The 56,822-nt window shown below is 63.7% G+C and carries 51 protein-coding genes (2 of these 51 running past the window's edge); 25 read left to right on the top strand and 26 right to left on the bottom strand.

Going from position 1 to position 56,822, the window contains the following annotated elements; all coding sequences use genetic code 11:
* The 3 genes in view from AC1DMA_RS01945 to AC1DMA_RS01935 are tightly spaced (at most 22 nt apart) and all read left to right on the top strand, a layout consistent with a single transcriptional unit that may run on beyond the window.
* Nucleotides 1-284: the end of a PqiB family protein gene (locus AC1DMA_RS01945; RefSeq protein WP_478123174.1), read on the top strand. 1,354 nt of this gene lie to the left of the window's left edge; 284 of the gene's 1,638 nt are visible here — the last part of the coding sequence; its start codon lies beyond the left edge, outside the window; its stop codon occupies nt 282-284.
* Complete coding sequence (locus tag AC1DMA_RS01940) at nt 284-943, top strand: PqiC family protein (protein ID WP_478143063.1); 660 nt, start codon at nt 284-286, stop codon at nt 941-943. Before AC1DMA_RS01945 ends, AC1DMA_RS01940 begins: the two co-directional genes overlap by 1 nt.
* Nucleotides 944-965: 22 nt before the next feature.
* Nucleotides 966-1,508: a methylated-DNA--[protein]-cysteine S-methyltransferase gene (locus AC1DMA_RS01935; RefSeq protein WP_478123176.1), complete on the top strand. Its 543-nt coding sequence runs from the start codon at nt 966-968 to the stop codon at nt 1,506-1,508.
* A gap of 2 nt (nt 1,509-1,510) precedes the next feature.
* Here AC1DMA_RS01935 and AC1DMA_RS01930 read toward each other — a convergent pair whose 3' ends face one another.
* Nucleotides 1,511-1,723, bottom strand: a complete 213-nt coding sequence (locus AC1DMA_RS01930; protein WP_478123177.1) for a hypothetical protein — start codon at nt 1,721-1,723, stop codon at nt 1,511-1,513.
* A gap of 173 nt (nt 1,724-1,896) precedes the next feature.
* Between AC1DMA_RS01930 and AC1DMA_RS01925 the strand changes: the two genes are divergently transcribed.
* From AC1DMA_RS01925 to AC1DMA_RS01910, 4 genes are read left to right on the top strand one after another with little or no spacing between them, the layout of a single operon-like run.
* Nucleotides 1,897-3,729: an FAD-dependent oxidoreductase gene (locus AC1DMA_RS01925; RefSeq protein WP_478143062.1), complete on the top strand. Its 1,833-nt coding sequence runs from the start codon at nt 1,897-1,899 to the stop codon at nt 3,727-3,729.
* A 2-nt stretch (nt 3,730-3,731) separates the two neighbouring features.
* Entirely contained in the window at nt 3,732-5,576 is a 1,845-nt protein-coding gene (locus AC1DMA_RS01920) for a 2-oxoacid:acceptor oxidoreductase subunit alpha (protein ID WP_478123955.1), read from the top strand.
* Nucleotides 5,573-6,628: a 2-oxoacid:ferredoxin oxidoreductase subunit beta gene (locus AC1DMA_RS01915; RefSeq protein ID WP_478123179.1), complete on the top strand. Its 1,056-nt coding sequence runs from the start codon at nt 5,573-5,575 to the stop codon at nt 6,626-6,628. Before AC1DMA_RS01920 ends, AC1DMA_RS01915 begins: the two co-directional genes overlap by 4 nt.
* Before the next feature lie 46 nt (nt 6,629-6,674).
* A complete protein-coding gene (locus AC1DMA_RS01910; protein WP_478123180.1) occupies nt 6,675-7,112 on the top strand; it encodes a CBS domain-containing protein in 438 nt (145 codons plus the stop codon).
* Between the two features lie 22 nt (nt 7,113-7,134).
* On the opposite strand, the gene AC1DMA_RS01905 is transcribed toward AC1DMA_RS01910, so the two are convergent.
* Complete coding sequence (locus tag AC1DMA_RS01905; protein ID WP_478123181.1) at nt 7,135-7,362, bottom strand: hypothetical protein; 228 nt, start codon at nt 7,360-7,362, stop codon at nt 7,135-7,137.
* Nucleotides 7,363-7,789: 427 nt separating this feature from the next.
* Nucleotides 7,790-9,979 (bottom strand): Ig-like domain-containing protein, encoded by a 2,190-nt coding sequence (locus AC1DMA_RS01900; protein WP_478143061.1) that lies wholly within the window; start codon nt 9,977-9,979, stop codon nt 7,790-7,792.
* Nucleotides 9,980-10,291: 312 nt separating this feature from the next.
* Here AC1DMA_RS01900 and AC1DMA_RS01895 point away from each other — a divergent pair, with 312 nt between their 5' ends.
* Nucleotides 10,292-11,737, top strand: coding sequence for an MFS transporter (locus AC1DMA_RS01895; RefSeq protein WP_478123183.1), 1,446 nt, complete (start codon nt 10,292-10,294; stop codon nt 11,735-11,737).
* Between the two features lie 31 nt (nt 11,738-11,768).
* Here the strand turns inward: AC1DMA_RS01895 and AC1DMA_RS01890 are convergent, their stop codons facing one another.
* Nucleotides 11,769-13,223, bottom strand: coding sequence for an alpha/beta hydrolase (locus AC1DMA_RS01890; protein WP_478123184.1), 1,455 nt, complete (start codon nt 13,221-13,223; stop codon nt 11,769-11,771).
* A gap of 96 nt (nt 13,224-13,319) precedes the next feature.
* On the opposite strand from AC1DMA_RS01890, the gene AC1DMA_RS01885 reads away from it, so the two are divergent.
* Nucleotides 13,320-14,918, top strand: a complete 1,599-nt coding sequence (locus AC1DMA_RS01885) for an MFS transporter (RefSeq protein WP_478143060.1) — start codon at nt 13,320-13,322, stop codon at nt 14,916-14,918.
* A 29-nt stretch (nt 14,919-14,947) separates the two neighbouring features.
* Here AC1DMA_RS01885 and AC1DMA_RS01880 read toward each other — a convergent pair whose 3' ends face one another.
* From AC1DMA_RS01880 to kdsA, 3 genes are all read right to left on the bottom strand, one after another.
* Nucleotides 14,948-16,186: an NRAMP family divalent metal transporter gene (locus AC1DMA_RS01880; RefSeq protein WP_478143059.1), complete on the bottom strand. Its 1,239-nt coding sequence runs from the start codon at nt 16,184-16,186 to the stop codon at nt 14,948-14,950.
* Complete coding sequence (locus AC1DMA_RS01875; protein ID WP_478143058.1) at nt 16,183-16,656, bottom strand: hypothetical protein; 474 nt, start codon at nt 16,654-16,656, stop codon at nt 16,183-16,185. Before AC1DMA_RS01875 ends, AC1DMA_RS01880 begins: the two co-directional genes overlap by 4 nt.
* 79 nt (nt 16,657-16,735) lie before the next feature.
* The gene (kdsA, locus tag AC1DMA_RS01870; protein ID WP_478143057.1) at nt 16,736-17,587 is read right to left on the bottom strand and encodes a 3-deoxy-8-phosphooctulonate synthase; all 852 of its coding nucleotides are present in this window, start codon (nt 17,585-17,587) and stop codon (nt 16,736-16,738) included.
* A 191-nt stretch (nt 17,588-17,778) separates the two neighbouring features.
* Here kdsA and AC1DMA_RS01865 point away from each other — a divergent pair, with 191 nt between their 5' ends.
* Both AC1DMA_RS01865 and AC1DMA_RS01860 read left to right on the top strand, forming a co-directional pair.
* The gene (locus AC1DMA_RS01865; protein WP_478123189.1) at nt 17,779-18,249 is read left to right on the top strand and encodes a VOC family protein; all 471 of its coding nucleotides are present in this window, start codon (nt 17,779-17,781) and stop codon (nt 18,247-18,249) included.
* 115 nt (nt 18,250-18,364) lie between these two features.
* On the top strand, nt 18,365-18,727 hold the full coding sequence (locus AC1DMA_RS01860; protein ID WP_478123190.1) for a hypothetical protein: 363 nt from the start codon (nt 18,365-18,367) through the stop codon (nt 18,725-18,727).
* A 12-nt stretch (nt 18,728-18,739) separates the two neighbouring features.
* Here AC1DMA_RS01860 and AC1DMA_RS01855 read toward each other — a convergent pair whose 3' ends face one another.
* The 3 genes from AC1DMA_RS01855 to AC1DMA_RS01845 all read right to left on the bottom strand — a co-directional run bounded on the left by AC1DMA_RS01855 (nt 18,740) and on the right by AC1DMA_RS01845 (nt 21,899).
* On the bottom strand, nt 18,740-20,029 hold the full coding sequence (locus AC1DMA_RS01855) for an MFS transporter (RefSeq protein WP_478123191.1): 1,290 nt from the start codon (nt 20,027-20,029) through the stop codon (nt 18,740-18,742).
* A 50-nt stretch (nt 20,030-20,079) separates the two neighbouring features.
* On the bottom strand, nt 20,080-21,078 hold the full coding sequence (locus tag AC1DMA_RS01850) for a MerR family transcriptional regulator (protein ID WP_478143056.1): 999 nt from the start codon (nt 21,076-21,078) through the stop codon (nt 20,080-20,082).
* Nucleotides 21,079-21,170: 92 nt separating this feature from the next.
* Nucleotides 21,171-21,899, bottom strand: a complete 729-nt coding sequence (locus tag AC1DMA_RS01845) for a MipA/OmpV family protein (protein WP_478143055.1) — start codon at nt 21,897-21,899, stop codon at nt 21,171-21,173.
* Nucleotides 21,900-22,190: 291 nt separating this feature from the next.
* Between AC1DMA_RS01845 and AC1DMA_RS01840 the strand changes: the two genes are divergently transcribed.
* Nucleotides 22,191-22,736 (top strand): DUF4256 domain-containing protein, encoded by a 546-nt coding sequence (locus AC1DMA_RS01840; RefSeq protein WP_478143054.1) that lies wholly within the window; start codon nt 22,191-22,193, stop codon nt 22,734-22,736.
* A 58-nt stretch (nt 22,737-22,794) separates the two neighbouring features.
* Here AC1DMA_RS01840 and AC1DMA_RS01835 read toward each other — a convergent pair whose 3' ends face one another.
* A complete protein-coding gene (locus tag AC1DMA_RS01835; protein WP_478143053.1) occupies nt 22,795-24,003 on the bottom strand; it encodes a Rieske 2Fe-2S domain-containing protein in 1,209 nt (402 codons plus the stop codon).
* Between the two features lie 16 nt (nt 24,004-24,019).
* Nucleotides 24,020-25,033 carry a Bug family tripartite tricarboxylate transporter substrate binding protein gene (locus tag AC1DMA_RS01830; protein WP_478123196.1) on the bottom strand — a complete coding sequence of 338 codons (1,014 nt, stop codon included), beginning with the start codon at nt 25,031-25,033 and terminating at the stop codon, nt 24,020-24,022.
* Between the two features lie 83 nt (nt 25,034-25,116).
* On the opposite strand from AC1DMA_RS01830, the gene AC1DMA_RS01825 reads away from it, so the two are divergent.
* Nucleotides 25,117-26,031 (top strand): LysR family transcriptional regulator, encoded by a 915-nt coding sequence (locus AC1DMA_RS01825; RefSeq protein ID WP_478143052.1) that lies wholly within the window; start codon nt 25,117-25,119, stop codon nt 26,029-26,031.
* 41 nt (nt 26,032-26,072) lie between these two features.
* Entirely contained in the window at nt 26,073-26,891 is an 819-nt protein-coding gene (locus AC1DMA_RS01820) for a tRNA-uridine aminocarboxypropyltransferase (RefSeq protein WP_478143051.1), read from the top strand.
* Between the two features lie 198 nt (nt 26,892-27,089).
* Here the strand turns inward: AC1DMA_RS01820 and AC1DMA_RS01815 are convergent, their stop codons facing one another.
* Genes AC1DMA_RS01815 through AC1DMA_RS01800 form a run of 4 tightly spaced genes read right to left on the bottom strand, consistent with a single transcriptional unit; the run spans nt 27,090 to nt 31,258 of the window.
* On the bottom strand, nt 27,090-28,202 hold the full coding sequence (locus tag AC1DMA_RS01815) for an NAD(P)H-dependent flavin oxidoreductase (RefSeq protein ID WP_478123199.1): 1,113 nt from the start codon (nt 28,200-28,202) through the stop codon (nt 27,090-27,092).
* On the bottom strand, nt 28,199-29,188 hold the full coding sequence (locus tag AC1DMA_RS01810) for a Bug family tripartite tricarboxylate transporter substrate binding protein (RefSeq protein ID WP_478143050.1): 990 nt from the start codon (nt 29,186-29,188) through the stop codon (nt 28,199-28,201). Before AC1DMA_RS01810 ends, AC1DMA_RS01815 begins: the two co-directional genes overlap by 4 nt.
* A gap of 34 nt (nt 29,189-29,222) precedes the next feature.
* On the bottom strand, nt 29,223-30,392 hold the full coding sequence (locus AC1DMA_RS01805) for an acyl-CoA dehydrogenase family protein (protein WP_478143049.1): 1,170 nt from the start codon (nt 30,390-30,392) through the stop codon (nt 29,223-29,225).
* Nucleotides 30,393-30,412: 20 nt separating this feature from the next.
* On the bottom strand, nt 30,413-31,258 hold the full coding sequence (locus AC1DMA_RS01800; protein WP_478143048.1) for an IclR family transcriptional regulator: 846 nt from the start codon (nt 31,256-31,258) through the stop codon (nt 30,413-30,415).
* Between the two features lie 135 nt (nt 31,259-31,393).
* Between AC1DMA_RS01800 and AC1DMA_RS01795 the strand changes: the two genes are divergently transcribed.
* Nucleotides 31,394-32,605: a CaiB/BaiF CoA transferase family protein gene (locus AC1DMA_RS01795; RefSeq protein WP_478143047.1), complete on the top strand. Its 1,212-nt coding sequence runs from the start codon at nt 31,394-31,396 to the stop codon at nt 32,603-32,605.
* Between the two features lie 31 nt (nt 32,606-32,636).
* Here AC1DMA_RS01795 and AC1DMA_RS01790 read toward each other — a convergent pair whose 3' ends face one another.
* The gene (locus tag AC1DMA_RS01790; RefSeq protein WP_478143046.1) at nt 32,637-33,872 is read right to left on the bottom strand and encodes an acyl-CoA dehydrogenase family protein; all 1,236 of its coding nucleotides are present in this window, start codon (nt 33,870-33,872) and stop codon (nt 32,637-32,639) included.
* Nucleotides 33,873-34,081: 209 nt separating this feature from the next.
* Here AC1DMA_RS01790 and AC1DMA_RS01785 point away from each other — a divergent pair, with 209 nt between their 5' ends.
* Nucleotides 34,082-35,023 carry a zinc-binding dehydrogenase gene (locus tag AC1DMA_RS01785; protein ID WP_478143343.1) on the top strand — a complete coding sequence of 314 codons (942 nt, stop codon included), beginning with the start codon at nt 34,082-34,084 and terminating at the stop codon, nt 35,021-35,023.
* Between the two features lie 13 nt (nt 35,024-35,036).
* Here AC1DMA_RS01785 and AC1DMA_RS01780 read toward each other — a convergent pair whose 3' ends face one another.
* The 4 genes from AC1DMA_RS01780 to AC1DMA_RS01765 form a co-directional block, all read right to left on the bottom strand.
* Entirely contained in the window at nt 35,037-35,618 is a 582-nt protein-coding gene (locus AC1DMA_RS01780) for a cupin domain-containing protein (RefSeq protein ID WP_478143342.1), read from the bottom strand.
* 56 nt (nt 35,619-35,674) lie between these two features.
* Nucleotides 35,675-36,805, bottom strand: coding sequence for an FAD-dependent oxidoreductase (locus AC1DMA_RS01775; protein WP_478143045.1), 1,131 nt, complete (start codon nt 36,803-36,805; stop codon nt 35,675-35,677).
* Nucleotides 36,806-36,835: 30 nt separating this feature from the next.
* Nucleotides 36,836-38,002: an alpha/beta hydrolase family protein gene (locus AC1DMA_RS01770; protein WP_478143044.1), complete on the bottom strand. Its 1,167-nt coding sequence runs from the start codon at nt 38,000-38,002 to the stop codon at nt 36,836-36,838.
* Nucleotides 38,003-38,096: 94 nt separating this feature from the next.
* Nucleotides 38,097-39,056: an AraC family transcriptional regulator gene (locus AC1DMA_RS01765; protein ID WP_478143043.1), complete on the bottom strand. Its 960-nt coding sequence runs from the start codon at nt 39,054-39,056 to the stop codon at nt 38,097-38,099.
* Between the two features lie 128 nt (nt 39,057-39,184).
* On the opposite strand from AC1DMA_RS01765, the gene AC1DMA_RS01760 reads away from it, so the two are divergent.
* Together AC1DMA_RS01760 and AC1DMA_RS01755 are read left to right on the top strand one after the other, a co-directional pair.
* Nucleotides 39,185-40,222 (top strand): amidohydrolase family protein, encoded by a 1,038-nt coding sequence (locus AC1DMA_RS01760; protein ID WP_478143042.1) that lies wholly within the window; start codon nt 39,185-39,187, stop codon nt 40,220-40,222.
* Between the two features lie 17 nt (nt 40,223-40,239).
* Entirely contained in the window at nt 40,240-41,505 is a 1,266-nt protein-coding gene (locus AC1DMA_RS01755) for an MFS transporter (RefSeq protein WP_478143041.1), read from the top strand.
* On the opposite strand, the gene AC1DMA_RS01750 is transcribed toward AC1DMA_RS01755, so the two are convergent.
* Complete coding sequence (locus tag AC1DMA_RS01750; protein ID WP_478143040.1) at nt 41,502-42,401, bottom strand: LysR family transcriptional regulator; 900 nt, start codon at nt 42,399-42,401, stop codon at nt 41,502-41,504. The genes AC1DMA_RS01755 and AC1DMA_RS01750 overlap by 4 nt on opposite strands.
* Before the next feature lie 12 nt (nt 42,402-42,413).
* A complete protein-coding gene (locus AC1DMA_RS01745) occupies nt 42,414-43,373 on the bottom strand; it encodes a LysR family transcriptional regulator (RefSeq protein ID WP_478143039.1) in 960 nt (319 codons plus the stop codon).
* Between the two features lie 89 nt (nt 43,374-43,462).
* Between AC1DMA_RS01745 and AC1DMA_RS01740 the strand changes: the two genes are divergently transcribed.
* The 3 genes from AC1DMA_RS01740 (at nt 43,463) to AC1DMA_RS01730 (ending at nt 47,273) form a co-directional block, all read left to right on the top strand.
* Nucleotides 43,463-44,410 (top strand): VOC family protein, encoded by a 948-nt coding sequence (locus AC1DMA_RS01740; protein WP_478143038.1) that lies wholly within the window; start codon nt 43,463-43,465, stop codon nt 44,408-44,410.
* A gap of 13 nt (nt 44,411-44,423) precedes the next feature.
* Nucleotides 44,424-46,451 carry an acetoacetate--CoA ligase gene (locus AC1DMA_RS01735; protein WP_478143037.1) on the top strand — a complete coding sequence of 676 codons (2,028 nt, stop codon included), beginning with the start codon at nt 44,424-44,426 and terminating at the stop codon, nt 46,449-46,451.
* Nucleotides 46,452-46,520: 69 nt separating this feature from the next.
* Nucleotides 46,521-47,273 (top strand): SDR family NAD(P)-dependent oxidoreductase, encoded by a 753-nt coding sequence (locus AC1DMA_RS01730; protein ID WP_478143036.1) that lies wholly within the window; start codon nt 46,521-46,523, stop codon nt 47,271-47,273.
* Nucleotides 47,274-47,580: 307 nt separating this feature from the next.
* On the opposite strand, the gene AC1DMA_RS01725 is transcribed toward AC1DMA_RS01730, so the two are convergent.
* The gene (locus AC1DMA_RS01725) at nt 47,581-48,918 is read right to left on the bottom strand and encodes a DUF1254 domain-containing protein (protein WP_478143035.1); all 1,338 of its coding nucleotides are present in this window, start codon (nt 48,916-48,918) and stop codon (nt 47,581-47,583) included.
* A gap of 1,098 nt (nt 48,919-50,016) precedes the next feature.
* Between AC1DMA_RS01725 and AC1DMA_RS01720 the strand changes: the two genes are divergently transcribed.
* The 4 genes from AC1DMA_RS01720 to AC1DMA_RS01705 all read left to right on the top strand — a co-directional run bounded on the left by AC1DMA_RS01720 (nt 50,017) and on the right by AC1DMA_RS01705 (nt 55,027).
* Nucleotides 50,017-50,481 carry a hypothetical protein gene (locus tag AC1DMA_RS01720; RefSeq protein ID WP_478143034.1) on the top strand — a complete coding sequence of 155 codons (465 nt, stop codon included), beginning with the start codon at nt 50,017-50,019 and terminating at the stop codon, nt 50,479-50,481.
* A gap of 359 nt (nt 50,482-50,840) precedes the next feature.
* Nucleotides 50,841-52,340 (top strand): DUF4331 family protein, encoded by a 1,500-nt coding sequence (locus tag AC1DMA_RS01715; RefSeq protein ID WP_478143033.1) that lies wholly within the window; start codon nt 50,841-50,843, stop codon nt 52,338-52,340.
* Between the two features lie 74 nt (nt 52,341-52,414).
* Nucleotides 52,415-53,188 carry a hypothetical protein gene (locus tag AC1DMA_RS01710; RefSeq protein WP_478143032.1) on the top strand — a complete coding sequence of 258 codons (774 nt, stop codon included), beginning with the start codon at nt 52,415-52,417 and terminating at the stop codon, nt 53,186-53,188.
* Between the two features lie 39 nt (nt 53,189-53,227).
* Nucleotides 53,228-55,027, top strand: a complete 1,800-nt coding sequence (locus AC1DMA_RS01705) for a di-heme-cytochrome C peroxidase (protein WP_478143031.1) — start codon at nt 53,228-53,230, stop codon at nt 55,025-55,027.
* A 115-nt stretch (nt 55,028-55,142) separates the two neighbouring features.
* Here the strand turns inward: AC1DMA_RS01705 and AC1DMA_RS01700 are convergent, their stop codons facing one another.
* Both AC1DMA_RS01700 and AC1DMA_RS01695 read right to left on the bottom strand, forming a co-directional pair.
* Nucleotides 55,143-55,994, bottom strand: a complete 852-nt coding sequence (locus AC1DMA_RS01700) for a hypothetical protein (protein ID WP_478123212.1) — start codon at nt 55,992-55,994, stop codon at nt 55,143-55,145.
* 77 nt (nt 55,995-56,071) lie between these two features.
* A protein-coding gene (locus tag AC1DMA_RS01695; RefSeq protein WP_478143030.1) for an efflux RND transporter periplasmic adaptor subunit crosses the window boundary here: on the bottom strand, nt 56,072-56,822 show its 3' portion. The gene runs 77 nt beyond the window's last position; the window shows 751 of its 828 coding nt (coding positions 78-828); its start codon lies off the right edge, out of view; its stop codon occupies nt 56,072-56,074.

Genomic DNA, 56,822 nt, shown 5'->3' with positions numbered 1-56,822 from the left:
AGACGCTGGCGTCGATGAACAGGACGCTCGGCAGCACGGAGCAACTCGCGAAGACGCTCAACAACGATGTGTCGCCAGAGATGGCGGCCGCCATGCGAGATGTGCGGCGCACGCTCAACTCGGCGGAAAAGACCATCTCCGACGATTCGCCGCTGCAACAGGACCTGCGGCAGACGCTGCAGGAAGTCACGCGCGCGGCAGGCTCGCTGCGCGTGCTGACCGACTACCTGGAACGCCATCCCGAATCACTGATCCGCGGCAAGCCGGAGGACAAGCAGAAATGATGACGACGACAACCAAAGCTGCTACGGCAAGACTCCGACTCGCCGCGATGGCATCGGCCCTGGGATTGGCGCTCCTGGGGTCCGGCTGCGGCAGCACCGGTGGGCCCCAGTACTACAGCCTCGCCGAGACTTCGGCTTCGACCAAAGCGCCTGCGGCAAGCGCCGCCGCGCCGGCTTACATCGAGCTGGCGCCCATCGCCATGCCCGAGCGCTTCGCGCGGCCGCAAATGGTCGTCCGCAAGAAGGGTGCCCCGGGCAGCCCCGCCGTCGACATCCTCGAAGATCACCGCTGGTCATCCTCTTTCGAGAACGAAATGCGCGACGCGCTGGGCAGCAGCATCGCCAGCCGTCTCGGCGCCGTGGACGTGACCAAGACGGGCCGCCAGCGCGGCCAGCCGGCAACGCGCATCGCGGTGCAATTGGGTCAGTTCGACGCGGTGGAGGGCAGCGGTGTCGAGGCCAGCTTTACATGGACAGTCCGCCGCACCGACGAAGGACCGGCCACGGGCTGCCAGTTGTCCATTTCGGAGCCGGTCGGCGCCGGATTCGACGCCTTGGCGCAAGGTGCGCAGCGCGTGACCGCGAAGCTGGCCGATGCGATCGCCGGCAGCGTTTCGGCCATCAAGGCCAATCAGGTGCCGGCCTGCGCGGCGGTCTGAAAACTTCAAGGCGGCCATGATCATGAGCCCCGACGGTTTCGCGCTGTTTCCGACCGCCATCGGCGCGTGCGGCATCGCGTGGGGCCCGCGCGGCATCGTCGGCGTGCAACTGCCCGAAGCAGAGGAGGAAGCCACTCGCTCCCACATGGCGCGGCGCTATCCGCAGACGAGCGAGTCCGAGCCGCCTCTGGATGTGCAGCGCGCCATGGCCGCCATTCGTGCGCTGCTGGATGGCGAGCCGCTCGACCTTGCGGACATCCAACTCGATTTCGACGGCATCAGCGATTTTCATCAGCGGGTGTATGCAATTGCGCGCCGGATTCGGCCGGGCCGCACACGAACCTACGGCGACATTGCGGAAGAACTCGGCGACAAGGGCCTTGCACGGGCTGTAGGACAAGCACTCGGGCTCAACCCCTTTGCGCCCGTGGTGCCGTGTCATCGCGTCCTGGCCGCAGGCGGCAAATGGGGCGGCTTTTCGGCGCCGGGCGGCACGGCGTCGAAGCTGCGCATGCTTGCGATCGAAGGCGCACGCCCGGAAAGCGATACGGCGCCCTTGTTCTAGCCCTAGGGGTGCGCCTCGATCTTGCCTTCGCGCACGTACCGCTCGTACTCGGCGATCGGAATGGCGGTGATCTGCGGATTGCCGCCGTCCCCCCAGCTGATCACCGCGCTGTCGAACGAAAGGTTCACTTCGACCGGGCCTTTGGGGATTTGGATCAAGGGGCCGTCACCGGCGCGGTACTCGACTTCGCCAGTGACATTTGCGTTCGCGGACATTGCATCGACTCCTCGGTGTGCGGGGTGGAAGCGAGTCAGTGTATCGGGGGCGCGACGAGCGTGCCTTGCTGCGGGGTTTCACCAAGAGCCCTGTTTGCCGCGCGCGGCGCATACTGGCGAAAACCCGCGTCGGCCCCATCCCCGGGGCCGCGAGCGGCAGCCAGGAGACCGCATTGCAGCGAACCGATATTGCCAACCCGGCCTATTTCCACAAGGTCGTCGATTGCCAGTACGCCTGTCCGGCGCACACCCCCGTCCCCGAATACATCCGACTGATCGCGCAGCGCCGCTACGGCGATGCCTACATGATCAATTGGGTCTCCAATGTGTTTCCGGGAATCCTCGGGCGCACCTGCGATCGCCCGTGCGAGCCGGCCTGCCGCCGGGGGCGCGTGGAAGAAAGCAACGCCAAGGACCCGGAACCGGTGGCGATCTGCAGGCTCAAGCGCGTGGCCGCCGACATGAAGGAAGACGTCCGCGCGCGCATGCCGAAGATCGACGCAAAGAACGGCAAGCGCATTGCCTGCGTGGGTGCCGGGCCGGCTTCGCTTACTGTGGCGCGCGACCTCGCACCGTTGGGCTATGAGGTCACGGTGTTCGACAGTGATGCGAAGGCGGGCGGATTCATTCGCACGCAGATCCCGCGCTTTCGGCTGCCCGAGACGGTCATCGACGAGGAGACCGGCTACATCCTGGACCTGGGTGTCGAGTTTCGCGGCGGTGAGCGCATCGAGTCGATGAAGTCGCTGATGGCGCAGGGCTGGGACGCCATCTTCATTGGCTGTGGCGCGCCGCGCGGACGCGACCTCGACCTGCCCGGACGCGCGGAGGCTGCAGCCGGCATCCACATCGGCATCGACTGGCTCAATTCAGTGTCGTTCGGGCACGTCACGAGCATCGGCCAGCGTGTGATCGTGCTGGGCGGCGGCAATACGGCGATGGATTGCTGTCGCTCGGCGCGGCGTCTCGGCGGCGTCGACGTGAAGGTCATCGTCCGCAGCGGCTTCGACGAGATGAAGGCGTCGCCCTGGGAAAAGGAAGACGCGCAGCACGAGGGCATACCGATCATCAACTTCCATGTGCCGAAGGCTTTCGTGCACGAAGACGGCAAGCTGGTGGGCATGCGCTTCGAGATCGTCCGTGGCGCTTATGACGACAAGGGCCGGCGCTCGCTCGTGCCCACGGGCGATCCGGAAGTCTTCTTCGAATGCGACGAAGTGCTCGTGGCGGTCGGTCAGGAGAATGCATTTCCGTGGATCGAGCGCGACTGCGGAATCGCCTTCGACAAGTCTGGCTTGCCCGTGCTGGACGCGAAGACCTTCCGCTCGACCGCGCCCCACGTTTTCTTTGGTGGCGATGCGGCTTTCGGGCCCAAGAACATCATCACGGCCGTCGCGCACGGGCATGAAGCGGCGGTGTCGATCGACCGGATGCTCCATGGCCAGGATGTCGGCGTCCGGCCCGCGCCGATGACCAACCTCGTCTCGCAGAAGATGGGCATCCATGAGTGGAGCTACGACAACGACACGTCGAACGACTTGCGCTTCCGCGTGCCATGGGCCAAGGCGGAGACCGCGCTGGCGAGCATCCGCGTCGAGGTCGAATTGGGCTTCGATGCCGCGACGGCTTTCAAGGAAGCCGAACGCTGCCTCAACTGCGACGTGCAGACGGTCTTTACCGAAGTCGCCTGCATCGAATGCGATGCCTGCGTGGACATCTGCCCGATGGATTGCATCACCTTCACCCAGAACGGCGAGGAGGCGGACTTGCGGCCTCGGCTGAAAGCGCCCGCGCTGAACCTCGCACAGGACCTCTACATTTCCGGCGGACTGAAAACCGGGCGGGTGATGGTCAAGGACGAGGATGTCTGCCTGCACTGCGGCTTGTGCGCCGAGCGTTGCCCCACGGGTGCCTGGGACATGCAGAAGTTCCTGCTGAAGATGACGCCGGCGGGGCCTAAGTCTCGCGATGCGCAGCCCGCGCCGAAGCAGGGAGTGCCCGCATGAGCATGAGCATCAGGCAGATCGAAGCGGTCAACGATTTCGTCATCAAGTTCGCCAACGTCAACGGCTCGGGCTCGGCCTCGGCCAACGAGCTTTTCGCGAAGGCGATCCTGCGAATGGGCGTGCCGGTGAGCCCGCGCAACATCTTTCCGAGCAACATCCAGGGACTGCCGACCTGGTACGAGGTGCGGGTGTCGGAGCAGGGCCACATGGGACGGCGCGGTGGCACGGACATGATGGTCGCGATGAATCCGCAGACCTGGGACGCCGACGTGGCCGAACTGGAGCCGGGCGGCTACCTGTTCTACGACAGCACGCGGGCGCTGCCGCCATCGAAGTTTCGCGATGACATCCGCGTGATCGGCATGCCGCTGACCGAGATCTGCAATGCGGTCTATCACGACCCGAGGCAGCGGCAGCTTTTCAAGAACATCGTCTACGTCGGTGCGCTGGCCGTGCTGTTGGGCATCGAGCCCGAGGTGGTCGAAAAACTGCTCGGCGAGCAATACAAGGGCAAGGAGAAGCTGCTTGCCTCCAACGTACAGGCGCTGCATCTGGGATGCGACTTCGCGCGCGAGCATTTGCGCGCGGCGGTCGGCTTGCAGGTGCGGCGCGCTGATCGGGTTGGCGACCGGATCTTCGTCGACGGCAACAGTGCCGCGGCGCTCGGCTGCGTATATGGCGGCGCGACGGTCGCGGCCTGGTATCCGATCACGCCGTCATCCTCGGTGGCCGAAGCCTTCCAGAAGTACTGCTCCAAGTTTCGTGTCGACCCGGCCACCGGCCAGCATCGCTTTGCCATTGTCCAAGCGGAAGACGAGCTTGCCTCCATCGGCATGGTCGTCGGGGCAGGGTGGAACGGCGCGCGCGCCTTCACGGCAACTTCAGGGCCCGGCATCTCGCTGATGACGGAGTTCATCGGGCTGGCGTACTTCGCGGAGATTCCGGTCACGCTCATCAATGTGCAACGCGGAGGGCCTTCCACCGGCATGCCGACGCGCACGCAGCAAGCGGACATCCTCTCGTGCGCCTATGCGTCGCATGGCGACACCAAGCACGTGCTGCTGTTTCCGGAAGACCCGCACGAGTGCTTCGAGCACGCGGCGGCCGCGCTCGACCTGGCCGATCGGCTGCAGACGCCGGTGTTCCTCATGACCGACCTGGACATCGGCATGAACCAGCGCCTGTGCAAGCCCTTTGAGTGGGACGACGCCCGCGATTACGACCGCGGCAAGGTCATGACCGCGGAGGAATTGGAGGCGGGCAGGGACTTCGGCCGCTACAAGGACGTCGATGGCGACGGCATTCCGTGGCGCACCCTGCCGGGGACGCATCCGACCAAGGGCAGCTTCTTCACGCGCGGAACGACGCGCGACGCCTATGCACGGTATTCGGAGCGCGGGCCCGACTACGTCTACAACATGGAGCGTCTGCTGAAGAAGTTCGCGACTGCCGCCACGATGGTGCCGCAGCCGGTGCTTCGACCTGCTGCAGAGAAGACGCGGTTGGGAGTGATCTACTTCGGGTCGACCAGCCCGTCCATGGACGAAGCGCTGGAGGCGCTCGAGCAACGCGGCGTTCATCTGGACGCGATGCGGCTGCGGGCCTTTCCGTTTCCTCAGAGCGTGCCGCAGTTCCTCGCGGACCACGACGAAGTGTTCGTCGTCGAGCAGAACCGCGACGCCCAGATGCGCAGCCTGTTGATCAACGAACTGGACGCCGACCCGCGCAGGCTCATCCGGGTCCTGCATTTCGACGGCACACCCATCACGGCCCGCTTCGTCATCGAGGCCATCGACGCGCACGTGTGCAAGAAGGCCCAAGTCGCCGACAAGAAGGAGATTGCATGACGTATCTCGCGAAGCCCCGTCTGCGCCATCCGACCTTGGCCGTGAACAAGGTCGGCTACACGCGGCGCGACTACGAGGGCAAGATTTCGACGCTGTGCGCCGGCTGCGGACACGACTCGATTTCCGCTGCCATCATCGAAGCCTGCTGGGAGCTGGACATCGAGCCGCATCGTGTCGCGAAGCTGTCGGGCATTGGGTGCAGCTCGAAGACGCCGGACTATTTCCTCGGCGCGTCGCACGGCTTCAACACCGTGCATGGCCGCATGCCCAGCGTGCTGACCGGCGCGAACCTCGCCAACCGCGATCTGCTCTACCTGGGTGTTTCCGGCGACGGCGATTCGGCGTCCATCGGCCTTGGCCAGTTCGCGCATGCGATGCGGCGCGGCGTGCGCATGGCCTACATCGTGGAGAACAACGGCGTCTACGGCCTGACCAAGGGCCAGTTCTCGGCCACGGCGGACACAGGCTCGAAGAGCAAGAAGGGCGTCGTCAACACCGACAGCCCCGTCGATCTGGTCGCGATGGCACTGCAACTGGGCGCCACCTACGTCGGGCGCGGCTTTTCTGGCAACAAGGCGCAGCTGGTGCCGTTGATCAAGGGCGCGATCAGCCACGGCGGCGCTGCCTTCATCGACGTGATCAGCCCCTGCGTCGCCTTCAACAACCACCCCGGAAGCACGAAGAGTTACGACTACGTGCGTGAACACAACGAAGCGGTCAGCCGCATCGATTTCATCAGCGAACGCGACGAAATCACCGTCGACCTGGCGCCCGGCGAAGTGATGGACGTTCGCCAGCACGATGGAAGCCTGCTGCGGCTTCGCAGTCTGCATCAGGGCTACAACCCCGGCGATCGGCATGCCGCGATGGCGTATATGCAGCGGCACCACGAGATGGGCGAGGTCGTCACGGGCCTGCTCTACGTCGATCCGCTCGCGACCGACCTGCACACGGCGCTCAACACCAGTGCGCGGCCTCTCAACGCGTTGGGTCCGGCGGAGCTGTGTCCGGGAGCTGGTGCGCTGGAGCGGCTCAACATCTCCTTGCGCTGACCGGAAGCAAGACGCACCATAGCGCCTGGCCGTTGGAGGAAACACCATGGACGAACGCACCGTCTTCCAGTCCATCTCGCGCAAACACGTGATCAGCCTGAGCCCGCAGGCCACGGTGCGCGATGCCGCCTGCGTGATGACGCGCGCCAGTTGTGGCAGCGTGCTCATCATGGAACCGCCCGATATCCTGCTGGGCATCCTGACCGAGCGCGATCTGATGACGCGGGTGCTGGCCCGGGGGCTCGATCCCGACCGCACGCCGACGCGCGAGGTCATGACGCCCAATCCGATTTGCGTAGCGCCGGAAACACGCGTGTCCGACGCCATCGTGCTGATGCTGGAGCGGGGCTTTCGCCATCTGCCGCTGGTGTCGGGCAAGAAGATCCTTGGCGTGTTCTCGGTCCGCGACGCCCTGCCGCGGGAGCTTGGCGCGGCGATCAGCCAGACGGAATTCCATGAGCAGGTGAACGACGTTCTTGGCTAGACGCGGCCGGGATCTTGCCCGGCTAAGGCGACCGGTGCAGCCTTGGCGCGGAGAGCGCCTCCAGGCTTTCTGTCACGGCGATGTCGACATTGCTCCAGCGGCCCGTCAGGTGCGCAGCCGTGAGCGCTTTTTGCAGCGCGCGCAGTTCACGAACGCCTGGAGCCACCTTGATCTGCGCGATGGCCGCGTCGGGATTGCCGGCGCGAAGCAACGCCATGATCTTGTCGGGCCAGGGGGAAGAGGATGCCAAAGCGATCTTCACTTTCAGGTGGGGGCGGGGAGCACGCATTGTGTACCGGTGCCCCGGCTGGCGCCACAAACAAGAAGGCCTCGTGCATTGCTGTGCGAGGCCATGGGAAGAGAGCTGAAGAGAGCTTGCAGAGAGATTTGCCGGCTCAGCTTTCGTCGACGATCTTGGAGGTCTTGACGCCGTGAAAAACGAGGGCGCCGGCTGCGCCGAGAACGATCAAAAGGGTCAGCATGAAATTACTTCGCTTCAACGGGTGGTCACAAGGAAGTGATTTTGGGGTAAACCCTAATCTACTGCCTCGGACCCCTCGCTTGACCACAATGCGCGTAGGCACGTGCATCAAGTGACTTGCAAAACCTGCTGATCGCGGTCGCTATTTGGCTTCGCGGCTTCCCTTTTCATGGTCCTGGGGTGAAGGAAGTCATCATCACGGCAGGAAATTGAGTGATTCAGGCAGCGGCGGATTCACGGGCATCTCGAACACCGGACCGGCGCCGTCTGGATCGATGATCTGCGCACCATCCGTCGCGAAGAACACGGCCATCTGCGTCTGTGCAGCGACAGCGAATGGTGCGGCCGCCGGAACGGCGATATTGGTGAGGAAGGTGTGCGGGTTCTTGCCGACGGCACCTGACGTGGCGGCAAAGGCCAGATCGTTGCGATAGAACAAGGCGCGATCCGCCAATTGCCCAGCCCGAATCAGGGCAGTGGTCGTCGGATTCGGAACTGTCTCGTCGCCCTTCGCAAACTGCACGATCACCGGCTTGGGGCCGTTGCCCGGCAGCGGCTGCTTGCGGATGTATGGCGCGTAAGACACCGGATTGCCCGTCTGCTGAGCCCACGTGCTGTGTTCGAGAACCTCCTGGATCGCCGTGGACCCCGGCACGTCGTTCACCAGCGGCGGCAGGTCTCGCAGCGGAACGTTCTCGTTGAAGTTGAGGTTGTAGGGCGCGGGAACATTCGGCGTCGGCGGCAGATTGAGCAATTGCGGCTGGCGCGTTGCGAGCGCAACCGCCGTCAGCACCCGGAAACCGCCAAGCCGTGCGACTTCGGGAATCGAGCCGCCAGGCACGTTCGGAATACCCGCTCTCACCGCGCCCTCGACCCCGAGAAAGATGGTGCCGTAGATGCCGCCGAAGGACTGGCCTGCGTAGTAGATGCGGCTCTTGTCGATGTCGACCGAGCCGTCGCCGTCAATGTCGATGCCGGCCTGGATCTGCCGCACCAGTTGCATCAGGTCGACGACCGTCTGGCGCAGGCCGTCGCGGCTGGACACCAGCGACAGCGCGCCGACTGCGCTCACCCCTTCGGTCGAATCGATGATGCCGTTGCCGTCCTGATCGAAACCGCGGCCGCCCGAGGCCACCACGACTGGCGCACCGGCCTTGGGCACGACGTTGAGCGTGCCCGATGCGCCGCCGCCATGTCCCACGACACTGATCGCCATGGTTGCGATTCCCCTGGAGGCGAACACCGACGCCACGGTCCATGGCGCGCCATACATGCTGTCGGTGAAGCCGTGCCCGAAGATCGCCACCGGCCAACCACCCGGCGGACGCGCGCCGCTCGGCAGGAAGACTTCGACCACCAGGTCATTGGTGGACTGCGGCGCTGGATGCCCGAGCAAGGTGCCCGTCGGCGGAATGACCTGGGCGGCATTCTCATAGTTGGGCGAGCGGAACTTGCCGAACGCGATGCGCCCGACCGCGCCCGGCACAACATTCAATGCGGTGGTCGGGACGGTCGAAGTCGTGAACGCAGGCGCGGTGCCCGTCTGCTGCACCCATTGAATGCCAGTCAGGTCGGCCACCGGAAACACGGCGCGCACCGGGCTGCCATTGGCATTGCCGATCACGAAATTCACTGGGCCCGGCGTGGAGCGCCGGATTTGCTCTCGGATCTTCAACAGGTCGGCGCTGATGCTTTGCGTGGTGAACAGGCTCAGCGCGACCAGCCGGTTGCGGCCGGGCTGGACCCAGCGCTGGGCGCCCTGAAGAGCTCCGCGGTAATCCATGCTGTCGCGGTCTTGCGCTTCGCCGCGGCCGAGGGGCAGGCCCAGCCGCGCAAAGGCGCCTCCTTCGATGGGGTCGCCTGCCTTGTCGCGAATCCCGCTGGTCACCACCAGCAAATAGCGCGAGTGCTCCTGCAGGAGTTGGTCGGATTCGACGACCAGCGTCTTCGCGGCGGTATCCCACGACACCTGGTTGATGCCGACCTTGTGGCCGAACCCTGCGCCGGAGAGCGTGTCGCCCAAGTTCAACAGGTACATCGTGTCGCTGTTGACCGTCGATAAGTCGATGTCGCCCGTGAAAGGCACGGTGATCCGCGGCTGCGTATTGAAGCCGTCGAGCGTATTGAGGACGTCGATGTCCTGGCAATCGGACACTCGCACAGCGCAATTGGGCTTCGGAAGATTGACGCGCTTGAATGTGTTCTGCGTCCAGTCCGGCTGCGTGAACCGGTCACTCGGAAATGGGCTGGTGCTCGGACTGGAAAAATCAAGCTTGACACTGACTCCCGCGGCGAATGAAAGGATGGGAGCCGAGAACGTGAGCGCGAGCGCCATTGCCGCGAGGCGGAGCGGTCGAACCGGGAATCCAGATTGCAGATCCTGCATGTTGTCTCCTTACCGAACTGTCGTTGGTGCAGCAAGGAAGCCGAGGACGGGTCGGCCGCGAAATACCCGCCGACGGTTCTTATATCTTCTGGGCGGGCTGGTGACCAGTTGGGGATAGTCCGCCCCTGGGGTCGCCGCTGGCCGGCATGATCTGGCGATCGCTTGCCGCTGGCTCTAGCACAGCACGCCGCTTCATGCTGCCGATGGCCCATCGACTCCTTGGCGACAATGCGTGGATGAATTGCTTGTGCTCCCCGTGCTCCTCGAAGATCGCCATCGCCCCCAAGACCTCCAAACACAAGGCGACCGCGTATGCAGCAAGCTGAAACGATGCCGACGTCGCACCTTTCCGCCTCCGTCGTGCGCGACGGGTTGCCCCAGCCGCAGCGCTGGCAAGCGATGCTGGTCATCATCCTGGGCATCGCCGTGGCGGTGCTCGACGGCACCATCGTGAACCTCGCCCTGCCGGGCATCGCGCACCAACTCAACGCCAACGCATCGCATGCGATCTGGGTGATCAATGCCTACCAGATCGCCACCTTGGTCATGTTGCTGCCATTGGCATCGCTCGGTGACCTGTTCGGCTACCGGCGGGTGTATTTGCTGGGCATGGTGTTGTTCGCGGTCGCCTCGCTTTTCGCGACACTGGCGGATTCGCTGGGCACGCTGATTGCCGCACGCGCCCTGCAGGGCCTGGGCGCCGCCGGGATCATGAGTGTCAATGCGGCCTTGGTCCGACTGATCTTTCCGCGCGACCAGCTGGGGCGCGGAATGGCGATCAACTCGATGGTCGTGGCGACGGCATCGGTGGCCGGGCCTTCGGTTGCCGCAGGGATCCTGTCCGTGGCGTCATGGCCTTGGCTCTTTGCGCTGAACGTGCCGCTGGGCGCGCTGGTGTTGGTGCTGGGCTACCGATCTCTGCCGGCGAGCGAAAGCGCTTCGGCTTCGGGCTCGAGATTCTCCGTCGTGGACGTGCTGCTCAACATATTGATGTTCGCGCTGATCTTCATCGGCGCCGACCGGCTGGGCGTGCGCGAAGGCGCCGTGGGGCAGGCGGGCACCACTGCCGGCGCATGGGCGCTGCTGATCGGCGGCGTGGCGGTGGGCTTCATTTATGTGCGCCGACAGCTCAAGCTGACGCTGCCGCTCTTTCCGGTCGATCTGCTGCGCATTCCGGTGTTCGCGCTGTCGATGGGCACCTCGGTTGGCGCCTTCTGCGCGCAGATGCTTTCTTTCATCGCGTTGCCTTTCCTGCTGCTCGAAACCTATGGCAAGTCGCATTTCGAAGCGGGCCTGTTGATCACCGCCTGGCCGCTGGCGATCGTTTTCATGGCGCCGATCGCGGGCCGGCTGATCGGCAAGTACCCGGACGGATTGCTCGGCGGCATCGGCTTGGCGCTGCTCGCCACAGGGCTGGCCCTGCTCGCCGCCTTGCCCGCGCATCCAACCAACGTGGACATCGCATGGCGCATGGTTCTGTGCGGCCTTGGCTTCGGCTTGTTCCAGTCGCCGAACAACCACACCATCGTGACCTCGCCGCCGCCGCATCGCAGCGGTGCCGCGAGCGGCATGCTGGGTACCGCGCGGCTCACGGGCCAGACGCTCGGTGCGGCGGCGCTGGCTGGCATCTTCAGCGTCTGGAGCCCGCACGAGGGCAGGGGACAGGTCATCGCGCTGGCGCTGGCCGCCACTTGCGCCGCGGTGGCGGCGGTTTGCAGCACGCTGCGCACTCGCCAGCCTGCGCCTCGGCACGCCTGAAGCGGCGTTCTTCGTTCTTCGTTCTTCGTTCTTATTTGGCGGGGATGACTTCGGCGATCCGCTCCGCCATGTAAGGAAAGAACGGGTTCGAAGACAGCCGCGACAGCGAGTCCAGGCTGATGATGAGCGCACCGCGCTCGCCGCGAACCGCCAGCGCGCCGAGATTGACGCCGAACTCGTCGTTGTTCCCGGGCCGCATGCCGTAGAGCGGATCGTCCATGGGGAAGGGGAGCGCGAGGTGCGACAACGAGAACACCTCCAGCGGAAACTCCAGGTCGAGGCTGCGCGTCTGCTCCGTCGTGGCGCCGGCTTCGGTGACGCGCTCCACCACCTGGCGGCTGTCCGGTCCCCGGTTGGTGATCACCGTCGAGCGGAAATTCCTCGGCGCCGGCGGCAACACCCGGTCGAGCCGCAGGTCGCTGCCCGACCGCAGCAGTGGGCCAAACTTGATGCTGCGGTTCAGGTCGAAGAGCACCAGTTCGCTCCCATTGCTGGGCAGGCGCGCATACATGCCGGTGACGATCGCGCGGGTGCTGACGGTGAAGTCGATCAGCGACTGGAAGGTGAGGATCGGCGGCAGCTTGGCAAGATTGCCCGCGCTTTCTTCGCGGGCGAGGTGCGCACGCAGGTCGCGCGTGAGCAGCGACGACTGCCGCGCGCCGTTCACCGGGAAGGAGTTGTACTTGAACGGATTGAACTCCGGAACGATGCCCAGCCACGCTGCCTTGGCGAAGGCAGGAAAAATAGCCGGCCAGCCGAACACGCCTGCAAAGCGCGACAGTTCGGTGATGCCGATCATCGGCGCGATGAGGATCAGCCGATCAGGCCGCGCCAGGTTCGAATCGTCCAGCCCGTCGAGCGCGAACTTCATCGCCAGCGCGCCGCCATTCGAGAAGCCGACGACGTGCAGAGGCAAGGGCGCCGCCACGCGCCGGCGCGCTTCCCTGACAGCGAGGCGCGTTGCCTCGGACCAATCTTCCCAATCGACATGCGTCAGGCCCGAAGGCACTGTGCCGTGGCCCGGCAAGCGAATTGCCACGACCACAAATCCGCGATCCCGGTACATGCCCGCGATGTGCCGAAGGCTGTATGGCGAATCGGTCAATCCGTGCAGAAGCACGACGGCCCCGCGCGGCGTGCCTTGCGGTTCGAGGATGTATGAGCGGTTCCAGTCCTGCGCGAAGTGGCCCGGATAGATCGGGCTTCCAGTGAAGTAGCGATTGCTCGGAACCTGCGCCTCGGGTGGCAGCTGTTCGGTCACGTGGGTGCGAACCTCTTCGAGCGCCTTGTTCTCGGCCGCGATGTAGGTCGCCCAGTCAGCCTTGCGAAGCTCGTCGCGCGAGAGTTCGTGCGGCACGTAGGTGTGCCAGAGTTCGAGCGGCGGCCCACGCTGGATGTCGTAGGTGCGCAGTGCGACTGCGGTCACGATGACGATGCCCACCACCAACGCAGTCCATTTCAGAAGCCTCGCCAACCGGGATACCATGATTGCCCTTCTCGTGCATGCAGCGGGCAAGCGACACGTCGTCGGCACCCGCGCGCAATCTATCACGAGGTTCTGCTCGGCATTGAGGTTCATCCCATGAGTCAGATCGGCAAGCCACCGGGCAACGACGCTCTCATTCGCGTCGGCTGCGAGCCGACAGGTTGCCCGCCGGCATCCAAGCCATGGGTGCTGGCCGCGGCGATCGTCGGTTCGAGCATGGCCTTCATCGATGGCACGGTGGTCAACGTGGCCTTGCCCGCCATACAGGCGGACCTGCACGCGACCGCATTCCAGGCGCAATGGGTCGTGGAGTCGTACGCGTTGTTTCTTGCGGCGCTCTTGCTTGTCGGCGGATCGCTGGGCGATCATTTCGGACGGCGCAGAATTTTTGCCATTGGCGTCGGGCTCTTCGCACTGGCCTCCATCGGCTGCGCAATGGCGGGGAGCGTGCAGCAGCTCATCGTTGCGCGTGCCGTGCAGGGGATTGGCGGTGCGATGCTGGTGCCCGGCAGTCTCGCGCTCATCAGTGCGTCCTTTCCCGAAAAGGAACGCGGGCGCGCTATCGGAACATGGTCCGGGTTCAGCGGCATCACTGCAGCGATTGGTCCGGTGGCAGGCGGATTCCTTGTCGATCACTATTCGTGGATCTGGGCGTTCCTGGTGAATGTGCCCATGGCGGCGATCGTGCTGCTGATCGTGTGGCGCCATGTGCCTGAAAGCCGCGGCGGAGATTCGGCGGCGCCCCTCGATCTATGGGGCGCGGCGCTTGCAACGATCGCGCTGGGCGGCGTCGTGTACGCATTCATCGAGGCGCCGACGCAAGGCTGGTCGTCAGTGCCGGTGATTTCAGCATTGGTCATCGGGGTTGGGGCGAGCATTGCGTTCGTCATCGTCGAGCTGCGGGTGCGTTCGCCGATGCTGCCGTTGTCGCTGCTGCGCATTGCCAACTTCGGCGGCGCGAATCTGCTGACTTTGCTGTTGTATGCAGCGCTGGGTGGCGGCTTGTATTTTTTCCCCCTCAATCTCATTCAGGTGCAAGGCTATTCGGCCACAGCGGCGGGCGCTGCATTCTTGCCGTTCATCCTCATCATGTTCGCGCTGTCTGGCTGGGCAGGGCAGTTGGTCGATCGGTTCGGCTCGCGATTGCCCTTGGTGATCGGGCCGAGCATTGCGGCCGTGGGCTTCGCGCTCTTTGCGCTGCCGGGGGTTGGTGTCAACTATTGGACGGCCTTCTTTCCGGCTGTGGTGGTGCTGGGTTTCGGCATGACGATCACGGTCGCGCCATTGACGACCACGGTGATGAATGCAGTGGGGCCGGATCTTGCGGGAATCGCATCGGGGGTGAACAACGCTGTGTCGCGCACGGCCTCTGTGTTGGCGATTGCGGTGTTCGGCGTCGTCATGGCCTGGGCCTTCGATGCGCGCCTTGCCGAAGGGCTGCGCGAGGTCGGTGCATCCGCACAAGCGGCTGCGTTCGTTGAAGCGCAGCGCAGTCAGTTGGCCGGCGCGAGGTTGCCCGAGGGGATCGACGCCGCGGCGGCTGCGGCTTTGAGACAGACGGTGAATGCGTCGTTTGTATCGGGGTTTCGATGGGTGATGGTGTTGTGTTCGGGGTTGGCGCTGATGAGTGCCTTGAGTGCGTGGGTGATGATCGGGCGCGGGCCGCGTGCGGTGACTGCGCCCGGTGTCGGCTGACAGGTGCGACTCCCGCTTGCGCCTTCCGCCTAGCCGCGCTGCCCCATGTCTGTCGCGATCATCAACGGCACCGCCGCGACAGCGACGACGCAGATGATCACGAAGTACAGCCAGCCGAGCATTTGAATGAAGCCGGAGTTGGCATGTTGGCCCATGCGTGTGCGGTCGCCCGCCAGCTTGAGAATAGGGTAGTAGCTGAACGGCAGCACCACTACGGCGAAGATGACCGAATACTCCACGATGTCCACCGGATTGAGCACGGTCGAGGCGATCGCCGCGCCGGCCACGATGCAGGTCACCCACGCGAGCGTGAAGCGTGGCACTTCGCGCGGCCGTTTGCTCTTGCCCCAGGGCCACCCGAAAAACTGTGCGATGTTGTAGCCCGCCGCCAAGGCCGTTTCCACCGCAGCGCCCCCCACAGCAAAGAAAACGCCGCAGAGCGCCAGTACGAAGCCGTTGCGGCCCAGCGTCGCTCCGGCAGACAGCAGCGCGGTACCGAGGTGTTGCGGATCAATCCCTTGAGGCAGAAACATGGCTGCACCCACCACCATGAGCGACATGGTCAGCACGCCGCCGAGAGCGAAGCCCACGCCAGCCGTGACCTTGTTGACCGTCAGGTCCTTCGGCGTCCAGCCGTCCTCGAGCCCGCCCGACGAGTAGAAGTAAACCTCGTATGGCATCAGCAGCGAACTGAGCACACCCACGGCGTAATAGGCGTACAACGCCAAGCCCGGCTGCCCCGGGCCCGGCGGCCCGGGCAGCAGCCCGCGCGCAGCGGCATGCCAGTCGGGGCCGAGGCGCCATGCAGCGGCTACGTAGACAAGCAATGTCAGTCCGAGAATGCCGAACAACCGCTCGATCCAGCGAAAGGGAAGAACAAAGACGGTCAACAACAGCAAGCCGCTGGCGGCCAGCAGCATGAGCCGAAAATCCAATCCGAACAGGACCTGCAGGATGATCGCCATGCCGCCGATTTCGGCCGCGCAGGTGAGCAGGTTCACCAAGTTGGAGGCGACCAGAATCACGAGAGCCGGCCGAAAACGGAAGTGCTCGCGCACGATCTCGAAGGTCGGCTTCTTGATGACGGCGGCGATGCGGCCGGACATCTCACAGTACAACGCGATGCCAATCGTGCCAAGCAGCACCGCCCATAGCAGCGCATATCCGAACTTCGCGCCTCCCGCGATCGCGAATACCAATTCGCCGATGTCGACGAAGCCGCCCAGAGCGGTCATCACGCCCAATATCAGTTCCAGCCACTGGCTCACTGGGGCTCCTCGAGCGATTGGGCACGGCGCCCGAGTTCGCCGAAGGTCGAAACGAGCGCGATGAGCTGCTCCGGATCGTCACGCGACGGCCCGATGCGCGCAAGCGCAGATTCCACGAGCCCGTCGACAGCGGCCACCTGCTCAACGCGGGCCTGAAGCGCGGGCGGCACGTGCCGGTGCAGGTCGCGCCGGATCTGCAACGCATGCTCCTGGAGTGCACGCTGGTGCGTCCACACGAAGTTCTCGTTCACGTGGCCCTCTGCAAACAACTTTGCCATCAGCGCTGATTCGGCGGCGAGGCTTGAGACAGCGCGGGCAGCCTGGCGCAGATCTGCGGGATCGAGTTCAGCGCGTGGTGCGTTGCAGCCTCCCGCCAGCATCGCGGTGGCGGCCACGACGGCGACGGTGATGCGCAGGCCTCCATTGAATGAAGCTCCAATTGCAGGGAACAGGCGCGGGCGCGTTCGCATGAGAGGAGGGTATGGGTCGCGTCTCATCCCGTGGTGTAGGCCCACAGCCCGGAAAACTGCATGCCCTGGTCGGGTTCGTTCAGGGAAGGATATGGAGCGGTGCGAACGACTTCACCAGGTCGTCCAAAGCCTTCAACTGCGCCAGGAAAGGCTCCAACTGATCCAGCGGCAGAGCGCTGGGACCGTCGCATTTGGCCTGCGTTGGGTCAGGATGAGCTTCAAGAAAGAGGCCCGCCAAGCCCACGGCCAGGCCGGCACGCGCCAGTTCGACCACTTGCTCGCGCCGCCCGCCAGAGACAGCGGCATTCGCCTCGCGTTGCTGGAGGGAATGGGTAACGTCGAAGATGACAGGCAAGTTCCCGGTGACCTTCTTCATGGCGCCGAAGCCAAGCATGTCCACGACCAGGTTGTCGTAGCCGAAGCAGGTTCCTCGGTCGCACAGGATGACGGGAGAATTCCCGGCCTCCCTGATTTTTTCGACAATGTTGAGCACCTGCGGCGGACTCAGGAACTGAGGCTTCTTGACGTTGATGACCTTGCCCGTCCTGGCAAGAGCGACGACCAGATCAGTCTGGCGGGCGAGAAATGCAGGTAGCTGTAGAACGTCCACCACTTCGGCGACGGGATTCGCCTGCCATGGCTCGTGCACGTCGGTGAGGACGGGAACGCCGAACTCTGCCTTGACGGCCTCGAAGATCCTCAGGCCCTCTTGTAAACCGGGACCTCGATACGAATGGATAGACGAGCGATTTGCTTTGTCGAAACTTGCCTTGAAGACGTAGGGGATGCCAAGCTTCCGCGTGACGCGGACGTATTCCTGCGCGGCACGCAGTGCCATGTCTTTCGACTCGAGTACGTTGACGCCGCCAAACAGCACAAAGGCATTGGTGTTGCAGACATTGATTGCGGAGGTGATGGCGACGGTCGACACGGCGAGTTCTCCTGGAGTGTTCCTCATATTCTCGCGCTCCCTTCGGCCAAGAAATCGTGCTCTTGAGAACGGGAGAGCGGTCAGCAGAGCCATGAAGGTTTAGCATGCTCCGGCGGTCGCGACTGGCTGTAGCCGGCCCAAAATTGATAGCCTGGAAGTCCCGATCGAAACATGGAAAAAGGAGAATCCGAATGAGTGATGTCTACCGCCCCAAAGGGCTTTCAAGCGCAGTGACCTATCAAGATCCAAAGGCTGCTTACCGCTGGCTCGAAACCGCATTCGGGTTTGAGCCGCTTTTCGTGATTCTTGATGGCGACGGCAATCTTGTTCATTCTGAAATGTCATTCGGCAATTCGGTCGTCATGATTGGTAGCCAATGGAGCGACGACCACAAGAGTCCTCGCGCCATCGGCGGCAAGAATACCCAGTCTGTCCATGTGCAACTCGCGCAAGGCGAGGATCTCGACGCGCACTGCGCGCGTGCACGGGGGGCCGGCGCCATCATCTTGCAGGAGCCTGCAACTCAGTTTTACGGCGATCGGACCTATCGCGCGAAAGACCCCGAGGGCCATATCTGGACTTTCGGCGTGACCGTTCAAAAGCTGACGCCTGAACAATGGGACAAGGCGAGCGGACTCACAACGCGGGCGCGGCTCGACTGACAGCAAAAGGTGTGGTATTTCGCGCTCGACCGCAATTGTGGAGAGACAAGGCTGCCTGTGAGGCGGTTTCACCGATCGTTGCCGATAGGATCACCACACCCACTTCAAAGTCAACATGACCAAGCGCAATACTGAAACCATCCTGCGCACCTACGGCTTCTGGATCCTGTCGTCACTGCGCGATGAATGTCGCGAGTTCCTCGAAGCAAACACGCTCAAGGAATTGATCGAGAGCCCTGGCAACCTGCGGTCGACGGCGCTGTTTCGCGATCAGGCGGATGGAACGGTCGAGGTGGTCATCCTGGCGTTGTGGGACTCGATGGACAGCGTCAAAGCGTTCCTCGGCAAGCAGGACTTGCGCAAGCCCAGGATCGATCCGACAGTTCACGCCAAGCTTTTCGACCGTGAGCCCTACGTGCGGCAGTACGCGCTTTCCGACCCGGACGCGCTTTCGCTGATCCCGCCGGGCTGGAGGTAGGACTGCCACTCGTTATTGGGGAGCCACCACCGCCTCATCGACCGCACGGATCGGCGTCCCCACCCAAGCCAGCACCGCGGCCACCACCAACAGCAACCCCGAGCCCGCGAACAACTGCGGCAACGACACCACCCGCAACAGCCACCCTGCAGCCGCCGAAGCCACGGGCACGAGCCCCATGAAGATGAACATGAACAGGCTCATCGAGCGGCCCAGCATGGCGGGCGGCACGCGCTTCTGCACCCAGGTGAATACCGCCACCTGCATGAAGCCGCCGAGCACACCCACCAGCATCATCAGCAAGGCGCCCTGCCAAGCGGCGGTGATGCCGCCCATGGGCACGAACAGCAGCCCGATGGCAATGTCGGCCAGCAGCACGCTGGTACCCAGAGTGCCGATGCGCAGTCCCGGCCGCAGTCCAGACATCACCATGCCGAGCAAGGCGCCTGCGCCGTGGCCCCCAAGCATCACCCCGAGGGCCGAAGCGCCCAGCGCGGGCCGGCTTTCCGCCAGCACCGGCAGCGCGATTTGCAACGGACCCAGGACCAGCAATGCGACCGCAGCCCAATAGAGATAGAGGGTGCGCAGCTGCGCATCGTCCCAGACGTGCCGCATGCCGCTGACCATGGAGGCCCAGATCGGCGCGTGCCGCGCGGGGTCCGTCGGAAGGGCGCGCATCTTCACCTGGGCGAGTGTCCAGGCGGAGAGGGCGAAGCTGACGGCGTCGAGCGCGAGAGCCGCCGCGACTCCACCTGCGTCCTGCACGCCACCCGAGCCGCCGCCGAACACCGCGATCAGCACGCCCGCCGCGAGTGGCCCGACGAACATGCTCAGCTGGCGCACGCCCATCATCACGCCGTTGGCGGCACCCAGTTGCGCGGGAGGCAAAGCGTGCGGCAGGATCGACGTCCCGGATGGAATGCTGAAGGCACTGCTGATGCCCAGCGCCAGCGACAACGCGTAGATTGCTGGCAGCGTCAGCGCGCCTCGCCACACGCCCAGCGCCAGCAGCGCCAGCAGCACGAAGTTGACGTGCTTGGTGAGCATCAACACGCGCTGCGGCGAGAAGCGGTCGACCACCGCGCCGCCCACCAGGATGAATACGGCGCGCGGAATGCCCACCAGCGCCAGCACGGTACCCAGCGCCACGGTGTCGCCGGTCAGGCGCAGCACCAGCCAAGGCAGCGCGAGCAGGGTGAATTGGTCGCCCAGCAGCGAGATGGCACTGCCGGTTATCAGCCAGCGGAAGTTTCGGTCCTGGAAAAGGGCCGCGCGCGCGGCCGGGTCTGTCTTCGTCGTCATGTCGGTCCTCTGTAACGGGGCCGACTGTGCGGGCTCACGCTACGTGAGGGTCAAGCACCTTCATCGACGGGCGACAGGAATTCGCGCACTTCGCGCCCGAGCGGCAGGCCGGCGAGCAGCAGGGGGTGCCCAAGGTGCAGGGTGGCGAGCATGGTGAACAGCGCGGCGTTGCCACCGCACGTCTCGTGCAGCAACGCCGCCCAGCGCTTGCGCAGCGCCCGCGCCTTCGCGCCATCGCGCGGCTCGCCCGCCCGGAGCAAAGCCTGGCCCTCGGCATCGATCGTCCGCGCCTCGGTGTCCGGCATGGGCGGCAGGCGGAATTCCACGTCGCCGCAGTGCTCCTGCATCAACCGCACGCGCAGCTGGATGGCCGACTCCATGAACTCCATCATGTCCGTCGGCGGCGCCCCGCCTTGCCCGCGCACCTTCGACTCCTGACGGAACATGGCGCCCCAACGGTTCATCAGCGCGTAGTTGCCGCCCATCCAGCGCACCATCAGCATCGTCCAGCGGCGGGTGAGCACCTGGCACTCCCACGTGTCGATGCCGCCGCCCGTGTCCATGTAGCGCCGTACCTCAACCTGCAGCTGCAGCCAATCCAGCTCGACGCCGGCATAGGCGCCGAGGATCTGCTTCAGCTCGCCCGCTTCGAAGTAGCGGCCGAAGGTGGTCATCATCGAAAGCGTCTGCACCCAGTCTTGCATGCTGGGGTTGCCCCCTTTGCGCAGCATGTCGTGCATCAGCGCCAGCCGCTCGCGCAGTTCGGTGGCTTGGCGGATCTGGTGGTCCAGCGCGTGCATCTGCTGCTCGATGACGCGCTGCGGAGCAGCTTCGCTGCCATCGAGGAGAGGGCCGATCTCGGCGAGGGCCAAACCCAGGTGCCGCAGCGCCTGGATGGCGTGCAGGCGGACGACATCGGCTTCGGAGTAGAGACGGTAACCGGAGTCGGATCGGGCGGAGGGCTTGAGCAGTCCGATCTCGTCGTAATGGTGGAGGGTGCGGACGGTAAGACTGGTGGAGCGGGCGAGGTCGCCGACTTTGATGCGCATGGAGGGATTGTGGCGTTGCGGGTTCCTGTCACGGCGGGCAACCGCGAACTTCAGCAGTTCAGGCAGCTCGACGGCATCCGCTTCACGAGCCGTCAAAACCGGTATGAAGCGAAGACGCCGTAAGTGGTTTGGATCTTGTCCTCCGTGATCGGACTGCGTTTGGCATCCCCCTGGAGCCAGGCCGCGACCACGCTTGCGCCGAGGCCCCATTGGGCATTCAACTGGTACTGGGCGCCGACGGAAAAGCGGACCGTATTGACTCCGCTTCCCGCCGAATACTGGGGAACTCCGGCAATCACACTTTGTTCGGCATTGATTCCGAAGAAGGTCTGGGTGTATCTGCCGTTGGCCCAGGTGACGCCGGGCCCAGCGGACAGAGCGAATCTTTCATTGACGGGGTACTTCCCTTCGACGTCAATCGCGATTCGAGTCCCTTGGTCCTTGCCCGAAATGTCGGACACGAGGAAGCCCCGGACAGTCAGCCAATCGTGGGTGTATGCAGCGAATACGCTGCCCAGTGCCGCCTCGGGAATGTCGCCCCAACCCTGAAGGATCGGCGCATCGGAAGCCTTGCGAGGCTTGGTCAGTTCTCCGCCCAACGCCACACCGAAACGCCAGGATTCGTTCTGAATGAGATTGAAGCCCACTCCAAATGGAAAGCCGGCCCCCGGGGTGCCGCCGATGAAATAGCGACCATAGTTGGCAGTGACGAGTGGCAAGGCCACGAGCTGGGCATCGCCGCTGCCGGGATACTTGGGTCGACTGAAGACTCCGAGACCAGCGGAGAAGCGCCAGGCATCATCGCCGGCCGTCTGGTCCATTCGGGCCTGGGCCAGCACATCTTGCGATGAGAGTGCGCTGGCGAGGATCGCCCCCATGAGAAAGATTCGACCGCTACTTCCGCGACTGTGCATCATTGGACCTTAAGGAAAGCGAAGAGATGGGGGAGTGCCAAAGGGCAGGGCTCATTTTTGCAGGGCCATCCCTTAGTTCGCCAACAATTGACCAGATTGACTGCGCCTAGTGTTTGACCTAGGGTCTGCTCCCTCAATCCGGCCGTGGCATCCACGAGACTGTATGGGCACCGACGTGAAGGAACGGAAGCAAGCGAAATGAAAGCAGAGCAACCCGAGGTCTTCATCGACGCACTGAAGTTGCGGTTCAGGCAGAACATGCGTAGACACGTTGGAGTCGACTGGGCCGACGTCCATGGCCGTTTGCAAAGCAGCCCCGACAAGCTGAGGTCGCTTCATGAGATGGAGAGGACGGGAGGCGAACCCGATGTCATCGGGACAGCGGACGATAGCGGCGCATACCTTTTTTGCGATTGCGCCGCCGAAAGTCCGCGGGGGCGCAGGAGCTTGTGCTACGACGCACAAGCCTTGAATTCCCGGAAACAGAACAAGCCGCAGAACAACGCCATCGACATGGCTGCGGCTATGGGCGTCTCGCTATTGACGGAGGCGCAATATCGCGAACTTCAGCAGTTCGGGGAGTTCGACTTGAAGACGTCCAGTTGGGTGGCAACACCGTCTGACGTCAGAAAACTCGGTGGCGCTCTGTTCTGCGACAGACGTTACGGCAAGGTCTTCGTTTATCACAACGGGGCCGAGTCTTACTATGCCGCGCGAGGGTTCAGAGGCTCAGTGAGGGTCTGAGCCTGAACGCCGCAGTCGACCCGCAGCGTACACGACGATCAACGGTCCAGCAGCAGCCTCATCGATCCTCCAGGTAGTTGCCGGCGTCAAAGACCACCGGCTCCGCGTCCGGGTCGAAGCTCACTCCGGCTGGGTCTTCGCCTGCTTCAAGAAGCGCCAGTTGCGCCTTCAGGTAGCGACGCAGCATCGCGATGCCGCGGTCGGACGTCGCCAGATGCTCCTCCGAGTGCCGCGTGATCGCGCCCTGGCTCACCATCGCCTCGTAGTCACCCGGCATACGCTGGTGCTCTTCTTCGGTGAGCTCTTCCCAGAGCTTGCCGTTCATGCGCGATCGCATGCGAGTGAGCTCGCCCTTTTCGCTCACGCGGCCGACCACGAAGATGCGGAAGCTGCGATCGTCGATCGGCAGGATCCACCCCAACGACTCCACCCGGCCGTAGCGTCCGACGCGAGGGCTAGGAATGACGCGCAACGTCGGCATGGCCGCTTGGCTGATGCGTCGGAACACCTTGCCATCCGCCAGGCGCCGAACAGAGGTTGTGCGCACCCCGAGTTCGAAGGTGTCCCAACTGACCTCGGGCATCTGAGCCATCTGCTCGACGAACTGGGTGCCGCTGAAGCTCGAATGCAGCACCACCACGTGAAAGGGGTCAACCAGGTTCTCGTAGTGCTGCAGCCAATTGCAAGGGATGACTTGCGGTCCGCCGCCGCCGATGCTCGCATCGTTGGTTTCGATGATCTCGCCTTCGTCCAAGCGCTCTAGCGCGTCGTAGCGCGGCAGCGTCGGCTTCTTTTCCGGCGGCCCCATGTAGGTCCAGACGAGGCCGTAGAGCTCCTGCACCGGGTACCAGGGTTGCCGAATGCGGCCGCGGGCGCGCCCGAGTTCAGGCTCGCAAGGCTGCTCCAGGCAGTGACCCTCCGCATCGAACAACCAGCCGTGGTAGCAGCAGCGGATGCCGCGCTCTTCGACCCGGCCGTAATAGAGCGACGCGCCGCGATGGGCGCAGTTCGGATGCACCAGGCCGGGCCGCCCGCTCTTGTCCCGAAAGAGGATCAGGTCTTCACCGAGCACCCGGACCTTGCGCGGTGTGTCGCTGGCATCGCCTGTCAGCCCGATCGGGTGCCAGTAGCGACGCAGCAGTTCGCCCATCGGCGTGCCTGGGCCCACCTCGGTCAGTGTCGGGTTGTGGGTCCCGGGCTTGCGTCCATATGCAGTGCCCGTATCGACGGCAATCGGGATCACTTTTTCGGCGGTCGTGGAGTTCATCGGTGTTCCTGGTGCTTCAATCGGCGGTCACGCCTGCGGCCTTGATCAGCTCGGCGACCCGCGGAAAGTCGGCCTGATAGCTGGCTCTGAATTCCGCCGGCGTGTTACCGAGCGGCTCGAATCCGAATGCGATCAGCTTCTGCTGTACTTCGGGGATGCGAGTGATCTCGCGAAGCGCCTGCGTCCACTGCTCGATGACGGCAGACGGCGTCTTGGCGGGCGCATAGACGCCGATCCAGCTGTCCAGATCGAAACCAGCGAAGCCCTGCTCGGCGAAGGTGGGCACGTTGGCCATGGTCGAAACGCGGCGGCTTCCCGCAATGCCCAGCACCTTCATGCGCCCAGCCTGTGACTGCGCGCGTGCGGTGGACGGATTGGCCCACGCGAAGTCCAGCACGCCGCCGATCATGTCGTTGTGCGCGGCCGCCTCGGCCTTGTAGGCCACGTGGGTCAGCGCAATGCCACTTTGGCGCTTGAGCAGTTCGCCCATCAGGTGCGCCTGCGAACCGTTGCCCCAGGTGCCATAGGTCAGGCCTGGGTGTTGTTTGGCATAAGCGACGAATTCCTTGAGGTTGGAGTAGGGCGCGTCCGCGCGCGCCACCAGCATCGGCCCGCCGGTGGCGAGCTGCGAGATCGGCTCAAAGTCCTTCACCGGGTCATAGGGGAGCTTGGGCTGCAGGATCGCGTTGTTGATGTGGGTCAGCGGCAGAGTAAACAGCACGGTGTAGCCGTCGGGCGATGCCTTCGCCACGGCGTCGGACGCGAGGATCCCGCTCGCGCCCGGCTTGGCTTCCACGATCACGCTCTGGCCCCAGCGCTGCTGCAGCTTCTCGGCGTAAACGCGCGCGATCACGTCGATCGGCCCGCCCGCCGTGCCGAAGGGCACGATGCGAATCACCTTGGTCGGAAAGGCGGCGCCGGTCTGTGCCGAGGCGAGCGGCGCCGCAGCGGCCAGAGTGAGTGCGATCAGGCCGGTCACCCAGGCGCGCCTGCGCGCCTGGATACCGCCAAGGGGACGGCGAGCGGTCATGGTGTGGTCTCCTTCATCTTGTGAGTACGCATACGATAGGCGTGCTGCCTGGAGCGATCAATTCGAACGTTTGGATAACTGATATGGATCGTGCTGATATTCGCGGCATCGACCTCGCGATGCTTCGAGCCTTCGATGCGCTGCTACGCGAGCGAAGCGTTTCGCGAGCCGCCTCTCGCTTGTTCCTGAGCCAGCCGGCGGTCAGCGCTTCCCTCAAGCGACTGCGCGAGGCCTTCGGCGATCCGCTCTTCACGCGCACGCCCCATGGCATAGCGCCCACGCCGTTCGCGCTCGCCCTTGCGCCGCGCGTCGAAGCCGTATTGAACAATCTGCAGGGCCTGTTGAACATGGACCGCGCATTCGACCCGGCGACATCTGACCGGATCCTGCGCGTCTCGGGCAGCGATCACAGCAGCCGCGCGATGCTGCCGCTGTTGTGCCGGGAACTCACGGCCTGCGGGTCGCACATCCGCCTGGCATGGGAACTGGCGGACTACAGTCAGTTGCCTGAAAAGCTGCGCAAGGGCGATATCGATCTTGGCCTACTACCCCGTATGGCGCCGGCGGCAGGTGTGGAATCGGTGCTGCTGTATGAGGATACGTACTTGGCGGTCGCGCGCCGTGGCCATCCTCGATATGCAAACGGAATGGATCTCGAAGGCTTTTGCGCCATGCCGCACGTAGTGCTGGGGCAGAGCCGTTCGATGCTCGACGACACCATCGATCAGATCCTTGCGCGCCGCGGTCTGGTCCGCCATCTGCAGGCCGCCGTCACAACCTTCAGCCAGATGTCGGACCTTGTGGCGAGCACCGATGCAATCGCGGTCTTCCCGCAGCGCGTGGCTAGTCGATACGCAGAGCTGCTGGACGCGTTGCCCTTGCCTTTCGAGTTGCCCAGCTACCGCTTGTACGTTTGCTGGAATGCACGATCGGACGCGGATGGAGCCGTGCGCTGGCTGCGCGAGACCATGGTTCGGCTTGGTCGCATGGAGCACTAGCGGACCTGATGAGTTTGGGGCGCATGCCCGAGAATCTCCGCATGTCCCATGCAGTCTCCCACCTGCGCTCTGCCCGCCTCGCACGCAGCGCCAAACCCTTTCTCGCTCGTGGTGGTTTCAAGCGAGAGCGCTGCATGGACTGCCGGCTGGTGCCCAGCCATTGCATGTGTACCTTGCGCCCTTCGTTGAACACGCGCGCAGGGGTGTGTTTGCTCATGGCGGACATCGAACCACTCAAACCCACCAACACGGGCTGGTTGGTCGCCGATGTGGTGGCCGATACCTTCGCCTTCGGTTGGTCTCGCACCGAAGCCGACCCGGACCTCCTGGCCTTGTTGGGTGACTCGCAATGGCAGCCCTACGTAGTGTTCCCGGGCCAGTACGCAGCGCCGGAGCGGGTGGTGCGCACCGTTCAACCGCCCGAAAGCCTGCCGACTGCGGCCGCGCAGAAGCGCCCGCTCTTCATCCTTCTGGATGGGACCTGGTCCGAGGCGCGCAAGATGTTCCGAAGAAGCCCCTACTTGGACCGACTGCCGGTGCTCAGCCTGGAGCCCGACCGGACATCGCAATACAAGCTGCGCAACTCCGGGCGCACGGACCATTTCTGCACCAGCGAAGTCGCCGCCTTGTGCATGAATCTCGCGGGCGAACGCGTTGCCGACCAAACGCTGGAAGCCTACCTGGCGGTGTTTACCCACCACTATCTGCACGCGAAAAGCCAACAGCCCGTCGTGTGGGATGGCGTTGCCCATCAGCGATTGCACGCGTTGTCCCTCCTGTCAATTCCGAGGCGTTCTGCTGCCATCGCCAGTTCAGAATGCGGGCCAACTGCGGACTTTCGCGAAAAGCTCTCAGGATGAAAATCAAAGTCCTGTTCATTGCCATCCCTCTGTGCGTTCTGGCGACGGTTCTTGCCTTTCAGGCGGGAGGAGCGTGCGTCAAGCAACGACGCTATTGGACTGACGCACAGTTGATCGAGGTGGCCGTGACCCATATGGCGGCCCTGTCATACAGTGATCTACAGGGCCTCCGATGGAGGCCTATGTAGATGCGGACGATCACCTGCACATCTTCAAAAGACGCTGCCAGGCGTTGCGCATCTCGTTTTCAAGGGCCGCCATCTGGTCTGCCACCCGTGTCTCGCGCCGGATCGCGAAGATGCTCTGTCCGGCCGCTTCATAGATAAGCCGTGCGTCATCGTGCTCGTGGATCGATGCGAACACATCGCCCGTGAGCGCCTGCTGCAAGGGCATCGGCAAGGGCTCGGGACTATCGGAGGCAGACCACGCGTCGATCCAATCGCTGCGCACGACGCGACATGGCTTGCCGCTGTGGGCGCGCGTGATCACGGTGTCTTCGCTGCTGCTGTCGATCAGTCGGCGCAGCAACGCGGGCGGCGTGTGGTTTTCGGCGGCGGCCATCCACAGGGTGCCCAGCCAGCCGCCCTGCGCGCCCATCGCAATGGCCGCAACGATCTGGTCGCCATTGCCGATGCCGCCCGCCGCGAGCACCGGCGTATCTCCGGCGACAGCAACGATCTGCGGCACCAGTGAGAAGGTGCCCACGGTTCCGGTGTGGCCACCGGCGTCATAGCCCTGTGCCACGAGCACATCCACGCCCATCGCCAACGCCTTCTGCGCATGCCGGACCGAGCCGATGAGCGAGAAGGTCACCTTGCCCGCCGCCTTCGCGCGGGCGATGAGTTCCGGACGCAGGCCGATGGCTGTGGCAACGCCCAGTGCGTTGGAAGCCAGCACCTGCTCGATCTGCTGCTCGAAAAGCGACTCCGAGCGCACCTGCGTGGTGAAGAAACTGGGCTTGACCGGCGGCTGCACCTCGAACCGATCACGCAAGCGTTCGACGAATTCGACGTGCTCCTGTGGCAACGCATCGCGCACATCATCGATGCTGCCGCTCTGCGGCACCTGCGAAGGCAGCATCAGATCCACCCCGTAAGGACGGCCCTGCATGCGTGCATCGACCTCTTGGAGGATGTGCGGGATCTCGTGCGGCATCTCGCGTGCCAGGCCCAGCACCGGAAATCCGCCGGCCTTGGCGATCTCCACCGCCACATCGACCGAATGCGAGAAGCCGAAGATCGGGTGCGTGATGCCCAGCCTGGCGCAGATGGGCGGCCTGAGGGGCGAGGGGGTGGCGACGGTCACGGTCATTGCGGCTCGATCCCCGCTTGCTTGATGACCTTGCTCCATCGGTCGGCCTCGGCCGCGATGAAGGCGTCGAACTCCTTCGGGCTTTGCGGAGCGAGTTCGAGGCCCAGCATCTCGAGCTTGGACTTGGTGTCCGGCATCGCAAGCACCTCGGCCACGTCGGCCGACAGCTTCTGGATCACCGCATCCGGCGTCTTGGCCGGCGCCACGAAGCCGAACCATGTGCCCACCGCATAGTCCGGCAGCTTGAGCGATTCCGCCACCGTCGGCACATCTGGCAAGGCAGCCGAGCGCTTGGCGGTGGTGACCGCCAGCGCCTTGAGCTTGCCGCTCTTGATGTAGGGCGACGCCAATGCGGCCGTCAGCGGCATCATCGTCACGCGCCCGCCGAGCAGGTCGTTCAAAGCATCGGGCTGGCCGCGATAGGGCACGTGCGTGAGCTTCACGCCCGCCATCTGCGAAAGCAGTTCGCCCGACAGATGGTTGGAAGTGCCGACGCCGGCGGTCGCATAGGTCAGGGGCTCGCTGCTGCTCTTTGCGAGCGCGATGAGTTCGGGCATGTTCTTGACGGGCACATTTGGCGGCACCACGAAGACGTTCGAGATGATCCCGAAGCCTTCGATGGCACGGAAGTCCTTCACCGGGTTCCATGTCACGCCCTTGATGAGGCTTGGCGCCACGGCATGGCCGGGGCTCACGGCCAGCAGCGTGTAGCCGTCAGGCGCGGACTTGGCCACGAAGTCGGTTCCGATCGAGCCGCCCGCGCCAGTCTTGTTCTCGACGATGACGGGTTTGCCGTACTTCACGCTCAGCTTCTCGCCAACGATGCGGGCAATCGAATCCACCACGCCGCCCGCCGAGAAAGGGACGATGATCTTGATCTGCTTGGACGGAAAGGCATCGCCCTGCGCAAAGGCGGGCGCGGCTGCCAGGCTCAGCGCTGTGATGCACAGGGCGCTGAAAGCGCGGCGAGTTGAACGACGGGTCATTGGCTTGTCTCCGGTTTTTGAATTGAACGGCCTGCTATTCAGCGGCCTTGCGCGCCTGCGCCAACGCGACCGTGCGCTTGGCGATGTTGACGAGATGGATCTGGCTCGTGCCCTCGTACAGGCGAAACAGCCGCACGTCGCGGTAGAAGCGCTCTGCGACGTTGTCCGCCACGTAGCCACCTCCGCCGAAGACCTGCACCGCACGGTCGGCCACGCGGCCGCACATCTCGGAAGCGAAGAGCTTGCACATCGACGCTTCCATCGTCACGTCCTCGCCGGCATCGCGCTTGCGCGCTGTCTCCAGCACCAGCGCTCGCGCGGCATGCACCTCGACGTTGCTCTCGGCGATCATTTGCTGCACGAGCTGGAACTCGGCAATGGCCTGGCCGAACTGGCGCCGCGACGTGGCGCGATCGACCATCTCGTCGACCAGACGAACCGCCGGCCCCACGCACAAGCCCGCCAGATTGATGCGTTGCTTGTTCAACGCCTTCATCGCCGTGCGAAAGCCCCGGCCCGGCTGCCCGCCGACAATCGCCGAAACCGGAACGCGGCAGTCTTGCAGCACCACTTCGCCCACTGGCGAGCCGTGCTGACCCATCTTGCGATAGGCCGGTGGTGTGCTGAGGCCCGGTGTGCCGCGCGGAATGAGAAAGGCGCTGATGCCTGCCGCTCCCTTGGCGCTGGCATCGGTGCGCGCGAACACGGTGAACAGATCGGCGATCGGCGCATTCGTGATGAAGCACTTGCGACCGTTGATCACGTAGTCGTCGCCATCGAGCACCGCGGTCGTCATCAACGCGGTGGCGTCGGAGCCGGCATCAGGCTCGGTCAGTGCGAAGCAACCGGTGACTTCGCCACTCGCGAGGCGAGGCAGCCACGTCTTCTTCTGCGATTCGGTGCCGTCGACAACCAATGATTCCGAGGCGATGCCGGTGTTACCGCCGAAGCGGGCGCGGAAGGTGGTCGCGCATTGGGACACCTCGATGTTCACGAGCGACAGCTCTTCCGACGTGAGGCCGGAGCCGCCGTACGCCTCGGGAATGCTGTGGCCGAACAGGCCCAGGCTGCGCATGCGCTCGACGATCGCCGGCGGGATCTCATCGGTCTGGTCGACCTGCGCTTCGAGCGGCATGCATTCGGTGCGCACGAACTGGCGGACCTCGGCGACCAGCCTTGCGAAGCTTTCTGGATTGCGGATCATCGGGTTGTTTCTCCTTGGGTTCACCGCGGCGTACCGCAGGCGGTTTCAATCAGGCGCACGGCGTCGAGCAGGCGCGGTGCGACTTGCTTTTCGAGCGTGGGTTTGTCCAGGCGATAGCTGGCAAAGGTGCAATTGACCGCAACGATCTCTTCGCGCGCGCCCAGGCGAATGGGCACGCCTACCGCATGCACTTCCTTGCGCCAGTCACCGCGCGAATAGCAGTAGCCGCGCTGCATGAAAGCCTTCTGGTCGGCCTCCCACACCGGCTTGTCCCGTGCAAATTGCTCCGGGTCCTCGACCCTCAAGCGGTTCAGGATCGCCTTGCGCTCTTCAGGCGGGCTGGCGAGGATGAGCGCGCGTCCGATCGCTGTCGACAGCAGCGGCCGCGTGCTGCCGATGTCCGGCTGATAGACATTGCCGGCGTCGACCCGGCAGGTGTCGATATAGACCACGCTCGTGCGGTCACGCATCCCGAGGTTGACCGTGCAACCGGTCTCGCGCGCCACTTGCTCCATGAAAGGCCGCGCGATCTGGCGCACACGCGTGTTGGCCAGAAGCGGATAGCCGAGCGACAGCACTCCCGAGCCCAAGCGGTACTTCTGCAGGCCTTCGACGCGGCTCAGGTAACCGAGCAGCGTGAGCGTGTACGTCAGCCGCGAGACGGTCGGCTTGGGCAATCCCGTGCGGTCGGAAATCTCGCGGTTGCCCAGCATCGGCTCGGCCAGCGTGAACGCGCGCAGCACCTCCATGCCGCGCGCCAGGTTCATCGAGAATTGGCGATCGGCGCTGAGGTCGTGCGGGTTGACGAGACCAGGGAGCGGGGCGGTGAACATGCGGGCAGTGGCGGGGCGTTGGTTGGAAGTCATGATGGACTCGAACGGAGTGGGCTGGTGAAGCTGTTTCGCTGTGCGAAACGACCGTTGTAGTGCAAAACGCGCTCTGGCAAAAACGGGGAAAGCCGGACTTCCTGATCTGCCGTCCCACTCATTCGAGGCCATCCATTGACTGCATCCAACCCCCACTCGGGCGCCTTGTCGGGCGTTCGCATCCTCGACATGGCCACCGTGCTTGCGGCGCCCTTCGGCGCGACGCTGTGCGCCGATCACGGCGCAACGGTGGTCAAGCTGGAATTGCCAGATGGCAGTGACCCTCTGCGTTCGCTGCAACCCGTGAAGGAAGGGGTGCCGCTGTGGTGGAAGGTCGCGAACCGGGGCAAGCGCGGCATCTCGCTCGACGTGCGCAAGCCGCGCGGGCGCGACCTGCTCTTGCAAATGCTTTCCGAGTTCGACGTGCTGGTGGAGAACTTCCGCACCGGCACGATGGACCGATGGGGCCTGGACGCCAAGACGCTGTGGGCGATCAATCCGCGGCTCGTCATCGTTCGCCTGACCGGCTTCGGGCAGACCGGCCCCTACCGCGCTCGTCCCGGCTTCGCACGCGTGTTCGAAGCGATGAGCGGCTTCACCAATCTCACGGGCGAGGCGGGCGGTTCGCCGCAGCACATGAATTTCCCGGTCGGTGATGCGGTCGCAGGGCTCTTTGCCGCGTTCTCCATCGCGTCCGAGATTGCACGCCTGCGAGGCGACCCGGACGCGAAGGGCGTTGAAGTGGATCTGTCAGCGACGGAGGCTCTGTTTCGTTTGCTCGATCCGCTCGCCGTCGAACACGAGCAACTGGGCCTCGTGCGTGCGCCCGCGGGAAATTGCGCGACCTATACCGCGCCGAGCAATATGTACGTGAGCGCGGATCGCTTCTTCTTCTCGCTGGTTGCATCGTCCGACGCGATCTTCGCGCGGCTCGCGGTGGCCGTCGACCGGCCCGAGTGGGCCAGCGACGAGCGCTTTGCCACCAACATCCAGCGCGTCGTGCATCTGCGCGAGCTCGACCGCATGCTGTCGGACTGGTTCGCGGTGCGTCCCTACGCGGTCATCGAAAGCACGCTCGAGGCCGCCGGCATTCCGTTCAGCAAGGTCTACTCGATCGAAGACATCGAGCGCGATCCGCAATTCATCGCGCGAAAGGCCATCGTGCGACTGGCTGATCCGCACTACGGAAGCGTTCCGGCGCCATGCATCGTGCCGCGAATCACCGGGCGCGAAATGCCGGTCCCGCGAACCGGGCCTGATGTCGGCGAGCACAACGCAGAGGTGTATTCGCAGTTCGGCCTGTCTGCGAGCGAGATCGACACCCTCAAGGCCGAGGGCGTGATCTGATGATCCGAGCCGGGGAGCGGAGTCAGCGCGATCAGTAGTCCGTGAGCGGCCCATCGCGCAGGCACGGGTTGCGCTCGGACCGCGCCACGCGCCGCGCGATGTCGCGGCCGATCACGGTCTTGTGAACCTCGCTCGCACCCTCGCCGATCTGGTTGAGCTTGGCGTCGCGAAAGAAGCGCTCCAGCGGAAAGTCCTTCAGATAGCCGCGTCCGCCGGTCAGCTGGAGCGCGTCGGTGACCACTTTCATGCACAGGTCCGTCGCGTGCAGCTTGGCCATCGATGCGAAGGTCGCCGTATCGCTGTCGCCGCGGTCGTACTTCTGCGCCGCGATCCACACGAGCGCGCGAGAGGCTTCGATCTGCGTCGCCATGTCTGCGAGCATCCACTGCACGCCCTGATGCGCGTTCAGCGGCTTGTCGAAGGCGCTGCGATCCGCGGTGTAGGTCGCTGCAATCTCCACCGCACCGATCGCACGACCCAGCGCCATCGACGCGTGGCCGATGCGCGCGCGCAGCAACGCGTCTTGCGCGAGCGAGAAGCCTTCGCCTTCTTCGCCGAGCCGATGCGTCGCGGGCACACGCACGTCGTTGAACTCCAGTGATGCGATGGGCACGCCGAACCAGCCGAGCTTGCCTGCATCGGCACTCACCGTCAGGCCCGCTGCGCCCTTGGGGACCAGCAGGCCGACGAACTTCCCGCCTGCAGGATCGGCGTCGTCGATCAGGCGCGCAATCACCATCAGCCAGTCCGCGGTGCCGGCGCGCGTGATGAACTTCTTCGTGCCGTTGAGCACGTAGGAGTCGCCGTCGCGCCGCGCCGTGCTCGCGAGGGCGCGGACGTCGGAGCCGGCAGAGGGCTCGGTCAGTGCGAACGCCGTCTGGATCTCGCCCCGGCAAAGGGCCGGAAGCAGCTCGCGCTTGATAGGCTCTGAAGCGCCCGCGACCACTGCCCGGGCGGAGAGGTCGGTGCCCGTGATCATCGACGCCGACGTGCTGCACACGCGGCTCAGCTCTTCGATGATGCACACACGTGCCACCTGACGCGCATCGCTGCCGCCGTATTCGCGCGGGAAAGCCGTTGCGATGATGCCTTCACGTGCGAGCGTGCGGAAGGTGTTCCAGGCAAAGACGTCCTCGCGCGCGACATCGGCGGCCTGGGGGCCCAGTTGCTCGCGGCACAGCACTCGCAGCCGTTCAATCAACGCGCGTTCATCGGCTTCCAGAGCCTCCAGTCGATGATCGGAAAAAAGTCGGGGGAGGGTGGTCACTGCTTGTCTCCGCAGATGGTGATGTAGTCACCCATCTTCGCGTGCGCGCGAGATGCCGTCGAGACAGCGTTTCGATACGCGAAACACCGCATTGGCAAACGCTGGTGCCGTGATCTGATGAGCGACATGAACGCACCCACCAGCATCCCCACGCGGTTTCAATGCCTTCGCACGCATCAGGAGGGCGGCGGCACGCAAACGCGCCTTGAATCGATTGCCCTCGACGAGCTTTCAGCGGGCGAGTTGGTCGTGCGAACGCGCTATGCGGCATCAACTACAAGGATTCGCTGTCGCTGCTCGGCCGCGCAAAGATCGTCGAAAGCTATCCACGCGTCTGCGGCATCGAACTGGTGGGCGATGTCATCTCGGTCGCCGCTGGTGCGAACTGTTCGTTCAAACCCGGGCAGACGGTGCTGGTGCATGGCTTTCGCACCGGCATAGCGTTCGACGGTGGGTACTCCGAATACGTGCGGGTGCCCGCGGCTCATGCGATGGCGCTGCCTGCGGGGTTGAGCCCATACGAATGCGCTGTGCTGGGGGTGCCGGGCTTCACGGTCGCGATGGCACTTGATGCGTTCGAGCGGCACGGCGTGCGCGCCCAGGGTTCAACAATTGCAGTGACCGGCGCCAGCGGAGCGGTCGGTACGCTCGCAATGGGAATCCTGTCGGCAGCTGGCTATCGCGTCGCCGCCGTGACGCGCAGGCCCGAGCAGTCCGAATCGCTCCTGACGCTCGGTGCGAGCGAAATCGTCGACGCCGCCGAAGCCGCGGCATCCACCCGCGCGCTCGAGAAGCCAAGGTTCGCCGCCAGCATCGACAACGTGGGTGCAAGCGCATTGGCGTGGTTGCTTCGCAGCACTCGCGAGGGCGGATGCGTGGCTTCGGTGGGCAACGCGGGCGGCAACGCCTTCGAAGGAAGCGTGCTGCCCTTCATCATGCGCGGCATCAGTCTCTTCGGCGTGGTCGCAAACGCGAGTTGGGAAGTGCGAGAGCGGCTTTGGGAGCGCCTGGGGGCGACATGGAAGCCGAACTTCTCGGCCCTCGCGCCGCACGTGCGCGAGATCGGCCTCGAGCAGGTCGTCGAGAACGCGAGCCTGCAGCTTGACGGAAAGATTTCGGGCAGGACCCTGGTTTGCTTCGAAGCGCGGTAGCTATAGCTATTGCTTAAAGAGTCGCCGCAACCGCAGCGTCGTATTGCCCATTGATGAGGACGAACAGCATCCGGCAGGGCTTGCCGGATCGGTTTGCCCATGCGTGGTTGGTCCCTCGCTGGACGACAACGCTACCGGGCTTCAGCGCAACTTCCGAGTCATCTAGTACCAAGGTCATTTCGCCCTCCATGACGACGCCATAGTCGACCGATTCGGTACGGTGCATCATCGGGTGCGGCGAGTCGACCTTACCCGTGGAAGCCTCGGCATCGCCGATCTCGGCAAACACCTGTTTCATCCGGGCTCTGGCCTGCGCCAGCGACTCGTCGGTCTCCGGCGGAAAGTCCAGGAAGCGAATTCGCGTGCCCTGTGGCGGCGGCTGGAGAGAGAGCGGCCCGATCGTCGGGTCGGGACCGTTGCCTACCGGCGCCGGCGAGCCGGTGGTGCTCCACACCTCGTGGAAGATGGCACCGGGCACCGTGGCCAACTCCAGAACCGTGGGCAGTGGCCCGTTGGAAGAGACGACCGCTCGACCTTCGGCGTCATGGCCGGTGACGACGCGGTGGACTGCTGGAAGGGAGGGCACGGTCACGATGTCACTCCATACATGTTCGATTGCGCGGCTTGAGTCTGCATTTGCATTTCTGTCTCCTAGATGGGCTGAGCCAGAGCCATTTGCGACTCCAACATGATGCGGGTGTGCTCCTGCCTGTCGCCGTTGCTGATCTCGATCTCGCCCAGTCGGCATGAGTTCTCCACCACCATGCGGCAGCGATTCCACCTGCGTCGTTCGAATCGGCCCAGCGCATCGATGATCGAGCCCGGTGCACGCAGTTCTTCAGCGAGCACCACGGCGTCCTCCAGCCCCATGCACGCGCCGGAGGCCAGATGCGGCGTGGTCGCGTGCACTGCATCGCCGATCAGCTGCACGCGCCCGCGGTGCCACGGGAGCGGCAGCAACAGCGCTTCGAGCGGGCGATAGACGATCTGCGATTGTTCGTTGACCTGCTCCCGGATGGCAACAACCTGCGGCGCGCTGAACGCTGTCAGCAAGAACTTGAACATCTCGAGGAAATGGGCGGGATCGATCGGATCGTTGCGCGGACGGTCCTCGGTCACGAACATGTACATCTGGTCCTTGGAGACCGGGTTGACTCCGGCCTTGACGCGCGGACTCATCCACATGCGCGTGCACCTCACATCAGGCGGGCACGGCACCACGGCTCGCCATACGGCCTGCCCCGTGTAGCGTGGTGCCGGTGCATGCGGGAACAGTGTTTTTCGCACCTTGGAATAGAGTCCGTCGGCCCCCACGACCAGGTCGTACGTGTCGCTCGTGCCATCGGTGAAGCCGACGTGCACACCGTTCGCGTCCTCTGTGATCGATGTGAAGCTGCATCCCAGGCGTACCGTCGTGCCGCTGGCGCGGGTTGCCTCTGCCAAGATCCTGGCCAGCACCGGACGCATGATCGCGCCATTGCCGGGCACCTCGGGACCGGCGACGCGTGGCGTCGGAACCGTGGCCAGCAATTCGCCGATTGACGAGTAAACCTCGGCCCCGTCACCAGCGAAACCCTCTTCGAGGAATCGGTCGAGAATGCCCAGCGTGCGAAAGACGCGCAAGGTCGGCCCTGTGATGCTGATGCCTGCGCCGTACGAGCGCCAACCCGAATCGATCTCAACGAGGTCTACGCGCAAGCCCAGTTTGCACAGTTCGATCGCCGCAGCCATGCCAGAGAAGCCGCCGCCGACGATGAGCACTTTTTCATTTCGAACGCTCATTGCACTGTCTCCTATTAATATGAATTTGTTTCAGCCGCGCAGTGCTGTCCGGCCGCCGAGGGTTTCTGCAACCCAGTCCGCGATGTACGCGCCCGCGTTCGATGGGTTGTCGACGCTGGAGTGCTGGACGCCGCCTTCCCGGTCGGTGAACACCTTCAGCTCTCGCCTGGGACTGTTGATCAGCTGGTCGTAGGTGCGCTGCGCCCAGTGCAGCGGAATCTGCGAATCCTTCTCGCCGTGCGTGACGAGAAAGGGCACCTTGATACGTTCGACCACGCCATCCAGGTGGACGTTCTCGGCAATGCGCAGGAACTCCTCCTGATCGGCCGCGCCCCATACCCAGTGAACGTGGTCCCAGTAGTGCGGGACCGGCAAGTTGCCCTCACGGGCGATGCGCCGCCGCTGTACGTCACGCCAGTCGTGATTGGCGCCCCACACGACACCGCATGCGAAGCGCGGCTCGTAGGCCACGGCGCGGGGGCAGTAGTAGCCGCCCAGCGACACACCCTGGCAGCCGATGCGCCGCGGGTCGACGTCGTCGCGGGCTTCGAGCCAATCGACCACGCGCCTCGCCCAGGTCTCGCAGTCGAAGACTGCGGGCATGCCCTGCAAACGCAGCGCCTCACCCGTACCAGGTTGATCAACCAAGAGCGACGAGACGCCACGGCGTGCCAGTTCGCGCGGCAAGCCCACGTGTAGCAGCATCTCTTTTGTCGAATCCAGCCCGTTGAGTTGAACGAGCACCGGCGCCTTGCCTGGCACGCCTTGCGCGGGCACGAAGAGCGCCGCGATGTGTGATTGCCTGTAGGGAATCTCGACCCTGCGGCAATCTTCGCCCGTCAGCTCGATGCCGCGCATGAAGAGGGTCAGATAGCGCTTGTAGAGGTCCAGCCTGCCGGGCGCGTCGCGGCCTTGCAGGCGCTCGGCAGTCAACAGGTAGATGGCAGCGCGGCTGTATTTCTCGCCGGCGGAAATCAGCCGGCCTCGGGCCTCATCCTCATCGGCCAGCGCGCAGAGCTTGTCGGCCATGCGCGACCAGGTTTCGCGAAATGCCTGGGTGCCGGCTGCATCGGGGGCTTTCGCGGCCTCCTGCAGCGGTGCGCACATCTCTTCGATCTCGCCGATCTTAGCGCCCATCTCAATGGCGATGTCGACCGAGAGGTTCCAGACGTAATTGGTTGGGAAGTACTTGAACATCGGGGCGAAGTCTGATCGCCGTCGATGCATCAGTAAAATTTGTTGGATCGATCCGCTTCATTTGCGGCACTGATAGACCTGAGCCTTGCAGCGCTCAGCGCATGCCGATGCTGTTGTCTCTGCGATAGCGGCCAGGCGAAACACCAGCCCAGCGCTGAAAGGCGCGCGAGAAGGCCTTCTCCGATGCATAGCCTGCGGATTCGGCCGCCGCTCTGACGTCGGCTCCGCGCACCAGCCGATCCGCCGCGAAGGCCAGGCGGATGCGGAAGAGAAAGTCCATCGGCGTCGCGCCGACGAGCAATGCAAAGCGGGCCGCGAAGCGCGTGCGCGACATGCCCACTTCGCGCGCGAGAGCGTCGACGGTCCATGGTCTCGCGATGGACTCCTGCATCAGAAGGAGGGCGCGCCCGATCTGTCCGTCGGACATGGCCTTGAACCAGCCGGGGCCGACCGCAGCCATCGATTCGAGATGCGCGCGCAAGGCTTGCGCGAGAACGATCTCGGCCATGCGGCACACGGTGAAGCCCGACCCTGGTGCGGCACCGATGAATTCGTCCAGAAGCAACTGGTACGCCGATGCAAGAACGGGCAACAGACCCATCTGCTCGGCGCGGACATGAATCAGGTTGGGCAGCCCCGCGAGCAGCGGGCTGCGTCCGAAGTTCGGCGAGGCGAGGATGCCTGCCGTGATCGTCGCACCCTCGTCGCCGCCGCCCCAGAGGACCTCGCCGGTGCCGGGCGGTCCGTCGGCGCGCGAAGTCCATTCCGAAGAGCTGCCCGCGGCAAGCACGGTGGCCATGTCGACCGGCGGCACGCCGGGATCTGATGCCAGCACATGCGCATCGCCGTGCGGCAGCAGCACCAGGTCGCCCCGGCCCACGTTCACCCAATCGCCGGATCCGACCTTGAGCCAGTAGTGGCCTTGGGCACCCAGCCGGAAAGGAATGCCATCCACCTTGCTCTTTGACAACGCATACGGCGCGGTGAGGCGAAAGCGGACCGCGATCGCCATGCTCACCTTCAGGGTGCCGAGAAGCTCGCTCAGAGGATCCATGTGTTGCTGCGCATGCGAGGCCGGATTCTGCACCGCGCAGGACGAGCTGCAACCTTTTCGGGGGGCGCGGCCATTGCCGGTACGGGTGTCCGGACGGTAACTTCGCCGACGCTGATCAAGGAGACGACATGCCACACACATCGACCTTGCGCCACTTTTGTCCGCGGTGCATGGACTTCCACACCCACTTCATGCATCCCGAGGTCTTTGAGATGACCAAGGATGCCAGCGTCGCGACAGGCTTTGGCGCGGTGAAGGTGCCGCCGGACAACCCGGTGTTCCGCTGCCTGTACGAGCCAGAATTGCAGATTGCCGAGATGGATGCGCGCGGCATCGACGTCAACGTCATATCGTCCTGCGACGTGATCACCAGCCGTTCGTGGGCCGAGCCCGAGGCGGAACTGCATATGACCCGGCTCGTCAACGACATGGCGGCAGATTGGGTGGCGCGCTACCCGCAGCGCTTCGTCGGGTCTTTCGCAGTGCCGTTGGGCGACATGGACCAGGCTCTGAGCGAACTCGAACGTTCGGTCGCAATGGGCCTGAGGGTCCTCAACCTGCCGAGCAACTATCGCGGGGCATATCTCGGTGAGCAACGCTATGCCGACCTGTGGGCGACCGTTGCGGAACTGGGCCTCGTCACCTTCATCCACCCCGACGGCGTGCGCGAACCATGGTTCCAGAACTACGCGATGTGGAACTCGATCGGCCAATCCATCGAGGAAGTCAAGGTGATGAGCTCGATGATCTACGAGGGCGTCATCGATCGCCACCCCGGCCTCAAGGTGGTCATGGCTCACGGGGGCGGCTACATGCCGCACTACATGGGCCGGCTCGATCGCAACGTGTCCGACAAGCCCTATACCGCGAAGAATCTGAGCAAGTTGCCGAGCGAGTACCTGCGCGACTTCCACTACGACAGCTGCGTCTACGACATCAGGACGCTCGAACTGCTGATCGAGCGCGTCGGCGCGGATCGTGTCGTCATGGGTGGCGACTACCCGGTGGCATCGCAGAACCCGGTGGAGATCATCGGCAAGGTCGGCGGTCTGTCGGACGAGGACCGGCACGCCATCCTCGCCGGCAATGGGCTGCGCCTGCTGGGCCGGGATGGTTCACCTGGCGGGGCGGTCGAAGATCAGGGTCTTGAGCAAACAGCGGCGTGAGCCTCAAGGTGAAAACAATGAGACAACTGGAACTGCGCAACAGATGGTGGCTGGTCGCGGCCTCTTTTTGCGCCATGTACATCGGCGCCGGAACGATGCTCTATGTCCTGGCGGTGTTTCTTCAGCCCGTGACACAGGACCTGGGCATCTCCCGCAAGACTTTCTCCACCGGCATCCTGGTGGCCAGCATCGCAATGGCGTTGGCCTGTCCGCCGCTGGGGTTGGCGCTGGACCGCTGGGGGCAACGCAAGGTGCTGCTGCCGCTGATTGCGGCCAGCGCGCTCGCCGCGGCCGCCCTTTCCTCGCTGACAGCATCGGTGCCGCACATCCTCGGCCTGTTCGCCCTCTGGGGCGTGCTCGCTGCGGGTGTCTCGCCGGTGCCGTTCGCACGAGCCCTCAGCGAGCGCTTTCATAGCAAGCGGGGGCTTGCGTTGGGGATCGCCATCTGCGGCGCCGGCTTTGGCACGGTCTCGGTCCCGCCGATCATGGCGGCGCTGATCCAGAGCCAAGGATGGCGCAACGGTTTTCTCATCTACGGCGCGGCGATCGCTGTCTTGGCGTTGATACCGGTCGCGTTGGTGATGCGTGGCGAAGAGATGCGGGACGCAACGCAGCGGCCAGAGGGAAGGTCGGATCTGGAAGGCCTGAGCCTTTCACAGGCCCTGAAGACACGCCGCTTCTGGATCCTGCTGGCCGCGTCGTTGCTCGGCATCATCGCGATCAACGGCTGCGTCAGCCACATGACGGCGCTGCTGATCGATCGCGGCCTGCCGATTGCCAAGGCGACCGTCGCGCTGTCCCTCGTTGGCGTCGGGGCGATCGTCGGGCGCCTGATGTGCGGCTGGATGCTGGACCGCATTCAAAGTTCGCGTGTGGCGATCCTGTTCTATGCCTTCCCGGCGCTCGGCGTGACGTTGCTCGCCAGCGGCGGTGCGGTGCCGACACCCTTCATCGCCGCCCTCCTGCTGGGCCTGGGCGTAGGTGGCGAGGTGGACATGCTGGCCTACTTCACCGGTCGCTACTTCGGAATGCGCGCCTTCGGGAGGATCTATGGCCTGCTGTTTGCACTCTTCTCCGTCGGCGGCGGTATGGGCCCATTCCTGAGTGGCGTCGCATACGAGATCTACAAGTCGTACAGCCAGGTCTTCGTGGTCTACCAAATCGCGCTGCTGGCCGCCGCCGCGCTGGTGTGGTGCCTGGGGGCCTACCGCTACGCGGCAGGCGGACCGCACGAGCAAGCCGCTGCGAAGGGCAGCGAGGCGACGGCTGCCGCCCCGGCCTAGGGCCGCACGGCCTGCTGTTCGACCACCCGTCGAAGCAATGAGCGGATCCATGTCAGCAGCGGGTCCTCTTCGCGATACCTGTGCCACTGCACCACCACCTCGACCGCGGGCAGATTGACGGGGCAGGGCAGTACGCGCAATGGCAGTGATCGGGCCGCCGCCGATGCAAGCCGTGTTTGAAGCAGGGCGATGCGCGGCGTGCCGACCACGAAGCGCGGTATCAACGTGAAGCCCGGCACCGTGACTTCGCAACGGCGGCGGTCCTTCAAGGCAGCCACACCGTTGTCCGGTGCGCCTCGGTAGGCGGCCACGTGGCCCATCTGGTAATACTGGGCTTCGGTGAGCTCCGTCTCGACCTCCGTGTTCTGGTCCCACGCGATGCACGACAGCGTGTCCTGAAACAACGGCTCCAGGGGTTGCGACCGGGCTGCGCGAAACGCAGGACACACCAGCAGGTCGACATCGCCGCGTTCGAGACGCTCGACCGATTGCGTTCCAAGACGCGCGATCTCGATCTGGATGTGCGGCGCCTCCGACCAACACAGTCGCATGGCTTCCGTCAGCAGAACCTCGATCACATAGTCGGAGGCATCAATCCTGAGCGTTCTGCGCGCGCTCTGGGCATCGAAGTCCGCATGCACGATGGTGAAGGCCTGCAGGCGCAGGGTCACGTCGCGCAGAGGCTGCGTCAGGCTCTGGGCCAATGGCGTCAGCACCATGGTCTTGCCGACCTGCACCAGCAGTTCGTCGTCGAAGTGCTCCCGCAGGCGGCCGAGCGCGCAGCTGGTGGCGGGTTGACTCAGGTTGAGGCGCTCCGATGCAGAGCTGACGCTTCGTTCGGTCAGCAGCGAGTCCAGCACGATGAGCTGGTTCAGGTCGAGCTTCTTGTATCGCATGGGAGGCGTCGCTCAGTGGACTTGTGCTGCCGCTTTCGTGGGCGGCACGTCAGCGACAGAGGCCTGCAGTCTCTGGGTGAACCAGGCAATCAACGGGTCGTGCTCCTGGAAGCGATGGCATTGAATGATCTCTTCGACCACCGGCAGCTTGACCGGACAGGGCAGAACGCGCAGCGGCGCCGATGCGGCCACCTGCCTCGCCAGACTCGCCTGCACTGTCGCGATGAGCGGGGTTCCCTCGAGAAATCGCGGCAGCAGTGAATAGTGCGCCACCGACACCTCGATGCGTCGCTTGTCGCCGGCCTTGCCGGACATGTGCTCCTTCGCTGCGCCTTCGAGGCCGCCGCTCCAGTCGGTGGCTACGTGGCCCGCCTGGAAGAACTCGGCGCGAGTCAGGCTCTCGCCGATGTTGTGGTTGCCGCGCCAGGTCACGCATGCGTAGCCGTCACGAAACATCGAGACCGTGGGGTGCTTGGGCGACACCCATGGCCTGGGCGCAATCACGAAGTCGAGTTCGCCCTTGTCGAGGCGGTCCCGCGAATGAATGTCCAGCGGGGCGAACTCGAAGACGAGTCGCGGTGCGGCTTGGGCACACTCGGCAACCACATGCGGCAGAAGTTCAGTCAGCAGATAGTCGGATGATTCGATGCGCAGCGTGCGCGACACCGTCGCGGGATCGAAGGTCGGTCTGACGGCGATCACTCGATCGACCTGGCGCAGCAAATCACGCAAGGGCGCGACCATGGCCTTGGCCGCGGGCGTCAGCACCATCTTGCGTCCCTCGCGCGCCAGCAACGGGTCACCAAAGAATTCGCGCAATCTCGCCAACGCGAAGCTGGCTGCGGGTTGGCTCAGAAAAACTCTCTCGGCAGCGCGCGAAACGCTGCACTCGTCGAGCAGCGCATTGAGCACCACCAGATGGTTGAGGTCGAGCCGATCCAGGCGCTTCGGATTCTTTGAGCTATTTGCCATATCAATGGGTGCAATTTACAGGTCTAGTTTTTCTTTTGCACTGGGGTTACCCAGAATCCAGCCCGCAGACCATCAAACGGAGACATCGCATGTCGACAATCAAAGCATCTGAATTGGCCTACTGCCGCGTTCAGGCACCCGACCTGGCCATAGCGGAACAGTTTCTCGTGGACTTCGGCCTGAGCGTTGCAGATCGCAGACCGGGACGCATCTACCTTCGCGGGTCGGACCCGCACTCCTACTGCTACGTGGTGGAGGAGGGCCAGTCGCGCTTCCTGGGCCTGGGCCTGCAGGCCAAGTCACTGGAAGACCTGCAGGAGCTGGCGCAAACGATGCAGTCCAGAGTCGAATCCCTCGACGCGCCTGGCGGCGGCCAGCGCGTTCGCCTCGTCGAGCCCAATGGCTACGAGGTCGATGTTGTCTTCGGCATCGCGCCGACTGAGCCCTTGGCGGTGCCGCGCCAGGAGATGAATTCCGTCGCTCACCCCCTTCGTCGCGCTGGCGAACTGTATCGACTGCGACGGGGCGGCCCGACGCCGCTCAGGCGTCTTGCCCACCTCGTGCTCGTCTCGCCCAGATTCCAGGAAACGATGGAATGGTTTCGGGGCGTCCTCGGCTTCATTCCTTCGGACAACATCACCGCCGGGCCAGCGAGGGCGATGGTCGGCTCGTTCATGCGCGTCGACTGCGGCGACGACTACGTAGACCATCACACGGTGGCCGTCGTCGCAGGGCCGCGCGCAGGCTTGCAGCACTTGTCCTTCGAATCGCAGGATGTCGATGCTGTGTTGAGCGATCACCACTACCTGCGCTCGCTCGGACGCTACGACCAGCTATGGGGAGTGGGGCGCCACCTGCTGGGCAGCCAGGTCTTCGACTACTGGATGGACCCCTTCGGCATTCCTCATGAGCACTGGGCTGATTCCGATCGCCTCAACGCCGATGCGTCCGCCAACGAGTGGGACATTCATGAAGGCCTCGTCAACCAATGGGGCGATCCGCCGCCCGAGCGGTTCACGACGTGTGTGCATCCTTGAGGAATCGGACCTGATGCCCGAGATCAAGCGATACCGCGAATGGGTCGCCCGCACGCGCGGCCTTATGCTCGACGACTACGACGCGCTTTGGCGCTGGTCGATTGCCGATGTGGGTGTCTTCTGGCAGAGCGTCTGGGACTATTTCGATCTGCGCTCGCCGACGCCGCACCGGCAGGCACTGGGCGATAACGTCATGCCGGGCGCCAAGTGGTTCGAGGGGGCTCGCTTCAACTACGCACACCACGTGTTCCGCCACGTCGAGCCTGCGCAGCAAGGAGGCCATCCGGCCATTGTGAGCCGCAACGAACTAGGACAAGACAGGACCCTTGCCTGGCCCGAGCTTCGGCAACAGGTGGCCGCGCTCGCGTTGTTCCTGCGGGATCGCGGGGTCGAGCCTGGCGATCGCGTTGCGGCCTACATGCCGAACGTGCCGGAGACCATCGTCGCCTTCCTGGCAACCGTGAGCGTCGGTGCAATCTGGAGCGTCTGCGCACCCGACATGGGCACCGGCTCGGTGCTGGACCGGTTTCGCCAGATCCAGCCCAAGGTGCTGATCGCCTGTGATGGGGTGCGCTACGCGGGCCGCAGCCTCGATCGAAGCAACACGGTCCGAGAGTTGCGCGCGGGACTGCCTACCGTGGAGCAGGTGCTGGTGCTGCGCTCCGGGCTCTCGACGGGAGGCGATCTCGATGCGCATGCGGACTTCGGACAGGTCACGATGCGCGACGACGATGAGACCGCCACCTTCGAGCCCCTCTGGCTGCCCTTCGATCACCCGTTGTGGATCGTGTATTCCAGTGGAACCACGGGAGTGCCCAAGGCCATCGTGCACGGACACGGCGGCACGGCGCTCGTGCAACTTGCAGCGCTCGCGCTGCACAACGATGTCGGTGCGAGTTACGCGCCCCACCATCTGAGCGAACGCTATCACTGGTACAGCGCCACCGGCTGGATCATGTGGAACGCCCAGGTGGGTGGTTTGCTTCTCGGCACCACCTGCTGCATTTACGACGGCAGTCCAAGCGGCACCAAGGATGCGCCCGACTGGGGCGTGCTGTGGCGCTTCGCCGCCGAAACGGGTGTGACATTCTTCGGTGCGGGTGCTGCGTTCTTCGCCAGCTGCATGAAGTCCGGTCTTGACCTTGGAACTTGCGGTGACCTGAGCCGTGTGCGTGCGTTGGGCAGTACGGGTTCGCCGCTTGGAGAAGACGCGCAACGCTGGGGCACGGACCAGTTTTGCGCTCTGAACTCTGATGGACCCGAGATCTTTTGGTGCAATCTCTCCGGCGGTACCGACTTCGCAGGCGCCTTCATTGGATGCAACCCCGAGTTGCCCCAACGTCCTGGCGTCATGCAGTGCCGGCTACTGGGTTTCGCGGTCGAGGCGTGGGACGAGTCGGGCCGGTCATTGACGGGGCAGGTGGGCGAACTCGTCTGCACGCAGCCGGCACCGTCGATGCCGCTGTTCTTCTGGGGCGACACGGACGGCGCGCGCTATCAAGCGAGCTATTTCGATACTTATCCGCCTGGCCACGGCCGCAACGGCGGGCGCGGTGCCGTGTGGCGGCACGGCGACTGGATCGAGATCCTCCCGGATGGTGGCTGCATCATCTACGGCCGGAGCGACGCGACGATCAATCGTCATGGCCATCGCATGGGCACGAGCGAGATCTACCGAGCGGTCGAGGCACTGCCTGAAATCGTGGACAGCCTGGTCGTTGACCTCGAATACCTGGGTCGCCCCAGCTACATGCCGCTCTTCGTGGTCCTGCGTGCCGACCATGTACTCGACGACGCGCTCGAGGCGCGTATTCGAGGCGCGATCCGCGATGTCTTGTCGCCTCGCTTTGTTCCGGACGAGATCTTCGAGGCGCCGGCCGTGCCGCGCACCCTCTCGGGAAAGAAGCAGGAGCTTCCACTCAAGAAGCTGCTGCTGGGTCATCCGCCTGCGCAGGTGTTCAACGCCGACGCGATGGCCAATCCAGAGTGCATCGCCTGGTACCGCGACTTCGCATCGAAAGTCGCGCCGACAACGAATTGAAATTTTCTCGAGACCGAACGTCGCGGCATGGTGCCGCGTGTCGAGAGGCCGAGCGTTTTGGAGAGATAGATGAAGCTGAAAGGGCAATGCGCCATCGTGACCGGCGCAGCAACCGGCATCGGACTTGCTGCTGCCAGGCGATTGGCTGAGGAGGGCGCTTCCGTCGCTATCGCCGACATCAAGGGGCATGAGGCTGCTGCAGCCGGCCTGAGGGCCGAGGGCCTCGACGTTGATGCGATGACGGCGGATGTGTCGAGCGATGACAGCGTTGCAGCGCTGGTGGCAGGCACGATGGAGCATTGGGGCCGCATCGACATCCTGGTGAACAACGCCGCGATCGCGTCCGGGCTGAAGCCCGGCCCGTTCGAGCAGAAGACATCCGAGGACTGGCTTCGCGTGTATGACGTGAACGTGGTTGGCATCTTTCGCATGTGCCGCGCGGTCTCGCCTCACATGCGCGCCGCAGGTTCGGGACGGATCATCAATCTCAGTTCGGGCACTGCCTTCAAGGGCACGCCGGGGCTCATGCAGTACGTCGCCAGCAAAGGTGCCATCATCTCGATGACCCGTGCCCTCGCAAGCGAATTCGCGCGCGACAACATCCTGGTCAACGCGGTCGCGCCCGGCTTCACGCTTTCCGAGAACGCCGCGGCGCAACCTGAACTTCGTCCCTACTCGGAAGCGGCGATCGCGACCAGGCTGATCAAACGTGACGCCTACCCCGCCGATCTTGCCAATGTCATCTTCTTTCTTGCGAGCCAGGATGCGAGCTTCATCACGGGACAGGTGGTCGCTGTCGACGGCGGGTCCGTATTTCATTGAAAAGGGTGCACGATCGGTCGAGCTTCGCATGCTGTACCGCAACACCGTCTCTTCGGCAAACGCGCGGTCTTGCTCCATTGAGGTGGCCGATGTCAGCCCAACGGCTGGACGTGATGGTGCAGCGGCGCAAGACGTAGGTTTTCGACTCGAGTCTTGCCGCCCGAAATGACCTTAAAGACCACAATCGGCCCATGAGCCGACGTCGGATCCGTCAGCAGGCAATGACCACTTCACGACAGCAATCGGTCATTGCTGATCGGATCCACTCGGTTCCAGCCTCCATCAACATCGCCAAGCCGCAGCGGGGCTATCTCAATGCCTTCACCGTCGGCGGATTCCATTTGCCAGTCAGTGCGTCCCCCCTCGGCGAGTAGAGGCGCATCGTCAAATTGAACGTGCCCTTGGGCGCCGGCAGCCAATTCGCTTCGAGGTCTTTGCCAGGGCTCTCGTTCTGGAAGTAGAGGTCCAACGACCCGTCCGCGTTGGTTGTGAAAGGCATCCAACTGCTCAGAGCAAACCGATCCAGCCCGTTCGCCACCTGAAAGCCTTCGTCGTCATAGAGCGTGATCGACCAGAAAGCATTCACCGGCGGTGTCGCGCCCTTGTCGAAGTGGATGGTGTACTTGTTAGCGCCGGAGAGCGGCTTGCCGGCATCATCCATGATGTTCAGTGGATAGATCGCATCCTCTGGCAGGTTGGCGCCGAGGCCGACCTGGGCCACGATGGCTCGCTTCAGGTAGTAGGTGCCGTAGACGCCCATGGTGTCAGTGTTCATCGACCAGCCATTGGCGACACGGGCCAGGGTCGCGACCTTCCACGCCATCAACTCCTGGGCGGCGGCAGGCGCACCGGCGAGCGCCTTTTGCACCTCGGGAGCGAGCCGGTCGAAGTCGAAGGGCTTTCCTGGCTCGAGACCGATGTGTTTCATCCGGGCGACGATCGGCTGGTCGGTGAGGTGCGGCGGGTGCAGCTTCATTAGCTCCGCCGCATAGGCGAAGTAGCTGGCGGCCGGCATGCTGTCGACCTGCGTCTTCGGCGGTTTCTTCATGTCAACGCTGGGGTCGATTTTCACGGGGGTGGCGGCATTCGGCTTTCCGCGGTTCGATAGCGGGCTGACGGTATAGCCGGCCTGAATTTCGTGTACCGCGGCGTAGTCCGAGGGACCGTCGGTGCGGGTGCGACCGATGATCCAAACGTACGGAGTTGGCGCCGCGATCTGGGTGCATCCCTCGGGCACGCTGCCGCTCCAGCCGGGCGGCGTAACCAGAAAGCTGCTCGCCTGGGTGCCTGTGGTGCGCCACCCGGGCGAGGCGAAGACGTCTGACCACATATCAAGCATCGGCAGCAAATAGAAGCGCCCGGCAGTGTCCGGCGCAGTGACGATCAGGGCCTCCTTCGTCAGATCCAGCCAAGCAATGGAGTAGAGGGTGTCGAAGTTCGGCCGCACCACGGCCCTGAAATCTGCGGGCGGATAAGCCGGCACGTTGACGAAGGTGTTCGTCGGCCCCTTGCCGAACTGCTTGCCCGCTTCGATGTTGGTGCATTGCAGGCGGGTGAGGTCCATGGTCACCAGCGGATAGCAATAGACATAGGCATCGACTGCAATTTCTTGGGCGTCCTGCTCCGAAATAGACTTAGAAGTCATCGTGATCCTCTTCAAGAAGCTGCCCTGAGGGCCGCGGCGTTGGGCTTCCAAAAGTCTTGATCGCTTTTCGACCGTCGGCAGGCAGTCGGGCTGGTGCTGCCCGCGCAGTGTGCGTGCAATTTTCCATTTTGAATAGACGCTGATGGCGATGGCGCGCGACCTTCGCCTTCGCACACGAGCTGTGATGCCGTGCCGGGAGCGCGTGCGGAGGGGGCCAAAGAATAACCGGGCTGTCGACCCCAGTTCAGGGCTTGCGCTCCATAGAGCGAAGCCTATAGTGCTGCACCTTGGGCATGCCCTTGTCGGCGACCGCCGTCGTTTCGAGCATCAGCGGAGCCCAGGCTCGTCTTTCGCCGCGCACTCGAGTCTTCCGTACTGCGGCAGATCTTGGAGATCGAGCTATGGAAGACCTGGTTCCTTCGGCAGCGTCAGGCCAAAGTCGCAGGTTTGCGCATTGGGTGGCCGCCTGCGCAACAACCGCAATCGGATTGATGCTGACATCGATTCCCGCATCGGCTGATCAAAACGTAAACGAGAGTTCCGGCGGCAGCTCGCGCAAAGGCCCGCCAACATTACTCGTGACGCCTCCGCTATTCCTCGAGCTACTGCAAGGATTCAGTTGCGTTGTCGCGAACATTGGCACCGTACCTCAGCAGGTCACCATGACCTTCCACACAGAACTAACCGTGGCTGAGCATCCAATTCCAGATCACGTTAGCACCTTCACCCTGCAGCCGGGCTCCGTTGCTGGCGACGGAATCACCCCCGGGCACCAGGTCTTACCGGTGGCGAACTACTGCAAGTTCGAATCGAGGGACACCAGCATCCTCCGGGCGAGTGCGTCTATCAGTGACGGTGGTCACGTTCTCTATAGCATCGGTGGCCAGTGAACACTGTCTTGCGCAGCAGCCCGCCACAGAGCCAGGTCACAGGCAGAGCCAAATCGGATGTTGCATCAATGCTGAATTGACGCATCCAGCATGTGCGACCGATGCGTATCTAAAGAATTTTTACCGCTATTGAGATGCGTCCCGACTCGACTTACGCCGCAGATTCGAGCCGATACCCAGCCGCGACGATTCAGATGGAGTGCGAATCATGGAAGACCTTTATTCTCCCGCAGCGCGACGCATAAGCCGCAGGTTCCCTAGGTGGGTAGCCGCCTGCGCCGCGGCTGCAATCGGACTGATGGTGACATCGATTTCCGCATCGGCCGACCAGAATGAACCCGAGAAAGGAAGAAACGGCAAACGGGCACCGACAGTTCTGGCGACGCAGCCATTCTTCCTCGCGATCAACGAAACTGCCTCGTGTGCGTACGTGAACGTGGGCACTGTGCCTTTGCAAGTGACCCTCACCTCTCACTTCGAGGGAACTGACCACGTTGGAGCCTTCGTAGCCACTCCAGGGCCAAACGTTGGCAAACTTCCCTTAAACATCTCTCAGCCAGGGTTGGTCTACTTCAAGTTCGAATCGACAGACATCAGCATGCTGAAGGCCGATTGCTTTGTCGGGCGCAACGGCTACTTTGGAAGCATTCTTCAAGCCATACCAGCAGAGTAGCGCGGCCAGTGAGATCGGCGACGTCGCCGCATAGCAAGCGGTAGGGCGCCATCTACGCTGCCCTTGGATTACTGGTCATCAATGGCATGGCAGCCATGAAGAAGGCCACCCACTGCCATCGCCCGCGTTCGGAACGCCAGTAACAGCTATGCAGATGGAGGCGGTCGCACCCTGCTGAAGATAGGTGCTCGGGACATTTGACAAAAAATTGAGGCGGTTCCACGTACGTGGCTGTGCGTGTGCATACGTATGGTGCGAGGCTTGGGGGAAGCCAAGAATGCTGCCAGCAAGTCCGCGCGCGGCGTTGCCGGCCGCAATGTTCAAGCGAACGCGCCGTCGACGCGGCGTCAGGAGCACCCATGTCCGACCATATAGATGGGCCACGATCCATTGGTGATCCCTCCATCGACATGACCGATCTGTTCGGCTTCAGGAGCCCGCAGAACCCGGAACGGACCGTCTTTGCCGCCGACGTGTTTCCCTCGGCGGGAAGCAGCGCGATGTTTAGCGATGCCGCCGATCATTCCATCGTCGCACGACGTGTGACAGTTGCCGGCCTCGGCGACGCCGCAAAGTTTCAGTCTGGCGACCGGGAATTCCGCTTCAGTTTCCGCTTCGGCCGCCTCGATATGCAGCCGGGCGGAAAGCCGATCCAACGGGGGAGCTGCACCTTGCCGGATGGGCAAAAGTTGAGCTTCGTCGTCAACGACGAAAAAGGCGCGACGACACCTGACGGAACATTCCGCGTGTTCGCAGGGCTGCGCTCCGATCCGTTCCTTCTGGCTTGGCTGGTCGGCGAGGACGATCTGAAGCCATTCGTGAATATCCTCGAGCACGACAACGTGCTGAGCTTCCTGGTCGATTTCGACACACTTCGTGTGCTCGATCCAGCCCAGGGGTCCCTGTTCGGGGTCATCGCCGAAACGACACCGATCCCCCGGGCCCGCGGTGTCGTCGGCCATCCGCCGCCGCGCTTCGACTGGGTCGGCCGCACCGAGCAAACCAATGTCCGGCTCAACAACCCGGGGTTGAAGGATGTCGAAGATCTGCGCGACTTGTGGAACCAGCAGACGCCCTTCGCGATTTCGCCCCAGTTCGCGCCGGTCTTTCGCCAGCGCCTGTTCGACAGCCTCCAGCAATATGATCTGCGCGACGGCAAGGCCGACTGGTCGACGGCCCAGTTGAACGCAAGCGCGAATGTCTTTCTCGACGATTTCATGCTGATCGATGTGGCCAAGCCGACGACCGACACGAGTTTTCTGGAGATCGAGAAGAGCACGCTCAATGGCCGCCCGTACCAGACTGGCGGCGGCAGAACCATCAATGCGCACGACATTGACATTTTGCTGACCTGGATCGTGAATCGCGATCGTGAACCGTTGCACGGTGGCGCCACCCGCGCGACTCAATTGGGGCTCAATACCTTCCCCTATCTGGCGCCTCCGAATGCCGAACTGCAGACAGTGGCGGACTCGGTGGAACTCAATGCGTCGGCTGACAAGGTCTGGGCCCTGATCGGTCCGTTTGGCGCAGCCTGGCATCCGTTGATTGCCAACATCCGCTTGACCGGCTCCGGGGTCGGCCAACTGCGAACGGTGGAGACGATCGACGGCAAACGCATGGTGGAGCGACTCGACGCCATCGATGATTTCCGTCGCGAGTACCGATATTCGGGCATCAGCGGTGTGGAAGCCTCGAACTACACCGGCGTTCTGGATGTGACGCCCAAGGGCAGCGGCAGTTCGGTGAACTGGCGCGTGCAGTACCTTTCGGACGGTCAGCCAACCATCATCATCAAGACCATCGTCGCCACGTTGCAGAAGGTCGGGCTCGAGAGCCTGAAGAAGCGGTTCGCGTGACCAAGATGAATCCACAGACCGAATCCCGTGCGTCGTGGCACTCGGGCCCGACCTGATCAGCGCAATCAACTGAAATGCGCAAGCCACTCGCGCTCTCCCTGATGTGGTTCGGTTGCGCGGCCGGTGGTTGCGCCGTGGCACAGGAGTCTGTGTCGCAGCCGGCGACCAACGTGCGTTTCGATAGCTGGCTTTCGTATCAGCGCAACACTGACGACAGCGGGCAATGGCTGTACCAGCCCCGCTTTTATATTCCTTTCCAACTCTCCGGCGGCTGGACATTCACGCAGCGCATCGACCTGCCGTTGACCTACACGAACGCGGCGGGCACGGACAACTCTTCCGGCGGATGGAAGGCCGGAATCAACGACTGGTTTGTCGAAGAGATCTTTACCTCGCCCGATTTGGCCCCGAACCTGAAGGCGTGGGCGAGTGTGCGTCTCGTGTTCCCGACCGGTGGGGCCAGCCCGTTCGGCTCGCAGCAGTATCAATGGGCGCCGGCGGTGAGCGTGGTCTACGCGATGCCTGAGCACGGCATCACGATCAGCCCGGTGGCGCGCTACTTCATGAGCTATCACGCGACCTCCTCCAGCGCGGCACAGGTCAGAAATCTGGATCTCTATCCGATCGTCACCTTTGCCCTGCCCAACAACTGGTCGCTGGTCACCTGGCCCGAGAACGGCATCAGCTACAACCAGGAGACGCGCAAGTGGTTGGTGCCCCTCGACCTTATGTTGCTCAAGCGGCTATCGAAGACGACCGAGTTCGGCTTCGGCGCTGCGTATGCGTTCACCAAGGACAACCCGCTGTACCGGTATGTCGTCTACGGTCGCCTGACCTTCTTTTTCTGATACGCCGAAACAATCCGATATCCATCGAAGGAGATCACCATGCGCGAAACAGTATCGAACACACGCTGGACGAGGACCGTGCTGGCTGCATTCATTGGTGGCTTGTGTGCCTCCGCTGCCTTGCTCGTCCCGCTTGCCACCGCGCAGACATCTCCAGATTCCGTCATCTATCTGAATCAAGCATGGTCGCAGGCTGATCGGGAAACCTACTACCAGATAGAGCAAGGCTCCCAGATCATCTCTTATGACATTTTTTTGGGCCTTGAGGTCGCAGGCAGCGAAGAGATGTTCCGCTCCGATGCCGTCAGTGAACGCTACGGCCTGATCGCACAGGCTCCGAACCCACGGACCAATCCGGATGCGTTACCGATCGGCTTGACCAAAACAGTCGTGACGCAAGGCCGCTGGAAGGGCGAGTCCATGGCCATCACCTGTGCCGCCTGCCACAACGCGCAGCTGAACTATCAGGGAAAGAAGATCCGTATCGATGGTGGCTTCAATCACACCTTCGATCCCATGTCATACGTTTTCGCCCTCGATGACGCGCTGCAAGCGACCTTGACTGATGCCTCCAAGTTCGACCGATTGGCCTCTCGCGCGAACGCCACGAGCCCCGACGCCAAGGCCGCATTCCGCAAGCGCCTTGAAACCGAAGCGGCGCAGGTTCATGCATACCGCACCACAACCATTGCAACACCGGTGGTTTGGGGGCCAGGGCGCATCGACGCATTCAATCTGATTACCACCCGACTGCTGGCGACGGAAACCGGCATTGCCGAGAACTGGTCTTCACCTATGGCGCCCGTCAAGCCTCCCTTTGTATGGAACGCTCCACAGGGCTCATGGACCCAATGGGCCGGAGTAGTGCAGGATCCTCTCGTGCGCAATCATGGCGAAACACTCGGCGTATTTTTGCCAATGGACCTCCGCTCAAAGACACCGCAAGAAGGGCTTTTCAGCTCGGGTGCCATGTTGCCCAATCTTCAGAAGATTGAGGATCTGCTGAGCCGGCTCGCTCCGCCCAAATGGCCCGAAAATGTTCTGGGCAAGCTCGACCAGCAGAAGGTACGTCAGGGCAAGGCGCTGTTTGCCAGCAACTGTGCGTCCTGCCACAACTCATATCCGTACACCTGGACCCCACCCAACAAGTACGGCAAGCGCTTCCTCGAAGTCGGTCTGGTGCCTCAGAAATACGTGGGCACCGATCCTGCCCAATTCGTCAGGACCCAGCCGTACGCGCTGACCGGGGAGTTCAGCGACTACCTGCCGCCTCCGTACAAAGGTCAAGCCATTGTCCCTACGCAAATTCTTAGGCTAGTACTCGTAGAGGGCACTCTGCGCCGGGCCATGGAGGCACTGAAACCTACTGACGCAGAAAAGCTCGTCATGAATGGCTATCGAGAGCTTCCGTCACCCCCAGCTCCGGTCGATTCTTACAAGGCAGCGCCGCGCGATGGTGTTTGGGCGACCGCGCCGTTCATGCACAACGGCTCAGTCCCGAGCCTGTACGAAATGTTGGTCCCGGCGAGCCAGCGCAGCAAGAAGTTCTACGTCGGGCGAGAGTTCGACCCCGTCAAGGTCGGGATCGATACGAGCGGCAATTCGGGAAGCTTCCTGTTCGATACATCCTTGAGCGGAAATTCAAATGCTGGGCATTCGTTCGAGAACGGCCCTCGGGGCAATGGCGTGATCGGTCCTTTGTTGACCGAGCAGCAGCGGTGGGCGTTGGTCGAATACCTGAAATCCATCCCCGACGAGGCCGGGCGCGTTACGCCTTTCGGCGGACCGCCGGACGCGCGAAGCGGGAATTCGCCTTGGAGCAAGGTCTCCGCTCATTGACTAACCACGCCGTGCCCGTGCCGAGCTCCCTGAAAAAAGACCGCCCTGGACCGAGCCGCATCATTTAATGGTGCCTCGCAGCAGCAAGACATCCGACGGCGCCATGTCGCACATCTCATTGAGGAAGCGGCGCAACGGAAGATCGGGCACGTCCTCGAAGCTCAGCCGGATGAAGTACGAACTCACGGTCCGTTCGGGCGTCGATAGTTCGCGAGTCCAGCGGTCGAGGTTCTGTTGTGTCTGCTGAAGCGTGGCGACGGCGTTCATCGTCTTCTCGAGACTTGGCTCTCGAGTGCTGTCTCCGACCCCGCCGGGCGAGTCGGCCGCCGCGTTGACCGAGATGATGGCGATCCTGGACAAACGAGAAGCGCCCTCCCGAACTCAGATCGGATCTGTTGATCAGGATCAGCGGTCCATCACGCTTGATCAGATCGCCGAAGGTCGCATCGCCGAAAAACGCCTGCTTGTAGTAGGTCACCGCCATCTCGGTGCGGCTGTCGCTGCTGAACCACCGGGCGGGATCTAACAGGCCGCGCAGCGGGGCGCCTTCGACGTCGCTGCGAAGAAATCGCTCTTCATAGTCGACGAAGATGCGATTGCCGTAGAGGCCGTAGCAAGGCGACGTGAAACTGCCTCCGGACACCGAACTAATGACGTCGATCGTATCGAGCAGGCTTTTGGACTGGCCATTCATCTTCACTTGGGTGTCGCGCAGTTCCTGAAGGACGCCATAGGACAGGGCCGCAGCGCGCGTGCCGTCACCCGAGAAAGCGACTGCGAGCATTAGCTCGTCGGAACGGCGGTTCGGATTCTTGACAAACTCACTCAATGCGTAAACAGGGCCATGGTGGTCCGGAGTCACGGGCACGTTCTCAACCACCCCGTAAGTAGTACAGCCACCAACGGCCAGCGTCATACCCAGCAGCAGTGTTCTCAGGCGGACAAAGTCTGTCGCAGGAGCTTTCATGTCGCCGTTGACGAAGTTGAGATGACCTAAGCCAGCACGGCCGGCCCCAGTTCCGCATGTAGCCTCGCGACGGAGGGCTAAGTGTCGATGGAGAGCCTTGCGAGCTCGAAAAAAGTCATGCGATCTGCCAGCAGGTAGGCAAGCCTCCTTTTCAGGCGCACCTCGATGTGCGACATGTCAGGGACCTTGATCAGCCCGGAGCGGATCTGCTGCTCGAAATCGAGGACTTCCGAATTGGATTGCGAGAAGGTGGCCGAGATCGGCGAGAGCTGGTTGATCTGCGTCATCAGCGTGGCTGCGCTGGCACTGACGAGTGCGCCCTCGGTGACAAGCGCGCGGCCGACGCGACCTGCGATGGGCGCGCGGACCGTGCTGCGATCGACCTTCAGTTGCGCGCGGGTGACTTCCGCGCTCGCATCGGAGACGTTCGCTTCGGCCTGGCGCAGCGTGGCCAAGGCGGCGTCGAACTCCTGCGCGCTCACGGCCTGGCGGCTCACCAGCGGCTCGAAGCGATTCACGATGGATGCGGCATTGACGCGAGAGGCCTCGGCCCGCTTCAATGCGGCCTGGGCTTGCTGCAGGAGTGCCCGGGTGTCGGGCGGGTCGATCTGGAACAGCGGCGCGCCGGCGTCGACGTCCCTGCCTTCATCGAACAGCATGCGCTCGACGATGCCGTCGACCCGGGCGCGCACCTCGGCCGTGCGAACGGGCTCGATCCGTCCGGGCAGCTCGACGATGTTGGCCACGGGCGCGGCAGTCAGGGTGACGACGAGCACCGTCGGAAGCATCTGCGCGGGCGCGGCGGATTCCTGTCGATTGCCGCATCCG

It is taken from the genome of Variovorax sp. 05N34, from assembly GCF_056397405.1.
Note: the sequence above shows the minus strand (reverse complement) of the source record. Positions and strands in the feature narration are given on the sequence as shown.

Coding starts and splice junctions, on each gene's coding strand:
- AC1DMA_RS01845 (WP_478143055.1), bottom strand. CDS start 21,899: ATGGACCAGACGGCCGGCGATGATGCCTGGCGCTTCTCCGCTGGTCTC.
- AC1DMA_RS01900 (WP_478143061.1), bottom strand. CDS start 9,979: ATGCAGGATCTGCAATCTGGATTCCCGGTTCGACCGCTCCGCCTCGCG.
- AC1DMA_RS01850 (WP_478143056.1), bottom strand. CDS start 21,078: ATGCGCATCAAAGTCGGCGACCTCGCCCGCTCCACCAGTCTTACCGTC.
- AC1DMA_RS01745 (WP_478143039.1), bottom strand. CDS start 43,373: ATGGCAAATAGCTCAAAGAATCCGAAGCGCCTGGATCGGCTCGACCTC.
- AC1DMA_RS01725 (WP_478143035.1), bottom strand. CDS start 48,918: ATGACTTCTAAGTCTATTTCGGAGCAGGACGCCCAAGAAATTGCAGTC.
- AC1DMA_RS01800 (WP_478143048.1), bottom strand. CDS start 31,258: ATGACTTCCAACCAACGCCCCGCCACTGCCCGCATGTTCACCGCCCCG.
- AC1DMA_RS01835 (WP_478143053.1), bottom strand. CDS start 24,003: ATGAACTCCACGACCGCCGAAAAAGTGATCCCGATTGCCGTCGATACG.
- AC1DMA_RS01920 (WP_478123955.1), top strand. CDS start 3,732: ATGAGCATCAGGCAGATCGAAGCGGTCAACGATTTCGTCATCAAGTTC.
- AC1DMA_RS01720 (WP_478143034.1), top strand. CDS start 50,017: ATGGAAGACCTTTATTCTCCCGCAGCGCGACGCATAAGCCGCAGGTTC.
- AC1DMA_RS01805 (WP_478143049.1), bottom strand. CDS start 30,392: ATGATCCGCAATCCAGAAAGCTTCGCAAGGCTGGTCGCCGAGGTCCGC.
- AC1DMA_RS01740 (WP_478143038.1), top strand. CDS start 43,463: ATGTCGACAATCAAAGCATCTGAATTGGCCTACTGCCGCGTTCAGGCA.
- AC1DMA_RS01765 (WP_478143043.1), bottom strand. CDS start 39,056: ATGGATCCTCTGAGCGAGCTTCTCGGCACCCTGAAGGTGAGCATGGCG.
- AC1DMA_RS01935 (WP_478123176.1), top strand. CDS start 966: ATGAGCCCCGACGGTTTCGCGCTGTTTCCGACCGCCATCGGCGCGTGC.
- AC1DMA_RS01735 (WP_478143037.1), top strand. CDS start 44,424: ATGCCCGAGATCAAGCGATACCGCGAATGGGTCGCCCGCACGCGCGGC.
- AC1DMA_RS01760 (WP_478143042.1), top strand. CDS start 39,185: ATGCCACACACATCGACCTTGCGCCACTTTTGTCCGCGGTGCATGGAC.
- AC1DMA_RS01775 (WP_478143045.1), bottom strand. CDS start 36,805: ATGAGCGTTCGAAATGAAAAAGTGCTCATCGTCGGCGGCGGCTTCTCT.
- AC1DMA_RS01815 (WP_478123199.1), bottom strand. CDS start 28,202: ATGACCGTGACCGTCGCCACCCCCTCGCCCCTCAGGCCGCCCATCTGC.
- AC1DMA_RS01875 (WP_478143058.1), bottom strand. CDS start 16,656: ATGCGAACGCGCCCGCGCCTGTTCCCTGCAATTGGAGCTTCATTCAAT.
- AC1DMA_RS01770 (WP_478143044.1), bottom strand. CDS start 38,002: ATGTTCAAGTACTTCCCAACCAATTACGTCTGGAACCTCTCGGTCGAC.
- AC1DMA_RS01840 (WP_478143054.1), top strand. CDS start 22,191: ATGAAAGCAGAGCAACCCGAGGTCTTCATCGACGCACTGAAGTTGCGG.
- AC1DMA_RS01895 (WP_478123183.1), top strand. CDS start 10,292: ATGCAGCAAGCTGAAACGATGCCGACGTCGCACCTTTCCGCCTCCGTC.
- AC1DMA_RS01890 (WP_478123184.1), bottom strand. CDS start 13,223: ATGGTATCCCGGTTGGCGAGGCTTCTGAAATGGACTGCGTTGGTGGTG.
- AC1DMA_RS01700 (WP_478123212.1), bottom strand. CDS start 55,994: ATGAAAGCTCCTGCGACAGACTTTGTCCGCCTGAGAACACTGCTGCTG.
- AC1DMA_RS01865 (WP_478123189.1), top strand. CDS start 17,779: ATGAGTGATGTCTACCGCCCCAAAGGGCTTTCAAGCGCAGTGACCTAT.
- AC1DMA_RS01810 (WP_478143050.1), bottom strand. CDS start 29,188: ATGACCCGTCGTTCAACTCGCCGCGCTTTCAGCGCCCTGTGCATCACA.
- AC1DMA_RS01860 (WP_478123190.1), top strand. CDS start 18,365: ATGACCAAGCGCAATACTGAAACCATCCTGCGCACCTACGGCTTCTGG.
- AC1DMA_RS01730 (WP_478143036.1), top strand. CDS start 46,521: ATGAAGCTGAAAGGGCAATGCGCCATCGTGACCGGCGCAGCAACCGGC.
- AC1DMA_RS01820 (WP_478143051.1), top strand. CDS start 26,073: ATGTCCCATGCAGTCTCCCACCTGCGCTCTGCCCGCCTCGCACGCAGC.
- AC1DMA_RS01855 (WP_478123191.1), bottom strand. CDS start 20,029: ATGACGACGAAGACAGACCCGGCCGCGCGCGCGGCCCTTTTCCAGGAC.
- AC1DMA_RS01910 (WP_478123180.1), top strand. CDS start 6,675: ATGGACGAACGCACCGTCTTCCAGTCCATCTCGCGCAAACACGTGATC.
- AC1DMA_RS01715 (WP_478143033.1), top strand. CDS start 50,841: ATGTCCGACCATATAGATGGGCCACGATCCATTGGTGATCCCTCCATC.
- AC1DMA_RS01930 (WP_478123177.1), bottom strand. CDS start 1,723: ATGTCCGCGAACGCAAATGTCACTGGCGAAGTCGAGTACCGCGCCGGT.
- AC1DMA_RS01940 (WP_478143063.1), top strand. CDS start 284: ATGACGACGACAACCAAAGCTGCTACGGCAAGACTCCGACTCGCCGCG.
- AC1DMA_RS01885 (WP_478143060.1), top strand. CDS start 13,320: ATGAGTCAGATCGGCAAGCCACCGGGCAACGACGCTCTCATTCGCGTC.
- AC1DMA_RS01830 (WP_478123196.1), bottom strand. CDS start 25,033: ATGACCGCTCGCCGTCCCCTTGGCGGTATCCAGGCGCGCAGGCGCGCC.
- AC1DMA_RS01915 (WP_478123179.1), top strand. CDS start 5,573: ATGACGTATCTCGCGAAGCCCCGTCTGCGCCATCCGACCTTGGCCGTG.
- AC1DMA_RS01705 (WP_478143031.1), top strand. CDS start 53,228: ATGCGCGAAACAGTATCGAACACACGCTGGACGAGGACCGTGCTGGCT.
- AC1DMA_RS01825 (WP_478143052.1), top strand. CDS start 25,117: ATGGATCGTGCTGATATTCGCGGCATCGACCTCGCGATGCTTCGAGCC.
- AC1DMA_RS01750 (WP_478143040.1), bottom strand. CDS start 42,401: ATGCGATACAAGAAGCTCGACCTGAACCAGCTCATCGTGCTGGACTCG.
- AC1DMA_RS01710 (WP_478143032.1), top strand. CDS start 52,415: ATGCGCAAGCCACTCGCGCTCTCCCTGATGTGGTTCGGTTGCGCGGCC.
- AC1DMA_RS01755 (WP_478143041.1), top strand. CDS start 40,240: ATGAGACAACTGGAACTGCGCAACAGATGGTGGCTGGTCGCGGCCTCT.